The organism is Arthrobacter sp. zg-Y916 (assembly GCF_020907385.1).
Lineage (GTDB): Bacteria > Actinomycetota > Actinomycetes > Actinomycetales > Micrococcaceae > Arthrobacter_B > Arthrobacter_B caoxuetaonis.
Genome location: NZ_JAJJOD010000001.1, coordinates 57672 through 115198, shown reverse-complemented (window position 1 = coordinate 115198; position 57527 = coordinate 57672). Strand labels below are relative to the sequence as shown.

Below are 57527 nucleotides of genomic sequence, written 5' to 3'. Positions count from 1 at the left end.
TGCAGTCAGCAAACGTGAAGTCCAGCTGCACGCCGTCCTCCCAGACGGTCACGGTGCGGTCCGCATCTGGGACGGGAGTCTGTTCAAGGTGTTCGGCCGGTGCCGGGGTGGTGCTCATGGTGCGCTCTCGCTCTGTCGATTAGGTCCGTTAGTGCAGGTCAGGCCGATTATGGACGCTGTATGACGTGCAGGCAGACGCAGATTGCGCCCATCCGACCCAGCTTCTATTGTTGCTTAGGCAAGGCAAGCCTTACCAACCACCCTTGCGGGGGTTCCAGCGGCCCGGCCGCGCACCGCCTGCAACGATCGTCCTTCCTTCCTTCTGCCCTGAGGTTTGCCATGTCCCGGAAAAACACCCCGCGTCCGGAGCGGACCGGCACCCGGGATTCGGTGCAGCAGCCGGCGGCGGCGCCGTCGACCTCCCTCACCGGAGAGCAGATGATCCTGCGCTACGGCAAGGACACTGTGGTGGACGGGGTTTCCCTGACCTTCCAGCCCGGCCAGGTCACGGCCCTGGTGGGCCCCAACGGCAGCGGTAAATCCACCCTGCTGCGCTCCATGGCGCGGCTGCACCGTCCGGACTCGGGCGAAATCCTCCTCCGCGGAACCGGCGGCGAACGTGCCGCATCAGCGCTCAGCTCCCGCGACTTCGCCCGCGAGGTGACCCTCTTTTCCCAGTCCCGGCCCGCCCCGCAGGGACTGAGCGTCCGGGAGGTCGTGGCTTTTGGCCGGCACCCTTACCGGCACCGCTTTGCCGGGCTCAACGCCGAGGACCACCGGATCATCAACCGCGCCATGGCCGTCACGGGCGTTGGCTCGATGGCCGGCCGCTCTGTCAGCGAACTCTCCGGCGGGGAAGTCCAGCGCGTCTGGCTGGCCGCCTGCCTGGCCCAGGACACCGGCGTCGTACTCCTGGACGAACCCACCAACCACCTGGACCTGCGATACCAAATCGAGATCCTCGACCTGGTGCGCGACCTTGCGGACAGCGGCACCGCCGTCGGCATTGTGCTGCACGACCTCGATCACGCCGCCCGCGTGGCCGACTCGCTGGTGCTGATGTCCGCCGGCAGGATCCACGCCGCCGGCGACCCGCACCAGGTGCTCACCGAACAGAACATCTCCGAGGTCTACGGCCTCCAGGTCCAGGTCACGGTGGAGCCGGAAACCCGGCGCATCCGCATCGACCCGCTGGGCCGGCACACCGTCCGGCGCCGGTCCACCGCCCACATTTCATCCTGAACACCGTTTCATCCTGAACCCCACCCGAGAGGCACTTCCATGACCCGAGTCCGCCCGCTGGCCGCAGCAGCTTCCATGCTTGCTGCAGCCGCACTCACCCTGTCCGCCTGCGGCACCACCGACGTGGAGGAACCGGCAAACGCCGCCACCGCCGCTACGTCTGAAGCCTGCGCAGCCGACACCACCGCCACGGCAACCGGCCCGGTCTCACTGACCGACGGCGTCGGGCGGACGGTGGAGCTGGAAAAGCCGGCCGAGCGCATCGCTGTGCTGGAGTGGCAGCAGATCGAGGACGCGCTGACGCTGTGCGTCACGCCGGTGGCCGTTTCCGACGCCGAGGGCTACGGCACGTATGTCAGCGCCGAGACCCTCCCGGAGGAAGGCGTCGCGGACATCGGAACCCGCGGCGAACCGGATCTGGACACCCTGTACGCGGCGGATCCGGACCTGATCATCGTGGAGGCGTTCAGCGCCGACGACGAGATCATTGCCCAGCTCGAAGAACGCGGCGTGCCGGTCCTCGCCACCCTCGGAGCCAACAGCGCGGACCCGATCGGGAACATGAAGAGCGTCTTCTCGATGATCGCCGAAGCCACCGGACGCACCGAACGCGCCGAGCAGGTCCTGGATACCTTTGACAAGCACCTGGCCGATGCCAAGGAAAAGGTCCAGGCAGCCGACCTCGCCACCACTGACTTCCTCTTCTTCGACGGCTGGATCGAAGGCGGCAACGTCACCATCCGCCCCTACGGCCAGGGCGCCCTCTTCACTGCCCTCGGCGAAGAACTCGGCATGACCTCCGCCTGGACCGACGAGATTGACTCCCGGTACGGCAACGGCGGCGTGGACCCGGCCTACGGCCTGGGCCAGACTGACATTGAAGGACTCACCGCAGTTGGCAGCGCGAACCTCTTCCACTCCAACGACGAGGAAGTGGGCGGCTACGTTGCCGAACTCGAGAAGAACCCCATCTGGACCTCCCTGCCGGCCGTGAAGGAAGGCCGCGCCTACGCCTTCCCCGCAGGCGTCTGGGGCGCCGGCGGCCCGCTGTCCAACCAGCAGGCCATCGACGCCTACGTTGACGCCATGCTGGCGGAGTGAACGCACCGCTCCACACGCGGGACGTAACGCAGCCGCAGGCCCGCCCGGGCCTGCGGCTGCCCCTGCATAACTTCCTCCAGCACCCCGCCGGCGGCCTGGCCATTCTGGCGGCACTGCTGCTCGCCGTCGTCTTCACCGGTGCCTGGCACCTGACCCAGGGGACCTCCGGCGCCGGACTGGCGGACCTGTGGCGGCTCTTCGGCGGCGCCGAGGAAACCGTGGGCGGCGTTCCCATTGCCGACGTACTGGTCGGCTCACGGCTGCCGCGCCTGTTCGCCGGAGTTGCAGTGGGCTTTGCCCTCGGCGTGGCCGGGGCGCTGCTGCAGTCGGTAACCCGAAACGCGCTGGCCTCCCCGGACACCCTCGCCGTCACCGCCGGTTCCTACTTCGCGCTGACCGCCGTCGCGGCCTTCGGCCTGTCCGTGCCGCTCTGGGCCTCGGGCACGGTTGCCTTTGCGGGCGGGGTGCTGGCCGCCGCCGTCGTGCTGGGCCTGGCCGGCCGCTCCGTGAGTTCCGGCACCACGCGCCTGATCCTGGCCGGTTCCGCGATTGCCATGGCGCTCGACGCCGGCACCGCGATGCTGCTCATCCTGTTCAAGGAGAACACCACCGGCCTGTTCGCCTGGGGCAGCGGATCGCTCGCCCAGCTGAACCTGGACGCCTCCGTCCGGGCTGCGCCGGTGATTATTGCGATGCTGTGCGTGGCGCTGCTGCTGTGCCGCCGGCTCGATGTCCTGAAACTCGGCGACGATACTGCGTCCTCCCTGGGTGTGCCGGTCGCCTCCACCCGTGTCCTCGCCGTGCTCTGCGCGGTGCTGCTGACCAGCATTTCCGTGACGCTCGCCGGGCCCATTGCCTTTGTGGGGCTCGGCGCTCCCGTACTGGCGCGGCTTCTGGCCGGCCGCGCACCGGTGCTGGGCCGCCACCTTTTCCTGCTGCCCGTTTCCGGCTTGCTGGGTGCACTGCTGATCCTGCTCGCCGACGCAGGGCTGCGCGGACTCCTCGGCGCCGAGGGCGCCAGTTCGATTCCCACCGGTGTCCCCACGGCACTGCTCGGTGCCGTGCTGATTGTGGTCCTGGCGATGCGGATGCGGGATTCCGGGCCGATTGCCATGCCGCCGCAGGGCCGGCTCGGTGTCCGGACCCGGCGCCGGTTCCTGGCTGCCGTCGCCGTTTCCGGCCTGCTGTTGGCGGGCACCGTGCTGCTGGGCCTGCTGGCCGGGAGCCTGTGGCTGCGCACCGGGGACCTGGCCCTGTGGCTGAACGGTTCGGCACCGGACTTGATTGGCCGGGCACTGGATGACCGGTTCCCCCGGGTTGCCGCCGCAGTGCTGGCCGGCGCGGCCCTGGGCCTGGCCGGCTGCGTGGTGCAGGGAACCGTCCGCAACCCGCTGGCCGAACCCGGAATCCTCGGCATCACCGCCGGCGCCGGACTGGGCGCGGTCACGGTGGTGACCTCGAACATTGGCGGCGGACGCCCGGTGCTGATCACCATGGCGGTGCTGATGGGCCTGGCCACGTTCGGGCTGATCGCCCTGCTGGCCTGGCGCGGCGGGCTGCTGCCGGACCGTTTTGTGCTGGTGGGCATCGGCTGCGGTTACGGCCTCAGCGCACTGACCACCTTCCTGCTGCTGCGGGCCGACCCGTGGAACACTCCGCGCATCCTCACCTGGCTCTCCGGCACCACTTACGGGCGGACGGTGCCCGACGTCGTGCCGGTGGCGGTGGCGCTGCTGCTGGCCATGCCGCTGGTGTTCGCGCTGCGGCGCCGGCTGGATCTGCTGGCGGTCGACGACGACACCCCGCGGATCCTGGGCGTCCGGCTGGAGCGGTCCCGGCTGCTGCTGCTCGCTGCTGCCGCGGTGCTGGCTTCGCTGAGCGTGGTGGCGATCGGTGCCGTCGGGTTTGTGGGGCTGGTGGCTCCGCATCTGGCGCGGTTTATTGCCGGGGCCCGGCACTCGCGGCTGATTCCGCTGTCCATGCTGCTCGGTGCGCTGCTGGTCTCCGTTGCTGACACGCTGGGCCGCACGCTGATTGCTCCGGCGCAGATTCCGGCCGGGCTGATGATCGCCCTGATTGGTGCGCCGTACTTTGTGTGGCTGCTGCGGCGGTCGCGGGGGTAACGGCAAATCCGCAGGATCCATCGGCGGTGCCTTTAAGGCTCCCTGCTGGCGCTCATCTTCACCGATTAGTGTCGTGAAAATGAACTCCTACTACCTGCCCGCTGGACCGTCCGCCGAGGCACCCCTTCGAGCGTGATGGATACCGGTCTGGAACCCGTCTGCTTGAGACGGAACACCATTGTGGTGCTGCTGGGCATTGACGGTTCCGGCAAGTCAACGGCCGCCGGGGCCCTCAAGGATCTGTTTCCATCCAGACCGGTGCTGGTTCTGGGCAACTATTCCGGAAGGAAAACCATCGCCGGCTGGGCCCTGCGTCACCGGATACGGGTCCCTGGCCGGATCGCAGATGCCATGGAAACGGCCGTCAGGGTGTTCAACGTTCTGATCAATCATGTGCGGGCCTCGCGCTTTGACGGGCTGGTCATCATGGATCGCCACCTTTATTGCCAGGTGGCCTTGCGGAAGGCGCGTGGAATACGCCGGGGAACTGCGCTGATGACCCTGGCGGGCATCCTGCCGCAGGCCCATGCGGTGGTGTACTTCGATATCCCGGTTGAACAAGCCTACGAGCGGATCAGATTGCGGGGCGAGGACCAGGAGACCATCAAAGGTCTCCAGAATTTCCAGGCCGGCTACAGGGAGCTGCCTTGTTATCCGGGTTTTAGAACAGTTGACGCGAGCGGTTCCCGCGAAGGCACTCTCCTCCAGCTAGCGGACATCATCACCCTCGTGAGCCATCGGGTTCCCCTCCACTCAAGCGGCCGGCGGGCGTGAGAGAGCGGATTACGGAACCTGCTGCAGGAACTCCCGGACGACGGCGCTGATCAGTGCGGGGCGCTCGGCGAGCAGGCCGTGCGTGGCTCCCGGAACGATGCACAGCTGCGCGCCCGGAATCGATGACGCGATGAGCAGGCTGTGGTCCGGGCGAATGGTGTCCCGGTCCCCGGACACGATCAGGGTGGGGGCTTTGATCGCAGCCAGCTCTGCCGGGTCAATATGCGGTTCAGTGGTCCAGAGCCGGAAGAGCTTCGCCATCACGGCATCGGCATGGGCTGGACCGTCCGGAGACAGCCGCTCATAGGCCAGCCGCTCGAGGTCCGGCTTGTCCGGGTCCTTGGGCGCCGCGTGGACGGGCGGGCCCAGAACCGGCAACCCGCCGGCGTCGTCGTTGGTATTGAACGCCGAGGGGTCCAGGTTCCCGCTGATGGCGATCAGGGACCGGACCCGCTCCGGATGGTGCAGGGCCAGCAGCAGGCCGAGGATCGCGCCGTCGCTGTAGCCGAGCACGTCGACCGGCTCGAGGCCCTCCGCATCAAGGTAGGCCAGCGTGTCCGCGAGGCCGCGCTCGTAGTTGTAGCCGCCGTCGATGTCCGCTGACCTGCCGTGGCCGGGACGCTCGAACGCGTACACCGTCCGCTCGGCGGCCAGGGCATCGGCCTGCTCCCGCAGCGCCTCCAGCGAGCAGAATCCGCCGTGCAGGAACAGGATGGGCCGCCCCTCACCGACGACTTCGGAGTAAAGGTCGACGCCGTTGATCCGGTGATATGTCATGTGGTCCTGCCGTGGGGTGATTGTTGGCTGCGATGATCAGGGACGAAGGCTCCCGGCATCGGCTCCTACCATTGTGACGGTTACGTCCAGGGCCCGGGCCTTTCGCGGTTGCGGACGAATGCCCCTGCACTGAACCAGCAGTGACCGGACAGGCCGGGGGGGGACAGGCAGAACGCCTGGAATAGCGCTCCGTACTCACACGGCCAACGACGCCGGCACCTGACTGGGCGCGCAGCCGAACCGCTGCCGGAAGGCCCGGCCGAAGGTGCCCGGATCCAGGAACCCGGAAGCCAGGCACGCGGCCTGCACGGCATGGCCCTGTTCCAGCAGGGTGCGGGCGTGCTCCAGCCGGACCCTGCGGATCTCCGCGGCGGGCGACGTCCCCGCCTCAGCGAACAGAGCCTGCACCGAACGGACCGAAAGGTGCGCGGCGGCGGCGAGCTCCGCCGTCGTGAATTCCGGATCCGTGAACCTGGCTTCGATGGTGCGGAGCATGGACCCGCGCAGTTCGGCACGTACCTGCACGGCGGGGGTCCGAGGCGCCGGCCCGCGGCTGCGCAGCTCGCGCACGATCTGCTTTTGGGTCCGCGGCTGGGGACTGAAGCTCAGGAGCGTGCCCAGGCCTGGCCCGATGCTCCGGGTGGTCCACTGCACCGGCCGCGCGTCGCCGGCACGGGTCACGAACCACTCCGACGCCGGGGCGGTACCGCCGGATCCGACAATCGGGCATTCGTGTTCGGGGTACGGGGTTCCGTCCGGGCGGCGGCAGTGCAGCAGGTCATGGCTGGGTCCGCCGACGACGTCGTCCTCCGCCTTGTAGCCGAGGAACCGGATGGCTGCCTTGTTCGCCAGGGACACGAGGCCCTGTGAGTCGATGACCCACAGCGGAACCGGCGCCTCACGGACCACCTGTGTCAGCAGATCCATTTCCTGCCCTTTCCTTCGGTTCTCACACGGCCCCCACTTCAACACCGTACGAACCCTGGAAGGCGGGTCCGTTGCCTGGTTGTTTCGGGCAGGTAAAACGGTGGGCTCGCTGCGTTTTTTGCTGACTGGTCTTCGCAAAAAGCCTGGGTGGCGTGTTCGTCTGCCTTCTACGTTGATGCTGCGGCAAGTGCCGGAAAGCAACTCAGGAGGAGACACAAATGACTAATTGGAACGCGACACGAGACCAGGCCACGCTCAACGTGCGCAGCGCCGTCGCCCGTTCGGATTCTTCCTGGGCTGAGATTGCCGAGCAGCTTGACCGTCCGCTGCTGTGGACCATCGCCGCGCTGCTCGGTTCGCATCCGGTGCCGGCCGAACTGGCCGAGAAGGCGGGCGAACTGCTGGACCTGGACGAGGACACCGTGCTGGCACTGCAGGAGCAGCCGTACCGGATTGCCGGGGACTCGCTGAAGGATGACCCCACGATTTACCGCTTCTACGAGCTTCTCGCCGTGTACGGGCCGGCGCTGAAGGAAGCCATCCACGAGGAATTCGGCGACGGCATCATGAGTGCCATCAACTGCAACGTCGAACTGACCCGGCGCGAAGATCCCGACGGCGACCGCGTCCGCGTGATCATCGACGGCAAGTTCCTGAAGTACCAGTGGTAGGGGGCCGGCGATGAGTTATGTGATTCCAAAGGACTTCGCGGTCCGGATGATCGACGCCGGGCACTCCAAGGTGATGCTGTCCACTAGGGACACCCTGATCCGCAGTTACATGGCCGGTGCCATTCTGGCGCTGGCGGCGGCGTTTGCCGTCACGGTCAGCACGCAGACCGGGTCGCCGCTGCTCGGCGCGCTCCTGTTCCCCGTGGGTTTCTGCATGCTGTACCTGATGGGCTTCGACCTGCTGACCGGCGTGTTCACCCTGGTGCCGCTGGCCTGGCTGGACAAGCGGCCCGGCGTCACCCTGAACTCGATGCTGCGGAACTGGGGGCTGGTGTTCGTCGGCAACTTTGCCGGTGCGCTGACCACTGCGCTGCTGATGGCCATCGTCTGGACCTACGGGTTCTCGTCCGAGGTGAGCGAGGTGGGCCAGGCGATCGGGCACCTCGGTGAAGGACGGACCGTGGGCTACGCGGAGCACGGCGCAGCGGGCATGCTCACCTTGTTTGTCCGCGGGGTGCTGTGCAACTGGATGGTCTCCACCGGCGTCGTCGGCGCCATGATGTCCGACAGCCTGCCCGGCAAGGTGATCGCCATGTGGATGCCGATCATGCTCTTCTTCTACATGGGCTTTGAGCACTCCGTGGTGAACATGTTCCTGTTCCCCATCGGCCTGATGCTCGGCGGCGAGTTCACGCTGATGGATTACCTGATCTGGAACGAGATCCCGACGGTGCTTGGCAACCTGGTGGGCGGCCTGACGTTCGTCGGCCTGATGATCTACGGAACACATGCCCGGACCGCGCCGGGCCGGCAGTTTGCGGCGAAGGTGAAGGTTTAGGTTCGCAGATACGACGACGGCGGCGGGCCGGCGTCCGGGAGATAGATCCCGGGTGCCGGCCCGCGTTATCGGCAGCAGCAGGGACTAGGCAGGTTGCAGCCAGCCGTAGAGACGCCCGGAGAGAGTCCGCGGCAAGGTGGGCAGCAGCTCTGCCGCACCTATAAATGCCGCCGACGCCGGTGCTAGCGTGGGGCACGGATTGATTCGCTGTGGGGCCGCAGGCCTTGCGGAAGGAGATCGTCATGACCCGGAAACTCCACGAATTTGCTGACCTTTACCGGCGCAGGGGCCCCTGGTGTGTCGCCTACATAGACGCTTCCGCGGGGAGTGTGGACAGTCTGGAAGCCGCCGAGGTCCGTCCGGGCGATGTCAGGAGGGCACTGGCCAAACAGGGCGCACCGCCGGAGGACCAGGAAGCCGCGGAAACCGCGGTACTTCCCGCCGACGGATTTCCTTCCCCTGTGTCGCGCTACCTCCTCGTCCAGCAGGGCACGGTGGCCCTGAACGAAGTCCTGCCCGGACCGCTGGTGCTGCCGGAGCGGGTCTCTGTGGACCCGGTTCCCGATCTACTGCCGCTGCTCAAGCACCGCCCCGAGGAACTGCCCTACATTGTTGCGGAAGTCTCCCGGGAGGACGCCGAGATCCGCCTGCACTTTGTCGGCCGCGAAGAGTCCTCCGTCGAAGATGTGGAGGGGGAGAAAGAGGACATCACCAAGCTCCCCGCCGGCGGCTGGTCACAGGACAAATTCCAGCGGCAGACCGAGCAGATCTGGCGGCGCAACGCGGATCAGGTCGCCGAGGAGATCGACCGGATTGCTGACAGCAGCGGAGCCAGGCTGATCGTGCTTGCCGGTGATGTCCGGGCGCGGGGATTCGTACGGGACCAGCTCTCCGAATCCCACAAGCCACTGGTCAGCATGGTCGATTCCCACATTCCTGTGTCCGGAGCCGGCCGCAGGAGTTTCGAGGACAAAGTCCAGGAACGCATTGCCCTGCTGTGGGCTGCAGAGCAGGAACAGATCATGGATCGTCTGGCCCAGCAGCAGGGGCAGGCCAACCCGGAGTCCGTCACCGGCTTCGGCGGGGTGCTGAATGCCCTGCAGCAGGCCCAGGTGGAGCTCATGATCCTCAATGACACCGCGCTGGCCGACCACCATTTGCTGGCCCTCGGAGCCGAACCCTGGGTGGCCAGCGCCCCGGAGCAGTCCCTCGGTGCTGAGGTTTTGGGCCAGGTCCCTGCACCGGCAGCGTTGGTCCGTGCGGCTGCCCTGACCGATGCCAGTCTTCTGCTGGTGCCCGACGGCGTCCTCCCCCACGGCGTGGACGCTGCTGCCCTGCTGCGCTGGCCCACCGGCCCTGAGGCACCGAGGAGCTGACGGGTCGCCTCAGCTGGCCGCCGCGGCAATGACTTCCGCCAGGTCACGCGGCCGGCTCCACATGGGCCAGTGCCCGGTGGGGAGGTCGAGGATCTCCACGTCCGTGAGCTCCGCGGTTTCGGCGAACATGGGGTGCCCCGAGCGGGCCAGTTCCATCATCTGCGCGCCCGGAATCGAGCAGCACACCAGTGTGGTGGGGACCTGGCGGCGGGCATCGTTTTCCAGTTCGAGGGGCTGGCGCAGCACGGGGCCGGGCTCCGGAACGGCCCGATTTCGGAACCGGTCAAGGATCTCATCGCTCAGTCCCTCGAGGCTCGCCTGCTGTCCCAGATCATCGAAGGCCGGCAGCGGCAGCTCAGCCGCATCTTCCGGGAAGCCGGGCAGGAAGACGCTTCCCGGCCCCACAGGCCCGGAGTCGACCCACGCCATCCGGTGGATCAGCTCGGGGTGCCGGTCGAGGACCAAGCTGACAGGGAAGTTGGCGCCGCTGTGCGCCACGAGTGTCACCGGCTCACCGAGGCGGGTGACGACGTCGGTAATCGCCGCTGCCTGCTCATCGAGAGTCCGGGCTGTGCGGGCGGAATCTTCCGGGTCGAGGCCGGGCAGGGTCAGCGCTGTCGCCCGAGCGTTCCCGGCGGCGAGGTATTCAAGGACTTCGTCCCAGGCCCAGGCGCCCAGCCAGTGGCCGGCGATCAGGACGATGGGGCTCTTCGTAGTGTTCATGTTCCAACCTTCACCCCTCGAATGGGCAGGTGTATGTCACTATTTATGTCATGAATTTCAGGGAACGTCCGTGAAGCGGACCGAACGCCTTCACGCCCTCTCCGAGATGCTGCGCCGCAGCGGAAACAGGGGCTGTTCCGCCGAGCGCATGGCGCGGGAATTCGGTGTCTCCGTACGCACCGTCAAACGGGACCTCGACGCACTGGAGAACAGCGGCACACCCATCTGGTCCCGCCCGGGGCCCGGCGGCGGATACGGCTTGGCGAGCGGCGGCTCCCTGCCGCCGGTCAGCCTCTCCCCTGCCCAGGCGGTGGCGCTCATGGCCGCTGTCTCTGCGGCGTCGGACGCGCCCTACGCTGACCTCGCGGCAGCCGGCGTCCGAAAAATCCTGGACGTCCTGGACCCCCGAACCCGGGCACGGGCCGATGAACTGGCTTCCCGCGTGTGGGTCAACACCCCGCCTACTTCCTCGCGGGCCATCCGGTCCGCCCTGGAGGAAGCAATGGCCGAGCAGCGGGTGGCCCGCATCCGCTACACCGCCAAGGACGGCGCAATGACTACGCGCGACGTCGAGCCCATCCTCTTCGCCTCCACCAGCGGCCAGTGGTATTTGGTGGGATGGTGCAGGCTGCGGGACGGAATCCGGTGGTTCACGGTGTCCCGCATCGAACGGGCAAGCGTCACCGCGATGGCATGCACCGGGCACACCGTTGAGGAGGTCGGCGAGCCCCCGGCGAACGCCCGGCCGGTGCACGGGCGGTAGCCCGGATAGATTCCACTCCCATAAGCGCCGAGGCCTTCGACGGCAGCACCCTCCATGGCCGGGCTTAAGCCCGCGGCGCTTCGTTCGAACCAGGCGCTTCAGGATTCCTGCACTGTCACTGGTGCAATGCGCATCGGCGGTTCGGCGGTTCGGCGGTTCGGCGGTTCGCACCAACCTAACCGCACTGCGGACGCAGTGAAAGCCCCTCAGCGCCCAAATGAGCGACTTTTCGTGAGATGACGTCTTCCCGCACTTCTTACCGACACTGTGTAGTCCTCACACGTACTGACGTCATAGGGGATGATATGAGCCGCGGAACGCCAACTACTACAGTTCATCAAGGAACCCGTACCCGTGCCGTGCAGCAACACACCGACAAAACTATGATTTGGTCCGTCCTGACCATCGAACCTAAACGTGATGATGTGGGCGATGAGATTATCCGCCGCGTTGTCGCCCCGCTGACTTCCCAGCGGGCCGCGGAGGATGGACGGCTCGCATTTACGCGCAACCTGGACTCGGGACATCCGTCAGTGGTCCTGTACCTGAATGCCACAGACAGCGGCGTCGGGCGCCTAGCGAAGTTAGCGCAGGCACTGGCGGACGAGAACGTTGACAAGCTGGGCGAGGTGAACATATCGCGCTCCCCGAACATCGTCTTTCCGGTAGCACCGGGGGACCCGATAGCCCTGGCCACCGAAGTGTTCCTGGCGCGGTTCGGCGGGCCGAAGGGCGTGGAACTGCTCCAGGAGAATACCCGTGTATCCTCGGACCTGACGCTGTGGGCAATCAACCGCTTTCCCAGCCTCAAGACGCGCTCGATGCTGGCCGCACTGCTTCTCTTCGACACCGCCCATGCCATGATGCGGGGACCGCGTTCCGCTCTGTGGCCCGATCGCAGAGCCATTAGCTGGGATTACTACTGGAACACTCATCTGCACACCTGCACGGGTTCTTTGGGATCGTCGCCTGAGTCTGTCCGCCGGGCAATGGCCCAGATAGCACCTCGGGTTATGCCCACCCACAGGGTGATGGCCGCCGTTGCCTCGGAGCCGGCAGTGGATATTTGGCGGAAGCGCTGGGTCAGGGCGATCGATGAGTATCTGTACCGGGCAGACAAAAATCGCATCAGCCGCAGTGCGCCACAGTTGGCCATGGTGGCCGGCCATCTGACACTCAACCGACTGGGCTTCCCATCCCGGGACCAGGGCGCCCTTGGCCTCTACGCGCGTGCTTGGAGCAAGGAAATTGAAGCGAAGTATCTCGGTGAGGAGCGCTCTCGCACCCCCTAAGCCGGTTGTTTAGGAACGACGGCGGGCCCTGCGCATGGTGTGGAGGGCCCGCCGCGCTTGGCGGCCACACTGCCCTAGGCGCCCAGGCGGTGGCCCTGATGGCCGCCGTCTCTGCGGCGTTGGACGCTCCCTACGCGGACCTCGCGGCAGCCGGCGTCCGAAAAATTCTGGACGTCCTGGACCCCCGAACCCGGGCCCGAGCCGATGAGCTGGCTTCCCGCGTGTGGGTCAATGCCCCGCCTGCTTCCTCGCGCGCCATCCGCTCGGCACTGGAGGAAGCGATGGCCGATCAGCGGGTAGTCCGCATCCGCTACACCGCCAACGACGGCGCAACGACTACGCGCGACGTCGAGCCCGTCCTCTTCGCCTCGGCCAGCGGCCAGTGGTATCTGGTGGTGTGGTGCAGGCTGCGCAACGCGATGCGGTGGTTCACCGTCTCGCGCATCGAACGGGCCAGTGTCACCAAAACAGCCTGCACCGGCCATACCATCCAGGAGGTCGGCCAACCTCCTGTGAACGCCCGGCCGGTAGCTCAATGGGGGACGCCAGCCGAGCTCGTCTACAGCACCGGGATTGGACAACAGGAGCTCTGGCGCGGCGCGTGGCGCAAGTTAGCCGCACCGCGCACGCAGGAGAAGACACCCCGACCCAAAAGGGATGTATTTAGCCAGATACGGCACATACCTCGACCTTTTTGCCGACACTGCAACCTACCGAGACAGCATCGTTAGTGGGGGATGATATGAGCCGCGGAATGCCAGCCAAAACACTTCAACGAGGAACAGTTACCCGTACTGCTCAGCAGCACACCGACACATCTACCCTGTGGTCCGCTCTGACCATACAGCCTGAGCGCACTGATGTGGGCGATGAAATTGTCCGCTTTATCGTTGCCCCGCTGACCGCCCAACGGACTGCGGAGGAGGGCCGGTTACGGTTTACACGCAACCTGGAATCAGACCATCCGTCGGTGCTCCTGCATTTGAGGGCCGCACACGACGAGGCCGCTACGCGCCTATGGAAGTTCGCGCAGGCACTGGCGGACGAGAATGTTGCCAACCTGGGTGTCGTGGAGATGTCCCGCTCCCCGAACATCGTTTATCCGCCGCAGCCGGGCGAACCGGTACCTGAACTGGTTGAAGCGACACTTGTGCGGTTCGGTGGACCGAAGGGCTTGGAACTGGCAGGGGAGGTTTCCGAGGTGTCCTCAGACCTGGCCCTGTGGGCGATCAACCGTTTTCCCAGCCTCAAGACGCGCTCCATGCTGGCCGCACTGCTTCTCTTCGACACCGGACATTCCATGATGCGGGGACCGCGCTCCGCTCTTTGGCCCGACCGCAGAACCATCAGTTGGGATTACTACTGGAACACCCATCTGCACGCCTGCACAGGTTCTTTAGGATCGCCGACTGAGTCTGCGCGCAGGGCAATGGCCCAGGTAGCGCCTCGCGTTACACCTGCGCACAGGGTGATGGCCGCCGTTGCCTCGGAGCCGGCAGTGGATATTTGGCGGAAGCGCTGGGTCCGGGCGATCGATGAGTATCTGTACCGGGCAGACAAAAATCGCATCAGCCGCAGTGCGCCGCAGCTGGCCATGGGGGCGGGCCAGCTGGCACTCAACCTGCTGGGCTTTTCGTGCCGGGACCAGGGCGCCCTTGGCCTGTACGCACGTGCTTGGAGCAAGGAAATTGAAGCGAAGTATCTCGGTGAGGAGCGCTCTCGCCCCCGCTAAGCCGGTTGTTTAGGAACGACGGCGGGCCCTGCGCATGGTGTGGAGGGCCCGCCGCGCTTGGCGGCCACACTGCCCTAGGCGCCCAGGCCTTAGACCGCCGGGCACCGTTCGAGCCAGCAACATCCTGCTTGGGGTAGATTTCTCGGCAGGATCGGTGCGGAAACGCTACGTGGGCAAACGTAATGGGGGAAGTTATGTCGACAGGGACGATCCTGCAGATCGCGATCACGACCGGCGTGACCGTGTTTATCGCCCTTATTTCCTGGTGGGCGCGCAAACACCCCAACCGCTCCAAGGACCATCCGGAACGAATCCGCCCGCCCAAGGTGGTGCCGACTGTCGGATGGCTCTTTATCGCCGCCGGGCTCCTGATGGGCTTGGCCACCCTGTCCATTGAAGACCCGGAGATTGGGATGGTCATCAGTTCCGTGGCCATATTCCTTGGCGGGTTAATGTTCCTGTGGATCTACCGGAAGGTCTATGTGGCACCGCGCCAGTATGAGCTTGCCTTCCGCAAGATCTTTGGACCGGAACAGGTCCTCCCCTACAGCGACATTGTCGACTACCGGATGCAGCGAATGCGAGGACAGCCGTTTCTGTGGGTCAGATTCGCCAATGGCGTCAAATACAGTCTGAACGTCAATGCTTTTAATGTGGCGCCTATGATGCAAGCCATTGATTTCCACCGCGCCACTGGGCGCTGGCCCATGCCGGTGAATGCCGTCAATTTGCCGCTTGCGGATGCGGCGGCTCGCAACGATCCCTGGCCCGGTTAGATTAACCCCATGACGTTCCCGGGGGCCGTGCTCGATATTGCCAACTTGTCCGTAGGCTACGGCGGCATGCCTGTGTGCGGGCCGATCACGGCACGCGCCGACGGAGGCGAGATTCTCGGCGTCGTTGGCTTCAACGGTGCCGGGAAGTCCACGGCCGCGCGCACCATCGCCGGGAAGCAGCAGATGCTCGACGGCGAGGTCCGGGTCCACGGGCTGCCGGTCAATGAGGACGCGATTCCGTTCCGCAGGCAGGTCGCCGCCCTATTCGATGAGGACGCGTTCTTCCCTTCCCTCTCCCTGCGCGAGCACCTGCAGCTGGTCGCCCGCGGCCACTCGGTCCCGGACCCGGATGCCGCCGTCGACGCCGAACTGGAGTTCTTCGCCCTGCAGGAGAGGGCCGACGCCGTTCCCGCTTCCGTTTCCTCCGGCCAGCGCCGCCGACTGTTGCTGGCTTCGGCCCTGATCCGCCCGTCGTCGCTGCTGATCCTCGACGAACCGGAGCAGCGCCTGGACCCCGCCATGCGCGAACGCGTGGGGGAACGCATCCAGGCCTATGCCGCCGACGGCGGGACGGTTCTGCTGGTCACCCACGATCCGGCGCTGCTGCTGGCCGCCGCGGACCGGTGCCTGCTGATCGACGACGACGTCCGGGAGATCGAGCCCGAGCGCGCCGCCGCGGAAATCGCCGGACGCTGACCCATGACCGCCGAGGCCGTCCAGGCACCTCCTTCCTTCAACCCTGTCCGCTTCACCCGGCAGGCTTCGCGGGCGTTTTCCCGCGGCCGGACCCGGCTCCGGGATGTTTTCGTCGACGTCTACACCGCCGTGCTGACCGCGGGAACCATCGGAGCCCTGGCCGCGGGACTCGTCCTGGCCCTGCGCGAGCAGGTGGCCCTGGCCTGGAACACGGACGCGGCCGGGCGCACCCTGGTGGCGCCGCCGTCGTTCGCCCTGCCCGACGGCGCGGCAGCGGCTGTCCTAGTGTTCGCAGCTTTGGCAGCGATCCTGGTGGTCGCCCGGAAACTGGGGCCCGCGGCGGTCAGCGGACCCGAAGGGTACTGGTGGCTGAGCCTGCCGCTGGAGCGGCGGCCGATGGTGGCCGGCGGGCTGGTCCGGCGCCTGCTGCTGGTGTGGGCGGGCACGACCGTGCTGTATCTGCCGTTCGGGTTTGTGATGGATCTGGAGACCAGTGTTCGGGGACAGGTCCTGGCGGCTGCGACGTTTGGGGTGGGTGCTGTCTGCGCCGTGCTGCTCGCGGGGTTGCAGCAGGCCCGGCCGGCTCCGCAGTCGGCGGCTGAGCGGCGCCGCGGCAGCCTTCCCGGCCTGCTGGTGCTGGCGCTCCTGAGCCTGGTCACGGTGCGGGTTGCCGCGGGGTCCTGGGCGCTGGCGGTCGGCAGCCTGGGTGTCACCGTAGCGTTCGGCCTGGTCGTGTTCGCCCGGCTGGATCGGATCCCGGCCCGGGAGCTGATCCGCGGCGGCGCGGTGTCCGGGCACACCGGTGCCGCCGTGTACCTGATGGATCTCAATGAGGTGGGCCGGGCGCTGTCGGCAGAGCCCGACGGCGTTGCCTCCGCCCGTGCTGCGCGCTGGTATGCGCGGGGCGGGCGGACTCCGTTTGGTGCCCTGCTGCGTGCCGATACCGCGGCGTTCCTGCGGACCCGCGGCCTCTGGGTCCGTCCGGTGCTGGTGCTGGCGGTGTTCCTGGTCGTGTTGCTGGCCGGCGGTGCCCAGCCTCCGCTGGTGCAGCTGGGGATGATTGCGGCGGCTGTGTTGGCGGCGGTTCCTGCTCTGGGTGCGGTGGCCCGGCGGACGGCGATCATGCCTGGCCTGGACATGCTGCTGCCGCTGCCGGTGTCCGTCGTGAAGCTGAGCCGGATGGCGTTGCCTGCTGCTGCGCTGGCCTTGTGGACTGCGGTGTTGTGTGCGCTGCTGGTGCTGCTCGGTGCCGGCAGCCCGGCGCTGATTGCCCTGGGTGCTCTGGCTGGCGTGGGGTTTGGTGCGTCGGCTGTGCGGGGCGCCTACCGGGTCCAGCCCGACTGGACAGCTCCTCCCATCGATACCCCGTTCGGCCCGATGCCCAGCGCGCAGGCCGGGTCGATGGTCCGCGGCGTGGACACCACACTGCTGGCGCTGGTTCCGCTGCTGCTCGGGCTGTTCCTGGGATACGTGCCCGGGGTGCTGCTGCTGGCGCAGGCTGGGTTTTCGGCGGTGTGCGTTCTTGTGGTGATGTACTCAAGTCCGAAGTAGTGGGAGCGGCGGCAATACGGCTGTTCCTCATTATTGCGGGGCACGTTCCTTGCTGCTGAAGCACATGACCGATGGCATTATTCGATTCTGCCCAAAGCATCTACATCAGCCGGCGGAGCGAAGTCATCATCTCTTTGACAGCCTGATACTCAGCGGTTCGCTGATATGCCTCGTACAGCTCAACACCTCCTTCACCCCTTAGGACCGGGTCGACGTCGGGAAGATGCTCTGAAGGCCCGATCCAACGTGTGAAAGCGGCCCCGGTCGCTGAGTCGATATGGAAGCCTGGCAGTGAAGACGAGATAGGAAAATCCGCCTTAAAGGTGTTAATGGTCATTTCCGCCCCGAGTTCATCCCGAACGGGGTTGAACCGGGTTCCGTAATAGAAAGCTATTGCGGTTCCCTCGTACATCGTGGCAATCTGCTGTTCTCGAATTTTCTGATATTCGAGCGGCACTGGCTGAATGGGGCCGGTGACCACCGAGTCGTTTGCGGCGGGGAACCCCGCAGCTAGGGAGGCTATCTCTCGTCCTTGAGCGTCCTGGACAACAAGGGAGAGAGGTGCTCCATCTGAGCTAGAACCAGAACCTGAGACGACTGACCAGTCGGACGGGTGGTCGAACTCGAACATCCCGTCGACGGTCCGATAGGTGGATTGGCTGGACGTTGTGGGCACGGTAGCAGCTTCGACCTGCTCCTTTTGCTGAGCTGGGTCCGGTGATACAGGGGCCTTACTTGACGCGGTTACAGACGCATCCGGACCTCGATCTGGCACAGCGCAAGCGCCCAGGAACAATACACCAGCCAGAACGACTGTTAGGGTAACTTGGCGACTTTTATACATGAACTTTCTGTTCCCCCAATGATTTTGTGGCTCACTACAGTATTTGTATAACTTTGCGGTCTATTCAAAGATCGCGACAAAGACTCTTACAGGGATTAGCTCGTTACTACACAATGTGTCCCACACGCGTGACATGTGAGGAAACGGGAGGAGGCTCAGTTACGCCAGCTCCATCTGCCTACCTGGGTGAATCGAAGAACGACCTCCAACCGCCAGTTTTACCTGAACGAAGTATGGACTGGGTTCAACAACAAGAGGCAGGAGGTCTCCTCAAAACCCACAACACGGGCTGTGATGCGGAGGTTGTCGCCCACACCTATCGAGTCCGGAACGTTCGCTCCCATGAAACGCAAATCGGAGGTGGTGTTCACATCCCTAAACTGGAAAGCCGGCCCAGGTGAGCTTGTTTCGCTGAAATCTCCAGCTCCGACCAAGATGTCATACCGAGTCTTGTAGTCGCCATGAGGGTTCATCGCACCGATGCTCCCGTCGAACGCAATGCTCTCCCCTTTATGCTTGGCCGCGAAGACCGCAATTGATTCGCTGCAGGTGTCGGTGACGACCAGTAGAAAAGCTAGGTCACTACTGTTCTCAACCGTGAGTGCAGCTTCAGCTGGTTCAGCCGCCGCTGAAGTCTCGAATGGTCGCTCACTTGGCGTCGCTTCCGCGGCCGTCGATGGCACATTCGGCTGCTCGCTTGAACTGGTCTGTGTGGCTGAGGTGCCGGGATTAGCGACGGCGTTGCCGTTTCCCTCTTGGATCGCACCGATAGTGATAGCGACGGCGATCAGGACCGCCACGACGACGCCCACCACCGCCACCAAGCGCCAAGGTGTCTTCCGAACTGGTCGCCGGAACGTGATCTCCGACCGCAATGTCCCCTTGTCCTGGGAGACGAATTCCCACCCTTCCTTCTGCCACTTCGCCGTTGTCCTGGCTTCAGCACCGCGGATTGCCCGCACGGTTTTCAACTCATACTGCAGTTCGTCGTCAGCCATGCGGCTTCCCGACCCCCAATCGGATTCATATCTCGTGATCTCTCGCGAGCATAGAGGAATACCGGCCCGCCCTACGACAGGCCGGGCCGGGACCAGCGGGATTAAGCCCGTCCGAACAGGGGCTGCTCCAGCGGGTGTTGTTCTCCAACCCTATTCCGGGTCTGGTTCTGGCTCGCGGTGCTGAGGTTTGTTCCGCAGCTGGCAGCGGCAGGCGTGCAGGTGGGTTCAATCTGGTCCACAGACTGAACCGCTCATAAAAAATGTCCCGAAACGATGCGGGCATTTACCCCAGGACTGGCCGCTGACGTTTAAGAGCCTTTAAAGTCCTGCGGATACTCCCGAATCTGGGAACGATGAGGGTCGCCGCGGAACCCTGGGCGTCGTCGGTCGGCGCCCTGCGCGTCACCAATGCGCTCCGACTGTACGGCAAGCATACATGCAACTAAATGCCCTGGCAGCTGTCCCTCTGACTGTGCTTAGGTATTCCTCTGGCATCCCCCGCGTGTGCAGGTTCTGTTCAAGGCGGTGTACTTACTAGTCCGCATGAGTATCTCGTGAGCCCCAACAAATGACGACAGAACGAACTGCAACCGAAACGATTGCCGTGGCTACACTCAAAAAGCCGTATCGCCCAGTAGTCTGCAATTTCGACCATTTGCGATCACGGACCGCCTGCACCCTAGCCCGATCAGGACCCAGACAATGACAGCCGCTCAGCCCCACGACGCCTCACGTTCATTACTCGGCTATATGCAACAGCTGCGCTACTCTCTGTGGCAAGCCATTGAAGGGGCCAAAGACAATATCCTTGGCATGGTCGCCATTGAAGCCGCAGATGACGTCGAGATCATGGGGCCCGAGGAGCACCGTGTCGAGCAGCTCAAGCACCGAGATAGTCTTTCCTCTCTAACTGATAGAAGTAGCGACCTATGGAAGACGCTCCGGATTTGGGCGGGAATTGCACGCAACCCAACCTTCGACATCACGGGTGTCCAGTTCCGGTTGATCACGACGGGAACTGTCCCAGATGGAAGTGTTGGAGCCTTGTTATCAGGCACGTCTCGAGACCCTCATCAAGCCTGGAAAAAACTAAAACAAATCGCATCAGAAACGAACCTCACGAACCAAAAAGCATATGATGCTTTTAGTCAACTATCGCAACCTTTGCAGCAACAACTTGTATCCCAAATTGAGATAATTGCCGAGTCGCCGGACATCTACGAAGTAAGACAGAAGATTCATGCCAGTTTGGCGCTTGGGTTCCCGCGACAGCATCTCGAGACATTTGCCAGCAACCTTGAAGGATGGTGGTTCAATCTCTGTATCAGCAAGCTAAGCGACGAAAGAGACAGGTTTATTCGGTTCGATCAATTGGATGCACAAATACAATCACTTCGCGATGAATTTTCCGAAGACAACCTTCCAATCTCTGACAAGATAGCCAATATGACCGCCCCAACAGTTCGCTATCAAAATCATGATTTCGTGGAGCAACTCAGATTCATTAAAGTTAGCGAAAGTCGAATTGAACGAGCCATTAACAACTATCTACGCGCATTCAACCAGCGCTCGGCATGGCAAAGAGATAACTTACTTCTGTATAGGGAATTGGAAAAGTACGGCATAGCGCTGAAGGAAGAATGGAACATCTACTTTGATCAACTCCAAGACTCTCTCGGGGTAGGGGCGACGGAAGAGGCTAAGTTGTCGGCGGCACGAAACCTCTACAACTGGGCGGAAGGGGCGACGGCGCCAGTGATTCGAGATCGATGCACGGCACCTTTTGTCGTCCGCGGCTCTCTACAAATCCTTGCGCATGAGCACGAAATTGGATGGCATCCTGAATTTGCCGAAAAGCTCCTCGAGCTACTTACAACCCGTGACGGTGCAGTGAAGTGACAACAAGAGCTTGGTCAAGTCTGCCCCGCGATTCTGCCGCCCTATTCAATCCAGCCTTTCTTGCACTCATATTGGGCCGTGCAGTCCAAGGAGCAACCGAGCGAGGACAGAATGGTATCGATTGGGGGGAGTCCTATCTCGTCATACCCATGTGTTTGGACTCCGAGACCCGCGAGACGATTCCCAGACGCATAAACTCTTCCATAGTCTCCTGGGTTGCAAGAAATCCAGAAATCAGGAGCGTTCTTCCCCAAAAACTAAGCGGGATGTCCCCGTTAGTTACTGACGGGATAAGTATGGCCCTTCACACTGAAATACTATTAGTCGATCACGGGCGATTGATTCTGGGACCAAAACTTCTTCCAAAGAGAGTCAGTGGCGGGACTCCTGAAATCACTGCCATTCAGAAGACTGCCTATTTTCTAGGGCGTTGGTTCAGCACCTATCCCAGCACACCCGGACTCTTCACCCTATTTGGAGTAAGACCATGACATTTCAGATTAAATCTGTTCATCTCGTAAGCCACCATGCCGAAGTTCGATCCATTCAATTTAAATTGAATGGGCTGAATATTATTACCGGCAGGTCTGGCACTGGAAAGACCTCGCTGATTCCCATAATTCAATACTGTTTGGGATCATCTGAGTTCACAGTGCCTAGCGGAATAATCCGCAATAAGGTTGCTACATACGCTTTAGAGCTGGCCACAGAAACACAGCGATTCCTGATAGCACGCCCTGCCCCCGATAAAGGTAGACAGGTGAGCACAAGGATGCACTACTCCGCCGGATATATTCCTAGCCATATAACGGCAGAGTACTTGGCACCAAATACCGACATGGAGACCGGCATCCGGTTACTATCAAGGGCGATTGGGATTGGTGACAATTTAACAGACGTCGGTGGCGGTACACGTTCCACCTTTGAAGTTAGTGTTAAACATTCGAATCACTTCACCATGCAGCACCAAGACGAAGTGGCCAGCCAGACAGCCCTCTTCCACGGGCAGGCAACCGAATGGGTTCCGCAAGCAATCCGTGATGTTCTTCCCTACTTCTTAGGTGCCGTAGACGCCGACTACGTCACCAAGGTCGAAAAGCTCCGACAACTTCGGCGGACTTTTCGTCAAATGAAGGTCAATTCGGAGGAGACAAAGGCTGTCTCCAAACCTGCGTTGGCCGATCACCTGGTGCGGGAAGCCGTGGCGCTTCAGGTTCTCGATGGCGATCCGCTCCAAGAGACGGATTCAGTATCTACACTACGCTCCCTCGACCCAACAAGTTTCGATGTTGACTCTGACGACGTCCTCGTGGATGAACTTCCGACTCTGTTCAGCCAGCGAGAGGCCCTGCGCAATGAGGTTACCCAGCTCCGCGCGAATCGCATGGCTGCTGAGACGCAAATCCACTATGAGCAGCAGTTCAGTACCGAGGCGGTTCAACAGAAGGCACGCTTGGAGTCGCTCCATATGTTGCCACCCCTGAACGACGATCAGGATGAGAGGTGCGCGCTTTGTTATTCACCCCTAGGTACCGGCGAATCAATCAGCCTGACGCTAAACCGACATCTCCGTTCTTTGTCGAGAGAACTAGAAGAGGTGCAATTGGACACGCCACGCTTGCGCGCTGCCATTGAATCATTCGATGAACAATTAGCAGACCTCGCTCTCCGCTTGAGGGACAACTCAAGCCGTATCACGCACGCCAGCGCAGCACATGAGGCGTTCCAAGAGCGGCAACAGCTTGGAAATGCGCGTGCGTCACTCCAGGGCAAGATTCAATTTTATCTATCTTCGATCTCAGCAAAGGGGCCTGACACTGCTTTTACCCCCGACATCTCCAGACTGGAAGATCAAATAGCCGTTTTGGAAAATGAAATTGATCCCGAGAGTGTCGACGAACGGTTACAGGACGCTCTGGCACTTATTAGCCAACGCGCTACGAGAGTAGCCTCAGATCTGCAACTGGAGCATGCGCCCTGGCCTGTTGAATTGAATATTAAGAAATTGACTGTGGTAGTTCGCACTCCTGATGGGAGATACCCACTACGAGAGATAGGTAGCGCCGAAAACTGGCTCGGTTATCACATTGCGATTCTCATCGGGCTGCACGACTACTTCATGAAGGCCTCCCGGCCTGTTCCGCGGTTCTTGTTCCTAGATCAGCCTTCGCAGGTATATTTTCCAGCGGATCACAGAGATCCCACAAATGAAGACCTCACCGACGATGACCGCCAGATGCTTGTGCGCGTCTATACCGTTCTGCGTGAGTTCCTATCAGAGAGTACAACAGGCTTCCAACTCATAATCACTGAACATGCAGACCTAGAGGAAGACTGGTTCCAGCAGGGTGTGGTGGAAAGATGGCGCGGGCATGAGGCGCTGATACCAGACTCTTGGCAATGACTCGGACTTCAGCCCCTAGACACCTTTCTCGCGCGCTTGACGTGACCCACCCCACAAGGCACACTGGATCGTATACGATTTCGTACTTGATCCAGGAGTGAGATGTCCACGAGCAGCACCGCCACACCGGAGACACTGGCACAGGCCGGCAAGGTCATCGCCGTCCACATCAACTACCCCAGCCGGGCAGCAGAACGCGGACGCACACCCGAGCAGCCCTCCTACTTCCTGAAGCCCAGCTCCTCCCTCGCCCTCACCGGCAGCACCGTGGAGCGCCCGGCCGGCTGCGAGCTGCTCGGCTTCGAAGGCGAAATCGCCCTGATCATCGGCAAGACCGCCCGCCGCGTCTCCGTCGAAGACGCCTGGAGCTACGTCAGCGGCGTCACCGCCAGCAACGATCTCGGCGTGTACGACCTCCGCTGGGCAGATAAAGGCTCCAACCTCCGCTCCAAGGGCGGCGACGGCTTCACCCCCGTGGGCCCGACCATCCTCGACGCCGCCACCGTGGACCCCGCAGCCCTGCGCGTCCGCACCTGGGTCAACGGCGAACTCGCCCAGGACGACACCACCGAAGACCTGCTCTTCCCCTTCGCACAGCTGGTCGCCGACCTCTCCCAGCTACTGACACTGGAACCCGGGGACATGATCCTCACCGGCACCCCCGCCGGAGCCTCCGTGGCTGTCCCGGGCGACGTCGTCGAAATTGAAGTGGACTCCCCCTCCACAGGCCAGACCACCGGCCGTCTGACCACCACCGTCACCGAAGGCACGACGCCGCTGGCCGCCTTTGGCGCGCAGCCCAAGATCGATGACAAGCAGCGCGAAGAGGCCTGGGGCTCCGCCGAGAAGGCCGGGCTCGCACCGAAGCAGCCCACCCTCACCCCCGAACTCAAGGCGAAGCTGGAATCCGTTGCCACCGCCACCCTCAGCTCGCAGATGCGTGCCCGCGGCCTGAACAACGTCTCCATCGACGGCCTCACCGGCACCAAGACCGGCCGCAAGGTGGTCGGCACCGCCCGCACCCTGCGCTACGTCCCCAACCGCGAGGACCTCTTCAAGACCCACGGCGGCGGCTACAACGCGCAGAAGCGCGCCATCGACTCCGTCCGCGAAGGCGAAGTGCTGGTCATGGAAGCCCGCGGCGAAAAGGGCACCGGCACCCTGGGCGACATCCTCGCCCTGCGCGCTATGCACAACGGCGCCGCAGCCATCATCACCGACGGCGGCGTCCGCGACTACTCCACTGTCGCCAGCTTCGACCTGCCCGTGTACTGCGCCAACCCGCACCCCGCCGTCCTCGGCCGCCGGCACATCCCCTGGGACACGGACATCACCATCGCCTGCGGCGGTTCCACCGTCCAGCCCGGTGACATCATCGTGGCCGACGACGACGGCATCCTGGTCATTCCGCCGGCCATCGCCGAGGAACTGGTGGAAGCCTGCATTAAGCAGGAACACCAGGAAGAGTTCATCGCCGAAATGGTCAAGGCCGGCCACGGCGTCGACGGCCTGTACCCGATGAACGCGGCGTGGAAGGAAAAGTACGAGGCGTGGGCGGCGGAACAGGCGTGAGCGCCCCCGCAAACGGAGCCGGAACGGTCAGCAAGGCCGAACAGGCCTACCAGACCGTCCAGTCGAAGATCGCCTCCGGTGAGTACGGGCCCGGGTACCGCCTGGTGCTCGGCCGGATCGCCGCGGACCTGGGCTGCTCCGCCGTCCCGGTCCGGGAGGCGATCCGCCGGCTGGAAGCCGAAGGACTGGTCCGGTTCGAACGGAACGTCGGCGCCACCGTCACCGGGATCGACCCCACCGAGTACCTCTACACCATGCAGACCCTGAGCCTGGTGGAAGGGTACGCGACGGCGCTCTCCGCACCGCTCGTCACGGCGGAGGACCTGGCAAAGGCCAAGGCAATCAACGCAGAAATGCGCGACTGCCTGGAGCACTTCGACCCGGTCCGCTTTACCGCCCTGAACCGGGACTTCCACTCCGCCCTGTTCACCAACTGCCCCAATCCGCACATCCTGGACCTGGTCCACCGCGGCTGGAACCGGCTGGGCGCCCTGCGCTCCTCCACCTTCAGCTATGTTCCCGGCCGGGCCCAGGACTCCGTTGCGGAGCACGAGCGGCTGCTCGAACTGATCGAGGCAAAGGCCGACGCCGGCACCATTGAGGCCGCGGCCCGCGCCCACCGGATCGCCACCCTCGACGCGTACCTGAAGCACACCCCCAGCACCACCAGCTAGACCCCAACCCCCTCAATGTCCGCAGCATCAAAGGAGAAGCCCATGGCTGAGCACAACATTCCGGAAAACCTGCCCACGCACCTCCAGCACTTCATCAACGGCAAGTTCGTGGATTCCGCCAACGGCGCCACGTTCGACGTGCTGGAACCGGTAACGAACGAAAACTATGCCACCGTTGCTTCAGCGCAGCCGGAAGACGTCGACCGCGCGGTTGCAGCCGCCAAGGATGCCTTCCAGAACGGCCCGTGGCCGACGATGCTGCCGCGCGAACGCTCCCGGGTGCTGCACAAGATCGCCGACATCGTCGAATCGCGTGATGAAGAGCTCGCCCTCCTCGAGAGCTACGACTCCGGCCTGCCCATCACCCAGGCCAAGGGCCAGGCGCGCCGTGCAGCCGAGAACTTCCGCTTCTTCGCGGACCTCATCGTTTCGCAGGAAGACAACGCGTTCAAGGTTCCCGGACGCCAGATCAACTACGTGAACCGCAAGCCGATCGGCGTCGCCGGCCTGATCACCCCCTGGAACGTTCCGTTCATGCAGGAATCCTGGAAGCTCGCGCCGGCCATCGCGACCGGCAACACCGTCGTCATGAAGCCGGCCAGCTACACCCCGCTCTCCGCTGTGCTGTGGCCGGAGATCTTCCGCGAGGCAGGCCTGCCGGACGGCGTCTTCAACCTGATCTTCGGGTCCGGCAGCGTTGCCGGCGACTACCTCGTGAAGCACCCCGATGTGCCGATCATTTCCTTCACCGGCGACAGCTCCACCGGCGCCACCATCTCGACCGCCGCCGCCCCGCAGTTCAAGAGCCTCTCGCTCGAGCTCGGCGGCAAGAGCCCGGCCGTCGTCTTTGCCGACGCCGACATCGAGGCCGCCCTTGACGCCACCGTCTTCGGAGTATTCAGCCTCAACGGCGAACGCTGCACCGCCGGCAGCCGCGTGCTCGTACAGCGCGAGATCTACGACGACTTCGTGGCCCGTTTCGCCGAGCGTGCGAAGAACATCCGGGTGGGACTCCCGAGCGACCCCGCCACCGAGGTTGGCTCACTCGTGCACCCGAACCACTTCGACAAGGTCATGAGCTACATAGAGATCGGCAAGGGCGAAGGCCGCCTGCTGGCCGGCGGCGGCCGGGCCGAGGGCTTCCCCACCGGCAACTACGTGGCCCCGACCGTGTTCGCCGATGTGAAGCCCGACGCGCGGATCTTCCAGGAGGAAATCTTCGGCCCTGTCGTCGCGATCACCCCCTTCGACACCGACGAAGAGGCGCTTCAGCTCGCAAACGACACCAAGTACGGGCTCGCCGCCTACGTCTGGACCTCGAACCTGAAGCGCGCACACAACTTCGCGCACGCCATCGAGTCGGGCATGGTGTGGCTGAACTCCAACAACGTCCGTGACCTGCGCACCCCGTTCGGCGGCGTCAAAGCCTCAGGCCTCGGACGCGAGGGCGGCTACCGTTCCGTTGACTTCTACACCACCCAGCAGTCGATCCAGATCACCCTCAACGAGGCCCACTCGCCCCGCTTCGGCACCGGCAAATAAGCAACAGCACCCCAAGCCTGACGGCGCAGCGCGCCCACGCCCTGCGCCGTCAGACCTCCACCCCCCTTTCAACGAAGAGAGAACCCCATGAACGCCAACCCCATCCCCAAGCCCTCCATCAACCCGCCGGACATTGTCCGCTGCGCCTACATGGAACTGGTGGTCACCGATCTGGCCAAGTCCCGCGAGTTCTACGTGGACGTCCTCGGCCTGCACGTGACCGAAGAAGATGAGAACGCCATCTACCTGCGCTCCCTCGAGGAGTTCATCCACCACAACCTGGTGCTGCGCAAGGGACCGGTCGCCGCCGTCGCATCCTTCGCCTACCGCGTGCGCACCCCGGAAGACGTGGACGTTGCCGAGGCCTACTACAAGGAAATGGGCTGCCGCACCGAACGCCGCGCCAACGGCTTCACCAAGGGCGTGGGCGACTCCGTCCGCGTGGAGGACCCGCTGGGCTTCCCGTACGAGTTCTTCTACCACGTTGACCACGTGGAACGCCTGACCCAGCGCTACGACCTCTACTCCGCCGGCGAGCTGGTGCGCCTGGACCACTTCAACCAGGTCACCCCGGACGTTCCCCGCGGCCGCGCCTACCTGGAGAACCTGGGCTTCCGCGTCTCCGAGGACATCAAGGACTCCGACGGCGTCACCTACGCCGCGTGGATGCACCGCAAGGACACCGTGCATGACACCGCCCTCACCGGCGGCGACGGTCCCCGCATGCACCACGTCGCATTCGCCACGCACGAGAAGCACAACATCATCCAGATCTGCGACAAGATGGGCGCCCTGCGCATCTCCGACCGGATCGAGCGCGGCCCCGGACGCCACGGCGTCTCCAACGCGTTCTACCTCTACATCCTGGATCCGGACGACCACCGCATCGAGATCTACACCCAGGACTACTACACCGGCGACCCGGACAACCCCACCATCACCTGGGACGTGCACGATAACCAGCGCCGCGACTGGTGGGGCAACCCCGTCGTTCCGTCCTGGTACACCGAGGCCTCCCTGGTCCTGGACCTGGACGGCAACCCGCAGGAAGTCATTGCCCGCACCGACTCCTCCGAAATGGAAGTGACCATCGGCGCTGACGGTTTCTCCTACACCCGCGGCGACGCGACCGACTTCAAGGTCGGTTCGCAGCTCTAGTAACAGGCGAACAAACAGCCGGCGTACGACGGCGGGAGGGACGGCTTTGGCTGTCCCTCCCGTTTTCGTTGGGGCCGGGTATCAGGATCCGGGTGTGGCCGCGGTGACCGCTTCGATGACCCGCTGGAAGTTCGGGCTGACCCGGACCACCAGCGTGCCGTCGTCCTTCCGGTGCGTGAGCTGTTCGTAGCCGCTGCCGTTCGACCAGTACACGTGCGGACTCACCGGACCGGGAACGCTGCTGTAAGCCTCGATTCCGAAACCGGCCATCCCCTGCACGGCTCCAACGATTGATGCGTCCTCAATGATGTGCCAGGCAACCTGGTGCCGGTTGGGAACGCAGAGCAGCCAGCCGAGGTCCTCATGCACGCGCTTGCCGGTGACCTGCGTTGCCAGCCCGGGGAGCAGCACTGCCCTGCTGCCCGTGTAGAAGGAGTTGCCGGACAGGCAGCTGAAGGTTGCGCCATGCGCCGGGATGGTTTGAAGCCGCTCCACATCCAGGCCCTGCAGGTTGGCGATTCCCTGGTTCCTCAGGGCCTCCCACCCGCCGAAGTGCTGGGCCTTCTGGTGGTCGAACATGGCGACTGACTCGGGAAGGTCCAGGGCCAGCAGCTCGACGATTCCCGGAGCGAATTCTCGGTGGGGATACCCCTCCAGGCTGGGAAACGCCGATTCCTCATACAGCCGGGTAAAAGTCTGCTTGGCGGCGTCATCGGGTGAGAGGGCGGCGAAAGGATCCTGGTCGAACCCTGCCAGCACGTTCTTCAGGTGGCCGGTGATCGCCGGCCTCCAGTCTGCCCGCGGCAACCCGCTGCAGAGCGCGGCGATATTCCAGAACCCGTACTTCCGCCCCTCGCTGTCCACCGCATGGTCCGGATGCATCTGGACCTCGAAGCCCATCTCGGCGAATACCTCGCGGGTCAGGGCGCGGAAGTCGTTGGCTTCTGAGGCTGAAAACACCGTCAGGTACGGGTCGGGTCCCTCTTCCTGTGCCGGTTCCTTCCCTGATGAGCGCTTCTTTCCGAAAATCCCCATTCGAGCTCCCCTTTGCTGAGACGGACGATTGTCCGATCCTGCCGCACCGCCCCGGATTCGTCCCGGCCGACCCGCCCACCAATGCGGGTTTCCTCCCCGATCCGCTCCGGTTTGTGGCTTTCGCTGGGAAACGCGGTGCACATACCCTCCTCCGGTCGGCCAGCGGTCAGGGCAGCGCCGGGACGCCACCCTTGGGTCCGCTTCGGGCGTCAGCTATTGGAGTCCTCCAGCGGTGTCCGAACCAGGAGCAGCGAAAGGACCTCCCCCGCGGGGTAGGTGTCGTCAAACAGTGCCGTTGCCTCGGGGTGCAGCCGCGTCTCTGCCAGCAGCGTGCGGACCGTACCGTCCCCGGCGTCGTCGTCCGTTCCGGCAACGGCAGGCAACCAGCTCAAATCCGCGAAGGAGATCCGCTGCCACACCCCGTCCTTCCAGGTTTCGGCGGTCAGGACGGGCTGTCCGGATATTTCATCGACCCGTGGATCCGCGAGACAGACGTCTAGCATCCCGCCGTGCGCCCGGAGCCGGACACCGCCGCGGAAGTGCAGGGCAGCCGGCGGGGCAGCCGGATCCGGCGAGAAATAGAAGCTGCCATCAGGCAACTGGCCGGTCCCGGGGGAAAGTTCGACAGTGCCGTCCGGGCAGCCGGCGACGTACGCCAGGAAACTGTCCTTGAGCCCCCAGACGAGTCCGGTGTTTCGGTGGGTCAAGGTTTCGGTAGCGGTCAACGTTCCTCCGTTCATCGGTGCACCCGGATCCGGACGGACTGGTAGCCGAGTTCGGGCATGCGGGTCGGCTCCGGCGTGCCCAGGAGCTCCAGGCGTTCGGCCCGGTGGACCAGGACCTGCAGGGCGGCACCGATGATGCCGCGGGCCAGATGCTGGCCAACACACTGGTGCCGTCCCCGGCCGAACCCCAGGTGGCCGTCCACGTTCTCCCGGAAGGCGTCGAACCGGTCCGGGTCCGGGAACCTGGCCGGATCCCGGTTCGCGGCAGCGTAGACAAGAGTGACCGGTTCCCCGGGCTGCAGCGTCTCACCCGCCACGACAACCGGCTCGCTGACCGTGCGGGCGAAGCCGCGGTAGGGCGTGTACAGGCGCAGGAATTCCTCCAGCGCCCGCTCCAGCGGCACGTCCCCCGAGCGCATCGCGGCATGCAGCTGCGGATCCAGTGCCAGATGCCGGGCGATCCCGCCGATCAACAGCGGCGGGGCGACCATCCCCACCACCAGGGACTGGCGCAGCGCGCCGATGATGTGTTCCTCGTCCAGTTCCCGGCCGTCCACCCGCTCGGAAAGCAGGGACGACGCCGGGTCCTGGCGCGGGTCCCGCGGGTTACGGCGGCGGTCTGCCACCAGCCAGCGGGCGACGTCGTACATTTCCTCGCTGTGGCGGGTGACGGCGGCACCGTCCTGCCGCCGCCACGCGTCTACCCACGCCGTTGCGGTCTGCGCCAGCCACGTGATGCGCTCATCCTCGAGGTTGAGCCAGAGCGCCTCCGCGTAGGCGGGAAGCAGCGTACCGAAGGTGCGGGAGATATCGTCGTCGGACCCGTCCGCGAAATCCTCGAAAAGCGCATGTGCCCGCTCCCCGATCCGCTCCGAGAGCGCCGCCACGCGTCCCGGAGAGAGGGTTCGGCTGAGGGCCCGCCGGAACGGCGTGTGCCGAGGGGCATCGAAGTTCAGCGGCGGCCTCCGGATGCCTCGAGGATCACTGGGAACCACCGCCTTGACGGAGGAGATGAAGGTTTCCGAATCGGCAGCAGCCGCCTGCACGTCCTCGAACCGGGTCAGCGCCCAGTACCCGCCCAGGTCCCGGGTGTAGGCCGCGGGGCGCTCCCGGCGCATCCGGGCATAGGCGGCGAACGTCTCCTGGGGGTCGTCGCTGGGCAGGGAGAAACTGCCGGCCAGGCGGCCGCTGCCGATCGGATCCATCACGCTCCCATGGCGATGAACTCAAGCGGCACGTGGTTCGTCCCCCACTCCGCCCACTTCGCCATGCCGGGGTCGCCGGTGAGGTCGAAGCGGCTGCGGGAGAGGGCCTCTTCCAGGGTGATGCGGAACATCATGCGGGCCAGCGGTGCGCCGGGGCAGGAGTGGGTTCCCCGGCCGAAGCTGATGTGCCGGCTGATGTTCTCCCGGTTCAGGCGGAACGAATCCGGGTCATCGAACACCCGCGGATCCCGGTTGGCGGCGGTGTAGACCAGCGCGATCGGATCATCGGCCAGGATCTGCTGCCCGCCCACCACTGTGTCCCGGCGGGCCGTACGTGCCATGCCGCGGTACGGGTTGTAGAGGCGCAGGAACTCCTCCACCGCCGCCGGAATATCCTCCGGATGCTCCCGCAGGTGCTCCTGGAGTTCTGGATCCCGGCTGAGGTGCACGAACATGTTGCCGATAAAAACGCTCGGCGCCACCATCCCCGTGACGATCAGCTGCCGGACGCAGCCCAGGACCATCGCATCCGGAAGCGGACCGCCGTCGTCCTCTGCCTCCAGCAGCGCCTGCGTGAGATCCTCCTCCGCGGAGAAAGATCCCGCTTTCCGCTCGTCGATGATTGCCTGCGCAATCTCATACAGCCGCTTGCTCAGCCCCTTGACAGTGTCATGGTCCAGCACCTGGATGGCGTCAACGTAGGTGCCGCTGACTGCCTTGATGTCCAGACTGGTGTCCACCGAGAGGTTGAAGAACTCCGCGAACACGTGGGCGGGCAGCTTCTGGGCGTACGCCCTCGCCACGTCCACGGTCCCCTCGGCGATGAGCGGCTCCAGCAATTCGACGACGCACCGGCGCACCACAGGCTCCAGGGCGCGCATCTTCGGCGGCGTGAAGAAGTGGTTGATCACGCGCCGGTAGCTGGTGTGCTGCGGCGGGTCCAGGTGCAGCGGCGGCCGGACGCCGGTAAAGGCGAACTTCGGAATGGCGTTCTGCTTGTTCGTGGTGAACCTGTCGATGTCGGTGATGACCTCGGTCAGTTCCTCATAGCCCAGCATGGCCCAGAACCCGCCGAAGTCCTGGCTCCGGGCAACCGGGTTTTCGGCGCGCAGCCGCGCGAACCGGCGGTGGGCATCGTCGAAGCCCTCCGGCAGCTGCGCGTCAAAGTCGTGGGCGCTCCGGCGGGCGTCCTTGGTGCGGATCTGCATATCAGTTCATGCCCAGCAGGGTCTTGAGCTCGGGGGCATCGGACATTTCGATGTCCCGGACCCGGGTGAAGCCGGCCATGCCCTCGGAATCGTACGGAGAGATCTGCGAGACGACTTCGTTGAACCGCTGGTTCCCGTCCTTGCTCATCAGGAACGCGGCCAGAAGTTTGGCGCCGGCCGGGTTCGGGGAGTTGTTGACCAAACCCAGACCAACTTCGGGACCGGTGGTGGGACTCGGGGAAGAGATTTCGACAGGCGCTCCGCTTCCCTGAAGGGACTTCACCACGGCCAGAACGCCGGGGTGGGCGATGGCAGACTCGCCGGCTGCCACGGCTTGGGTGCCCGGAACGGCGCCGCCGGAGAGCACCGGGGTGTTCGCGGCGATGTCTTCCAGGAACCCGTCCCCGTATTCGCTGCGCATCAGTGACCAGAAAGCGATGTTTGCCGGGGAGGAATCCACCTCGGCGATCTGGATCTTGCCCTTGTGCTCCGGCTTCGCGTATTCCTCCCAGGAAGTGGGGGCGCTGGCCACCAAGTCGGTGTTGTACGCCATCTCGGTGGGGACCATGGAAATGATGGGGGTGTTCCCGTCATGGGTGTAGAGCTCGGCCGGGAATTCCTCGATCAGGGACCCGGGGATCTCCGCCTCGGAGAACGGAAGGAGCCATTCCTTCTCCAGGGCTTCGTCGTAGAACGGGGAATCGGTCAGCATGATCAGGTCTGCAGGGCTGCTGCCGCTGTCTGCTTCGCTGGAGAACCGCTGGGTGAGGTCGCTCGAGACCAGGCGCAGCGGTTCCACGGTGATGCCGTAGGCGGCCTTGAAGTCCGCTGCGAGCTGGCGCAGCGCGGACTCTTCAACCATGCCGTACAGGGTGACGGTGCCGGCGGCCTTGGCTTCATCGACCAGGGCCTGGGTTTCTGCGTCGAGGTTGGTGGCCTCGGAGACGTCGGTGTCTCCTCCGGCCGAGGAGCAGGCGCTGAGGGCCAGTGATGCGGCGGCGAACAGGGCCAGAACGGGAAGGTGCCTCTTCATTGGGGTTTCCTTTCGGGGGTGGGACGGATTTACCTGCGGCTTCGGGCGACGCCCATGCGCTTGGAGAGCCAGAGCACGGCGACGAGGATTACGGCGGTGACGATCACGAGGGTTGAGGCGAGCGCGGCGAGCAGGGCATAGGACCCGCCGTTGAAGACTTCCAGGATCCGGAACCCGACCACCACGTTGTTGGTGCCGGAGAGGATCGCGGAGGCGGTGAGGTCGCCGATGATGCGGACGAAGAGCAGCGCGAAGCCGCCCACGAGGCCCGGGAGCATCAGCGGCAGGAACACCCGGCGGAAGGTCTTCCACTTGCGGGCGCCGGAGACCTCGGAGGCCTCCCCCAGTTCCTTGCCCACGGTGGCGACGGCGGCGTCCGCCGCGATCGAGGCCTGCGGCAGGTACAGGGCGAGGTAGCCGATCAGCAGGATCAGCCAGGTGCCGCCGAGGCTGAACGGCGGGCGTGCCAGCAGCAGCAGGATGCCCACCGCGATGACCATGTTGGAGATGGAGGCCGGCAGCTTGATCGCGGCGTCCAGTCCGAGCGTCATGCGGCTGCGGTGCTGCGCGATATAGAGAGAGACCATGGCCGCGACCGTGATGCCGATGACGCCGCCCACCAGGCCCAGTGTCATGGAGTTGGCGAACGCTTCCCGGGTCTTGGGGTCATCCACCAGCGCGGTCCGGAACGCGTCCAGGCTGAGGGAATCCCACTGGATGTTCGCCGTCCAGTACCCGTTAAGGGACACGATGAACAGGGCAAACATGGGCAGCACGGTCGAGACGCCAACGTAGAGCAGCACGGCGCCGCGGACCACCGGGCGCCAGATGCCCAGCTTGGTCACGGTGTGGTGCGTGCCCTTGCCGCCGATGCTGCTGAAGCGGGAGTTCCTCAGGATGCGGTACTGCACGTAGTAGGACAGGCCGACGAAGAGGACCACGATTGCGGAAAGCCCGATCGCCAGGTCCTCGTCCGGCGGATAGGTGAAGGTGAGGAGCTTGACGATCCGGACCGGGATCATGTCAATGCCGGCCGGGGTGCCGATGATCTGCGCGATGGAGAACATGCCGAACCCGAACCATGTGCACAGCAGGAATCCGGCGCCGATGGCAGGTGCCAGAGCCGGCAGGGTGACGCGGCGCAGGGTGGTCAGGGCGCTGGCTCCGCTGATCCGCGATGCCTCCTCGAGGCTCGAGTCGAGGCTCTGCATGGCCGCGGAGACGTTCATGTAGACGTACGGCACGGCATAGAAGGTGTAGACGAGGATCAGCCCGTACCAGGAGTTGATGTCGAAGGGCCCTGATTCAAGCTGGATCCCTATCAGCCCCAGCAGGTCCCGCAGCCAGGAGTTAAGCAGTCCGGCCTGCGGGGACAGCAGCATGGTCCAGCCCACCGCTCCCGCGATCGGGGGCAGGAGGAAGGGCAGGTACGGAAACACCTCGTTGAGGATGCCGAACTTGGCGTCCGTGCGGGTATTGGCCCAGGCGAGGAGGAACCCGATAACGACGGCCAGCAGTGAGCTGGCCATGACAACCACAACGGTGTCGATGATCAGCTTGCCCAGGTCCTCGATGGCGAGGGTGCGCTGGATGGCCTCGAGGGTGAAGCGGCCGTCCTTGTAGAACATGTTGATAACCACCCGCACCAGCGGGAAACAGACGAGCACCACCAGGACACCGGCCAGCACCAGGGAGACCGTGTCGAAACTGTTCATTCCGCGCAGCCGGGCGGCTAGGGTCCGGCGGGTCCGCGGCAGGCCCGGGCTGGGCTCCGCCACTGGGGACCGGTCGTCTTTGACCGTGGTTTCGATGCTCATCAGGCCCGCTCTTCCTGTGGCTCCTGCTGCTCCGCTCCTTCACGGGGGAAGACCATCACGTCCTGTTCCCGCAGCCCAACCCAGACCTCGTCTCCGTCCCGGAAGTCGGTGGAACGGCCGCTGACCCAGATACGCATTCGGGTCTCACCGGCTTGGACAAGGAATTCGGTGTGGGTGCCCATAAACAGCACTGCCACGACGCGGCCCGGCAGTGCACTGGCCATATCCGGCCGCTCGGCGAAGAGCTTCCCGTGTTCGGGCCGGAACAGCAGGGATACCCGTTCCCCGGCCGCGGCGGACGTACGGACCAGCCCGAGGGAGGTGCTGTAGCCGCCTTCAGTCCGCGTTCCTTCCAGCTCATTGGTGTTGCCGATGAACTTGGCCACGTACTCGGTGGCAGGCCGGGCATACACCTCATCCGGTGTGCCGAACTGCTGTACCTGCCCCTTGTCCAGGACGGCGATTCGCGTGGCCAGTTCCATGGCTTCGGACTGGTCATGCGTCACGAACAGGGCGGTGAACCCGAACCTGCGCTGCATGGACAGCAGCTCCACGCGCAGTGTCTCGCGGACCTTGGCGTCCACGTTGGACAGGGGTTCGTCAAAGAGGACGACGTCGGAATTGTTGACCAGCGCACGGGCCAGGGCGACGCGTTGCTGCTGTCCGCCGCTGAGCTGGCTGGGGTACTGGCCGCCGAGGTCCCCGATCCCGACGGCGGTGAGGGCCTCCTCGACACGCTGGTTCATGCTGGAGCGGTCGCGCCGCGCTCCGCGCTGGTTCTCCAGCGGGTAACGGACATTCCGCGCGGCGGTCATATGCGGCCAGAGCGCGTAGGACTGGAACACCATGCTCAGCTCGCGCCGGTCCGCACCCACGTTGGTGCCGGTGGCGCCGTCGAACACTGTTGTCCCGCCCACGGTGATCCGCCCGGAATCCGGGGTCTCCAGGCCGGCAACCGACCGCAGCAGCGTGGTCTTTCCACATCCGCTGGGCCCGAGCAGGACCACGAACTCACCCTTTTCGATGCTCAGGTCAGCGCCGTCGATGGCCGGCACCGTGGAGCCGTCCTGCCGGCGAAAGTGTTTCGTCAGCCGGCTGATTTCAACGGCCCTCTGCACCTCGGGATGCTCCGCGGCGGCAGATTGGCGGGCTGGACTCGAAGGCGCCGATGTAATCTTCATCACATGCGCAATGTATGGCACATTTCGTGCGTTCGTCAACGGTTCGCGATAAGTGATGCAAACATGGCACTATGAGCGCTGTGTGGAGCAATCTGGAAGACCTGCGATCCGTCGTGGCTGAAGGCCCCCGTGGACGCCGGGTACTGGTCACGCTCATGGCTGAGTACTGGCTGGAAGAGGGAGCCATGGTTCCTTCGGGTGCCCTCGTGGACCTGATGGCCGGCATGGACGTGAGCCCGTCGGGCACTCGGACACTGCTCAGCCGGCTCTCGCGGGAAGGCCGCCTAACCACCGTCAAGGATGGACGGCGGACTTTCTATGCCCTGTCGGACAAGGCTCGGCGCCGGCTCACTGAAGGGTTCACCGTGATCCGGGTCTTCGGCACCGACCACGGTCCTGCCGATCCCGACTGGACCACCCTGCTCTTCTCCATCCCGGAGGACCAGCGGGCCGTACGGCAGCAGCTGCGCAAGGGCCTGTCATGGATGTGGTTCGCTCCGCTGTACGACGGCGCGTGGATCACTCCCCGGGACGACGGACAGCAGGCGATAGCCCTCTGCCAAAAGCTCGGAGTGGTATCGGCGTCCCTGATTCGCGGCCGCGTCTCTTCTGCGGGGACCGGCTTCGGCAACCCGGTTGATGCCTGGGACCTGGACCTGGCCCGTGAGTTGTACACGTCCTTCACCGCGATTCTCCAGGATCCGCTGGACCGGATGCGCAAGGGCCAGCTTTCCCCGGCTGAGTCGATGCGGGCCCGGACAGAAGTAGTCAACGTCTTCCGCGGCTTCCCGCGCTTTGATCCGGACCTGCCCCTGGGATTACTGGCGGACGACTGGCCGCGGCGTGCCGCCCGCGAGGCGTTTGCAGAGTTGTACGACGGCGTGACCGAGGACGCGATCGATTACGTCCGGTCCGTCGTCGAGCAGCATTCCCCCGCCCACGTGCAGGACGTTTCGATTCGCCGGCTGTAGCCGAACGGGCCTCACTCCGCTTGGCGGACCGCCCAGTTCTCCCAGTCATCGTGGCTCGTGTTACCAAAGTGACCCCACCAGCGAACTTCTGTAACGGCGACTGGGAAACTGCATGCTTCCTCGGCCTCGTTCCACACCCACGCAAGGCGAAATCCGACGGGTCAGCCGTATGCTTCCGGCCATGACCGTATCGATTTCCCACACGACCTTCGACAGCCTCGACGCCTATGCCCAGTCGAAATTCTGGGCCCAGGTGCTCGACTTCCACGATGACCCCGCCGATCCCAACCAGCCCGGTGACGACGAATGCATGATCTCCTCCCCCGACGGCACCCAGCGGCTGCTCTTCATCACCGTTCCGGACAGCAAACAGGTCAAGAACCGCGTGCATCTGGACCTTGAGCCGTCGGAGGTAGGCGGCCGGGACCTGGAACTCGAACGCCTGCTGGCCATTGGCGCCACACAGGTGGATGACCAGCGGCGTCCGGACGGAACGGGCTGGGTGGTCCTGGCCGACCCGGAAGGCAACGAGTTCTGCATCCTGCGCAGCGAAACGGAGCGGACAGCCTGATACCAGCCAGGCTAGAACTGGATCCCGCGGGACAGACCGCCGTCCACCAGCACATTCGCGCCGGTCATCCGTGAGGCACGCGGGCTGGAGACGAAGACGACGACGTCGGCCACCTCCTGCGGCGTGCCCATCCGGCCGGTGGGGTTCAGGGCCAGGGACTCGGTGAACATCTCCGGAGCCCCCGTTTCGAGCCCCTGCCAGACGCCGCCGTCGAAATAGGTGTTGCCGGGCGAGACGGTATTGGCCCGGATCCCGGTGCCGGCCAGCTGGAACGCGAGCCCGGCCATGTAGCCGATCAGTGCCGACTTCGCTGTGCCGTAGGGTCCGGAGGCGAAGTCCACCTCACGGCCGGAGACACTGGAAATAGCCACAAGCGACGGCGACTCGCTGCGCTCCACGTGCGGGATTGCCGCCTGCATCAGAGCCACGGTGCCCATCACGTCCACCCTAAGGCTGGCCTCCCAGGATTCCGGAGAATCCGGGATCGCCAACGCGCTGACGTTGCTGACCACCGCGTCCAGCCCTCCGAAACGGCCGGCAACGGCATCGACCCAGGCGGCCACGGCGCCGCCGTCGCCCACATCCAGAACGGTGCCTTCAACCTTTGCCCCGGTGCCCGCGAGCGCCGTTTCGGTGGCAGCGACTTCGGCGGCGTCCCGGGCGCAGAAGGCAACGTTCGCCCCTTCCGCTGCGAACGCCTCCACGATCGCCCGCCCGATCCCCCGGGTTCCGCCGGTGACCAGCGCCGTCTTGCCGCTCAACTGCAGATCCATGACTGCTCCTAGTGTTTAGAGAAGTTCTGCGCTGCGCCGGCGCAGGTCGGCGTGCAGGCCGTCGTAGGCGGCGGCCTTCGGGAACAGGGATTTCCGGGCCTTGACCACCACGGAGTAGTTCGCGTCCACGGCGTTGGCGATCGGCGCCTGCGCGGTCTGGGTGAGCAGCTGGTAGGCGTCCATCTGGTGCAGGCCGAAGAGCTCGCCGAACCAGCGCACCATCTCCACCTGCCCGATCCGCCAGGAATCCTCCATCGGGCGGGAAGACCCCACGGCCATCCACTCACCGTCGCTCTCCAGCCGCGGCCAGGCCGGGGCGCCGCCCTTGATCAGCTCCACCAGGATGGTGGAGTGCATGGCACCTTCGACGGCGGTGCCGCAGGCTTCGCCTTCGCCCTGCCGGTAGTGGCCGTCGCCTATAGAGAACAGCGCTCCGGACTGGTTCACGCCGAGGTACACCGTGGTGCCGGCCTTGACCTCCGGGGCGTCCATGTTCCCGCCAAAACGCTCGGGCACCAGCGAGGAGCGGACCTCGCCGCCGGGAGGGGCCACCCCCACTGTGCCGAGCATGGGTTCCAGCGGCAGCGCGACCTCAAAGTCTCCGAACCTCGCCTGAAAACCCACGGTGGAACGGGTGGAGTCGACGTGGTAAATCCAGGTGGTGTCCGGGAGCGGGTCCTGCAGGAACGCGGTGCGGTCGGTGCTGGTGAGCCCGCCGAAGAACGGAATCGTGGCGGAGGCGCCGTAGCTGCGGGCCGGGGTCAGCTCGACGATGTGCAGCGCGAGGGTGTCCCCGGGTTCGGCGCCCTCCACATAGAACGGTCCGGTCTGCGGGTTCACGAAGTTGAGGTCGACTTTCTCGCTGGACAGGTCCTCCACAGAGGTCAGGGCGTTGTTGAACGCGTCCTCCGACCAGAGCTTCAGGGCCGTGCCCGGCTTGATCCGCATCACCGGCTCCGCGCCGCCGAAGGTGTAAACCAGCTGGTCCGGGCGGGGGCGGTATTCGACGATCTCCATGCGCCGGGAGCCTAGCCGAGGTTTTAGCTTCTGGATACAGCGGGGCAGAACACGGCAGCCGCGCATCCGACGGCAGTAAAAGTTGTGCTGGCTGTGACTTCTGGGGCCAGAGTTGATGATTCGCACCTCCAGCGCTCTTTTCGCACCAAAAGCATTGACATGCTTAGGCACCCTCCGCAAATGTGGGCACCACCTCGTGCGCGGTAAGAGGTGAACGTGAAGCCAGAACGGGATGCCAAGTCGCCGGGAAAGCTCCCGGCCAAGCCAGCTGTCATCGTCGACAGCGCGGAAGGACAGCACGTGAGCAGAGGACGCAACAGCACCGCACGGACCCGTCGGATTGGTGCCGGGCTGGCAGCAGCCGCCATGGTGCTGGCCGGATGCGGCGGCGGCGGCGACGTCGGAACCGCCGAAACCGAGTCCGTAAACCCGGGCATGGCCGACGGGGCCAGCGGAGAAGTAAAGCTCTGCGGGCACAAGGACGCCAGCGGCATCAACCGCGGAACCGTAGCGGAGTTCACCAAGCAGAATCCTGACATCCAGGCCGAATACGTGGAGATTGGCGCCAACTCGGACCAGTCACGCACCCAGATGGTGCAGCGCCTGGAAGGAGAGTCCACGGAGTGCGACCTCTTCCTCATGGACGTCACCTGGGTCAGCGAGTTCGCCAGCCAGGGCTGGGTCATGGACCAGACGGAACTGGTGAGCGGCTACGAGGAAGGCACCATCCCCTCCACCCTGGAAACCGCCCTGTTCGAGGACAAGTACTGGGCCGCTCCCTTTTATACCAACGCCAGCCTCATCTACTACATGCCGGAGAAGGTCAGTGCCCCGGAGTCCTGGCAGCAGCTCTACGAGGAGGCAGTCGCCGCTCCCGAAAACGCGTACGTCTACCAGGCCCAGCAATATGAGGGCCTTACCGTGAACTTCCTGGAACTGCTCTACAGCGCCGGCGGCGAAGTCCTGGACGAGGACGGCAACGTCACCGTCGATTCACCGGAAACCCGGGAAGTGCTGGAGTTCATGGCACAGGGCCTCGAAGACGGCGCAGCCCCGCGGTCCGTCCTTACCTATGACGAGGACGCCACCCGTCTGGCCTTTGAAAGCGGAGACTACGGCTACCAGCGCAACTGGCCGCACGTGTACCGGCTGCTGAATGAAAGCGCCCTCGCCGGGACCTTTGAGGTCGCGCCGCTGCCCGCCTTCGGCGAGGACGGGACCCCCAGCGGCGTCCTCGGCGGCTGGAACCTGGCGATCAACGCCTTCTCGGACAATCCGGAAGCCGCCGTCGCCCTCATCAATTTCGCCACCACCCCCGACTGGCAGAAGCGGGTCGCCGCGGACTATTCGCAGGCCCCGGTCAATGAAGCGGCCTACGACGATCCCGCGGTGCAGGAAAAGATGCCGTTCGCACAGCAGCTGCGCGATTCGGTGGAGGGTGCCAAGCCCCGGCCCAAGTCGCCCGTGTACCCGCAGATCTCCCAGGCCATTTATGAAAACGCCTATTCGGTGATCTCCGGCGACGCGAGCGCCGACGAGGCCGTGACGCGGATGGCTGAGCAGATCAAGGCCGCCCAGGAGACCTTCTAGCCATGGCCGCCGGGATAGAGGCGCATCCCCGGGACACCGGACCCGGCAGGAAAACGTCCGCGAAGGGAACCGGAAAGCGCTCCTCCGGCCGGGACAATCCCTCCGGCCGGACCCAGGCGGAACGCCGCCTGGCACGGAAGATGGTGGCACCGGCGCTGACCGTCATGGCGCTGGTGGCAGCCTTCCCGATCGCCTACGCGATCTGGCTGTCGATGAACCAGTACAGCCTGCGCCAGTCCGGGCTCTCGCGGTTCGTGGGGCTGGGCAACTACATCAGCGCGCTCACCAGCGGGGAATGGTGGACGGCGATGGGCCAGACGTTCATTTTCACCGCGTTCTCGGTGAGCCTGGAGATCGTCCTGGGAATTGGCCTGGCCCTGCTGCTGAACATGGCGTTCCGCGGGAGGGCGCTGCTGCGGACGGTGGTGCTGGTTCCCTATGCGGTCCTCACGGTGGTCTCGGCCATCACCTGGCGCACCATGTTCGAACCCAACCTGGGCCTGGTGACCACCGTCCTGGATGCCCTCGGCCTGCCCGGCGGGGACGTGGTGTGGCTGGGTGAACCCGGCTATGCCATGGCCGTCATTGTGCTGGCCGATGTCTGGAAGACCGCACCGTTCGTTGCCCTGCTGGTCCTTGCCGGGCTGCAGGTCATTCCCGGGGATGTGTACGAAGCAGCCGAACTGGACGGGGCCGGGAAGTGGAAGACCTTCCTGAACATCACCCTGCCCCTGCTGAAACCGGCGATCGTGCTGGCGGCGATCTTCCGGACCCTGGACGCACTGCGGGTCTTCGACCTGCCGTTCGTCCTGACCCGCGGCGCCAACGGCACCGAGTCCATGTCGATGCTGGCCTACCGCGAGCTGCGGGAAAACCGGCTGGTCGGTGAAGGCTCTGCTCTGTCCATCCTCACGTTCATCACGGTCATGGTGGTCTCCCTGATCTACATCCGATTCGCCGGTGGCAACATCCGTGCGGTAGCCGAGGAGAAAGAATGAGCACGGCACAGGAAACGGCAGCAGCGCCGGCAGCAGCACGCCCCCGTCCTGCCGGGAAGGCACGCAGGCCGCGGAACGCCGGGCCCGGGCCGTTCGTCTGGCTGGTGGTGGTCGCCGTGATGGCGTTCTCCCTGGTTCCCTTCTACTGGCTGCTCAACACGTCGCTGAAGGCCGGCAGTGCCCTCAGCTCCGGGGAACTTTTCCCCAGCGCCCCCACACTCGCGAACTACCTGACCGTGTTCCAGGACGGCGACTTCCTGCTCTCCATCCGGAACTCGGTCATCATCGCGGTGAGTGCGACTGCCATTGCCATGGTGTTCGCGTCCTTCGCCGCGTACGCCCTGGCGCGGCTGAGGATGCGGCGCAAGGCGTTCCTGCTGGCGCTGATCCTTTCGGTCACTACCTTCCCCGCCATCGCCATCGCGGCTCCGCTGTTCTCCATCTGGACCCAAATCGGGCTGTACGACACCCTGCTGGGCATCATCATTCCCAAGCTGACCTTCGCCCTGCCCCTGGCCATCTACACCCTGACCTCCTTCTTCCGGGAGATCCCGCGTGAGCTGGAGGAGTCCGCCTATATGGACGGCGCTTCGCCCTTCCAGGCTTTCTACCGGGTGATTCTGCCGCTGGCGGTGCCGGGCCTGGCGACCACCGCGATCCTGGTCTTTATTTCCGTGTGGAACGAGTTCCTCCTGCCGGTCACCCTGACGTCCTCCCCGGAGGCACGGCCGGTTCCGGTGGCCATTGCGTTCTTCAGCGGAACCAGTGAGTTCGACCAGCCGCTGGGCACCATCAGCGCCGCTTCGATCATCATCACGATCCCGCTGGTGATCCTGGTGCTGGTCTGCCAGAAACGGATCGTCTCCGGGCTTACCGCCGGCGCGGTCAAGGGATAGAACATCAACTGCAACACAGGAGGACAGCCCGTGAGCCACGCGCCAACCAACGGCACCCATGAACCGCCCCTGAAAGTTGGGGTGATCGGGCTCGGCTGGGCAGGGCAGCAGCACCTCGACGCGTACTCCCGTGCGCCCGGCGTGGAGGTCGTTGCCCTGGCCGGGCTGGAGGAGGGCCTTCGCCGCGAGCTCCAGGAACAGCACGGCGTGCCTCACGCCTTCACCGACTGGCAGGACTTGGTGGCGCTGGAGGAACTGGACGCGGTCAGCGTTGCCGTGCCCACTTTCCTCCACGCCCCGATCGCCGTTGCGGCCCTGGACCGCGGGCTGCATGTCCTGAGCGAGAAACCGCTGGCACGGAACGCCGTGGAAGGACAGGACATGGTCGACGCCGCCCGGCGGGCAGGGCGGGTGCTCGACGTCGCGTTCAACCACCGCAGGCGCGGAGACATCAGCACCCTGCGCCGCATCATCGAAGCCGGGGACCTGGGACGGCCGTACTACGCGAAGGCATCGTGGCTGCGCCGGGCCGGGATTCCCATGCTCGGCAGCTGGTTCACCAACCGGGAAATGTCCGGCGGCGGGCCCCTGGTTGACCTGGGCGTCCACGTCCTGGACTACGCCCTCCACCTGCTCGGTGAACCCAAGGTCCTGTCCGTTTCCGCGGCAACCTACTCCGAACTGGGACCCCACGGCCGCGGCGGCGACGAACGGTATTCGGCCATGGCAACCCAGTCGGCATTCGAAGTGGAGGACTTTGCCAGCGCGTTCGTCCGGCTGGAAGGAGGAGGGACCCTGGTGCTCGAAGCCGGCTGGGCCGCCTACCGGGAACAGGATGACCTGCTGGACTTCCAGGTCTACGGGACTGAGGGCGGCGCACGGCTGCATGCACTGGGAGCGTCCAAGAATCCCGTGGCTGACCTGCGGGTGTTTGCTGAGAAGGACGGCCGCAATGCCGACTGGTCACCCGAGGTGAAGGCCGGCGCCGGCCACCAGGCCGTCATCGATGATTTCCTGGCTGCCGTGCGGGGCGGCCCCGAGGTGTGGGGCGCCCATGACGGGTCCCTGGCGCTGAGCCGGGCACGGGTCATCGATGCCTGTTACCGCTCTGCCGCCGAACAGCGGGAGGTGGATGTCTGATGCAGTCCCCTGAAACCCCGGACCAGTTTGAGGACAAGCTGCGGGTGCTGGTCTGGAACGAAGGTGTTCATGAGGCCAGCAACCAGCCCGCCTCCATGGCCGAGGACTATCCTGCCGGGATCCACGGCGCGGTGGCGGACTTCCTTGCAGGCTTCTTCCCGGGATCTGAGGTGTCCACCGCCGTCCTGGCTGATCCCGGGCACGGACTCGACGAGGAGAGGCTTGCCGCCACGGACGTCCTCCTCTGGTGGGGGCACAAAGCCCACGACGAAGTCTCCAACGAGGTCGTTGAGCGGGTGCACCGGCATGTCCTGGGCGGCATGGGCCTGATCGTCCTGCACTCCGGGCATTTCTCGAAGATCTTCACCAAACTGATGGGCACCACCTGCTCGCTTCAGTGGCGGAACGACGGCGAACGCGAGCTGGTCTGGACCGTTAAGCCCTCCCACCCGATCGCGGACGGCGTGCCCAATCCCCTTCATCTGGAGCGCAGCGAAATGTACGGGGAGCTCTTCGACGTTCCCGAGCCGGATGACCTGGTGTTCATCAGCAACTTCGAGGGCGGAGAGGTGTTCCGCTCAGGCCTGACCTTCACCCGCGGCCACGGACGGATCTTCTACTTCAGCCCCGGCGACCAGGACTATCCGATCTACCACCACCCCGGCATCCAGCGGGTCATTGCCAACGCCGTCCGCTGGGCCGCGCAACCTGAACGGGAGCGTGCCCAGCCGGAGGTCGGAAACCCCTTGCGGCGCTGGACCTAAGTCCGGCAACCGGCGTCGTTAGTCCCCGGTGCCGAACGCGGCATCGAAGGAGGCCGACGGCGCCGGGTAGTCGAATGCGCGCAGCGTCTCCAGCGCTTCGGGCGCCCCGTGCAGGCGGTCCATCGATGCGTCTTCCCACTCCACGGAGATGGGTCCGTCGTAGCCGATGGCCGCCAGGGCGCGGAAGCTCGCCTCCCAGGGAACACTTCCCCTCCCGGCGGAGACAAAGTCCCAGCCGCGCCGGGGGTCGCCCCAGGGCAGGTGGGAACCAAGCACCGTCCGTTGTCCGCTGAGGTTCAGCAGGGTGTCCTTGCAGTCCACGTGGTAGATCCGGTCCTTGAAGTCATGGATGAAGCCCACGGGATCGATGCCCTGCCACATGAAGTGGCTGGGATCCCAGTTCAGCCCGAAGGCCGGCCGGTGGTCTATCGCTTCCAGAGTGCGCTTGGTAGTCCAGTAGTCGTACGCGATTTCCGAGGGGTGGACCTCGTGGGCAAACCGGACGCCGCATTCGTCGAAGACGTCCAGGATGGGGTTCCAGCGGTCCGCGAAGTCCTGGTAGCCGGCGTCGATCACACTCTGCGGGACCGGCGGGAACATGGCCACGTACTGCCAGATGGAGGAGCCGGTGAAGCCGACCACGGTGTTCACACCGAGGGCACGCGCCAACCGTGCCGTGTTTTTCATATCCTCCGCTGCCCGCTGCCGCACGCCTTCCGGGTCGCCGTCGCCCCAGACCTGCGAGCCCACGATTGCCTTGTGGCGGAAGTCGATGGGGTCGTCACAGATCGCCTGGCCCTTGAGGTGGTTGGAGATGGTCCAGACCTTGAGGTTGTACTTCTCCAGCAGTTCGAGTTTTCCGGCGACGTAATCCTCGTCGTCCCAGCGCGAGGCGTCCAGATGGTCTCCGGCGACGGTGATCTCCAGCCCGTCATAGCCCCAGGAGGAGGCCAGCCGGGCGACTTCCTCGAACGGAAGGTCCGCCCACTGCCCGGTAAAAAGGGTGAAATTTCGTGCCATGGAATTTCTCCTCGGTGTTGGGCCGGACAGCTGTGTCCGGGCCTGGTCAGCTTTCGGTTTTGGTCCAGGTACTCTCGTTGTCCGCGCTGCGTTCGACTCCGCTGAGGACCTTCTGCACCTGCAGTCCGTCGGCGAAGGACGGTTCCGGCTGGCGCCCTTCGGCTATGGCTTCCACGAAGTCCCTCACCTGGTGTGTGAAGCCGTGTTCATAGCCCAGCATGTGTCCGGTGGGCCACCACGCCGACATGTACGGATGTTCGGGTTCGGTGACCATGATGTCCGTGAATCCCCGGCGGGTGGCCGGAGCCCCCGCGTCGTAGAAGCCCAGGGAGTTCATCTTTTCCAGGTCGAAGCTGACGGCGCCGAGCGAGCCGGCAACCTCCACCCGAAGGGCGTTCTTCCGGCCGGTAGACATGCGGGTCGCTTCGAAGGAGCCGATTGCGCCGCCGTCGAACCGGCTGTGAAAGAGGGCCAGATCGTCCACGGTGACCGGACCCCTTTCCTCGGTTCCCGTCCCGGCCAGCCCCGAAGCCTCTCCCAACAGGGGACGTTCATGGACAAAGGTATTGAGCGTGCCGCTGACCGCGGTGATCTTCTGGCCGGTGATGAACTGCGCCAGGTCGACGGCGTGGGCGCCCAGATCGCCCAGCGCTCCGGAACCGGCGGCGTCCTTCTGCAGCCGCCAGGTCAGCGGAGCTTCAGGGTCAACCAACCAGTCCTGGAGGTAGACGGCGCGTACCTGCCGGATCTCGCCGATGGCGCCGGACTGCACCAGGTCTCTGGCGAAGGACGCCGCCGGAACCCTGCGGTAGGTGAAGCCAACCATCGCCCTGCCGGGCGCGCCTTCCGCGGCTGCCGCCATGGCTTCTGCCTCGTCCAGGGTGTTGGCCAGCGGTTTCTCGCAGAGCACGTGCTTGCCCGCTTCGAGGGCAGCGATGGCGATCTCGGCGTGGGATGCTCCGGGGGTGACGATGTCTACGACGTCGATGTCATCCCGCGCCACGGCGGCGCGCCAGTCAGTCTCCGTTTGCTCCCACCCCCATTTCCGGGCAGCTGCTTCAGTCCGTTCAGAGTCGCGCCCCACCAGCAGGGCCATCTCGGGACGGCCGGAAAGGTCAAAAAACCGGGGTGCAACCCGCCATCCCTGCGAATGGGCAGCACCCATGAATCCGTGGCCGATCATGGCAACTCTCAGGGGTGATACGTCGTTCAGCATGATTCCTCTTCCGGCGGTTGAAATGCTCAGCGGGAGCGGGACGCCCGGACCGATCGGGCGCCCCGCATCTCGGTTCTAGGATTCGAAGGCGGTCGGCAGGTACTGCTCGACGTTCTCCTGAGTGACTACCGGGGCGTTCAGGACAATGCGCTTCGGGACCTCGACCTCAACCAGGTCGCTCATCGCCTTGTCCTGCGCGATCAGCCGGGCCAGGCGGATTCCGTCCGCTGCCTGGGTGGAGGGGTAGATCACCGTGGCTTCCAGGACGCTTTCCCCGGACTGGATCTCCCGCATGGCGTTGGCCGATCCGGCACCGCCGACCATAAAGAACTCGTCACGGCCGGCGTTGTCGATCGCCGCCAGCACGCCGATGCCCTGATCGTCATCGTGGTTCCAGATGGCATCGATCTTCGGGGCTGCCGAGAGCAGCTGTGACGTGGTCGCTTCCCCGCCCTGGACGGTGAAGTCTGCCGCCACCCGGTTGCTGACCTCCAGGCCACAGGATTCGAGGGCGTCCGCGAAGCCCCGGCTGCGGTCCTGGGTCAGCGGCAGGGAGTCGACTCCGGCAATTTCCGCAACGACGGCGTCGTTATTCCCGCCGAGCTTCTCGCAGATATAGTTTCCGGCGCTGACGCCCATGCCGTAGTTATCTCCCAGCACGGTGGCCCGGGCAGCTGTAGGACTGGAGAACTCACGGTCAACGTTGATGACGGGAATGCCAGCCTCGGTGGCCTGGGTCGCCACCTGGGTCAGCGCAGCGCCGTCGGTCGGCAGCAGCACAATGGCATCAACGCCGTCGTTGATGAACTGTTCCACCTGGCTGATCTGCAGGTTGGCGTCGTTAGTGCCTTCCGCAACCCGCAGCTCGACGTCCGGAAGGTCCTCCGCTGCCGCGAGGGCAGCACTGTTGATGGCGCCAAGCCAGCCGTGGTCTGCTGCCGGGCCTGAGAAGCCGATGACAACCGTATCGCCCTCGGCCTCGTTGCCCTCAACCGAGGCATTCGAGGGCTGGCTGTCTCCGCCCTCGTCCCCGGGTGTGCACCCCGTGACCAGGGCGCCCACTGCAAGGAAGGCGCCGACGGGGATGAGCATTTTCCGTTTCTTCAGAACTGCAGGCATCTGGGTCTCCTCATTGAGTAAGTGCGTCTTCGCCAGGAACATGACCACCACTGAAAGCCGCAACTTTTGCGTGATTCGCATCACAATAACAGAAGATTGAAAATAATCGACGACCTTATACCGACCGCCGACATAATGTGTTAGGTTCCTCACATGTTCGATGAAGATCAGCCCCCTTTGCTCGAGGTGCGCGGCCTCTCGAAGCAGTTCGGCACTGTCCAGGTACTCAAGGGTGTGAACCTGCAGGTGCGGCCCGGAGAGGTCCATTGCGTGATGGGCCAAAACGGCGCCGGCAAGTCCACTCTGATCAAGGCCCTCTCCGGGGTGCATGAGCCCGACGGCGGGGTGATCCTCTGGGAGGGCCAGGAAGTCTCCCTCCCCCATCCCACCGAAGCACTGGCCCTGGGCATCGCGACCATGTACCAGGAGCTGGACGTCGTGGACGGCCTCACGGTGACGGAGAACATCTTCCTGGGACACGAGAACGCGAGCGCAGGGATCCTGCGCGTCAGGAAGGCCCACGCACTAACCCGGGCTCTGCTGAAGCGGCTCGGGCACAGCAGGCTCTCGCCCTCAGCCGAGGTCGGATCCCTGTCCGCTGCCAACAAGCAGATTGTCAGCCTGGCGCGGGCACTGTCCCGCGACACCAAGCTCATCATCATGGACGAACCCAGCGCCATCCTCGATTCCGGTGAAGTGGCGAATCTCTTCCGCGTGATCCGGGAGCTCACCGCGCAGGGCATCGCCGTGGTCTATATCTCCCACCGGCTCGAGGAGATACGCCAGATCGGTGACCGGATCTCCGTACTCAAGGACGGCAAGAGCACCGCCAGCGGCCTCAAGGTCACGGAGACTTCGCGGTCGGAGCTGGTCCGGCTGATGACCGGGCGGGACGTGGAGAACGTCTTTCCGCCAAGAAAGCCCATTTCCCCGGATGCCCCGGTTGTGCTCGACGTCGAAGACCTTGTGCTGCAGGGAGAGTTCCGGAAGGTCAGTTTCAAAATCAGGGCAGGAGAAATCCTGGGCCTCGCGGGGCTGGTCGGATCCAAGCGTTCTGAGATCCTTGAAACCATCTGCGGCGTCCGGAAACCTACCTCCGGGAGAATCTCGGTGAACGGCAAACGCCTCCGCCCCGGTTCAGTGCCCGCCGCCGTCAACGCCGGAATCGGCCTCTCCCCGGAAGAGCGGAAAAGCCAGGGACTCATCCTTGATGAGCCGCTGTTCAAGAACGTCACGCTGTCCACGTTCGAACGGTTTGCGCGTGCCGGCTACCTCAACGAAAAGGCTGAACGCGACGCTGCCCGGGACCAAATCGCCGCCTTGGAACTGCGCCCGGCTGATCCTGACCGCCCCACCCGCACCCTTTCGGGCGGCAACCAGCAAAAGATCCTGCTGGCCCGATGGGTTGTCCATGGAACCCCGGTACTGCTGCTCGATGAACCGACCCGGGGCGTCGACGTCGGCGCCCGCGCGGAGATCTACAACCTGATTCGCAGGCTCGCCGGGGACGGAACGGCCATCATCGTCGTCTCCAGCGAAATCGAAGAAGTGCTGGGACTCGCTGACAAGGTGCTGGTCATCGACGACGGCAACGTCCTGGCGGAAACCAACCCAAGCGACATTGACGAGCATGGCGTGCTCGATCTCATTATGAAGGGAAGTGCCGCGTGAGCGAGCCAAACACCACGGTCGCTGATCCGACCAACACCCCGCCCGGCGGCAGTTCCGCCAGGACCGATCCGCTGAAAAAGGCCCTCGGCGGATCGGCGGGACGCAGCCTTGGTCTGGTCGTCGCCCTGGCACTGCTCGTCATCGTAGGCGCCGTCACCAGCGGCGACAGGTTCCTGAACGTGGAGAACCTGCTCACCATCCTGCGGTACGCCTCCATACTTGGCGTCGTTAGCATTGGCGTCACTTTTGTCATCACGGCCGGTGGGATCGACTTATCCGTGGGTTCGGTCCTGGGGCTGGCTACCGTGGTCGCCAGCCTGACGAGTGTGCAGCTCGCGGCAACGCAGTCATCGTGGCTGCTGATGGTTTTGGTGGCTCTTGCAGTCGGTGCGGGAGTCGGACTGTTAAACGGCGTGGTGATCGCCTACGGAAACGTTGTTGCCTTCATCGCGACGCTCGCGACGCTGGTGGGGGCACGGGGACTCGCGGAACTTATCTCCGGCCGCAGCACGCAGATCGTTACCAATCGGGACTTTGCCAGGGCCATGCGCGGTGAATTCCTGGGCATTCCAGTACTCGTTTGGATCTTCATCCTGGCCGCTGCCGTGGGCTGGTTCCTCTTGAACCGCACCACCTTCGGCCGCCGGACCGTTGCAATCGGCGGCAACCGCGAAGCCGCCCGGCTTGCCGGCATCAAGGTCAAGCGGCACCTGGTAGCGCTGTACGTCCTGTCCGGACTTTTCGCCGGCATCGGCGCAGTCATGATGCTTGGACGAACAACGGCCGGCACCTCGACCCACGGCACGCTGTTGGAACTCGATGCGATTGCCGCCGTCGTTGTGGGCGGAACGCTGCTGGCGGGCGGCCGCGGCACGATCATGGGCACCGTCCTGGGTGTGCTGATCTTCGCCACCCTCACCAACATCTTCACGCAGAACAACCTGGACACTTCCGTCCAGGCCATCGTCAAGGGCACGATCATCGTCGTCGCGGTCCTGCTGCAGCAGCGCTTCGCTACCAAGCGGCCATCCAAACGGGGCGGCTAACCGTCCCGAGGCAGCGGCAGGCACGGCCGGGCATCACTGACGAAGCAGAGGGCGCATAGTGAAATTCCTTGACGCGGAGTACACCTTGGAATCCGATGCTGAGCTGGGACTGGTCGAAGACGTACTGGACCATTTCTTTACGGATGCCAAGCTGCGGGCTGTCTCCGTCCATCCGACCTACCTCAGCCTGTGGGAAGCGATCGAACGGAACGCAGCCGGCGGAAAACGCTTTCGTCCGCGCCTGCTCATGCTCGCCTACCGCCAACTGGGCGGACCCGAGCCCGCTGCGGCGGCCAGGCTCGGCGCGGTCTATGAACTCCTCCACAACGCGTTCCTCATCCATGACGATGTGATTGACCGGGACACCACGAGGCACGGGGTTCCCAATGTCTCGGGGCACTACGCCAACAAGGCCCGGCGTGCGGGCGCGTCCGCGGAGGCCGCACAGCACGCCGGCATGGCTGCCGGACTGCTGGCTGGGGACCTGTCCCTGGCCGGGGCCTACCGCCTCCACGAAGCGGTTGAAGCGAGCGGGGAGGTGCGTCAGCAGCTGAACCGCATACTGGACCACGCCGTGTTCTCTTCCATCGGGGGCGAACTCCTTGATACTGAGTTCGCCCGGGCGGTTCAGATGCCCTCCCCCGAGGAGGTTCGGACGGTGGCCCGCCGGAAGACCGCTGTCTACTCCTTTGAGGCACCGCTTCAAGCCGGCGCCGTGCTGGCAGGGGCCACAGCCTCCGTTGCCGCAAGACTCGCTGCCTTCGGACGGGATGCCGGAATTGCCTACCAGATTGCCGATGACGTTCGCGGGACATTCGGTGACGAAGCGGACACGGGGAAGACAAACATCGGAGACCTCCGGGAAGGCAAACGGACCGTCCTGCTCTCCTATGCAGCCACTAAGCCGCAGTGGAAAGAGATTTCACAGCTTGTGGGATCAGGGGAACTGACGGCCGCAGAGGCTGGACGGATCCGTCACCTGCTGGCGGAGTGCGGGGCACGGGAGCACGCTGTCCACCTGGCATCCGAACATGCACACGCCGCAGTGAAACAACTTGGGGAAGAGATTCCCGCTGGGCTTGCCGAGAGCTTGGAAAGACTCTTGTATTCCCTCATTGCCGAGCTCCACTCCGTCTGATCCCGCTTTCCGCGGGTGATGCTCCGGAGCACGTTTACTATGGGAAACTAGTCCGGTTCTGGCCCGTCCGCCAGAAGGACCTACTACGGGGGAAGAATATGTCTGCCACCGCCCGCACGCATCCGGGCAGCAACCGGGATTCGAGCCGCCAGCACAACCTCTCCACCGTCCTGCGGCTCGTGCACTCCACGGCTGGCATATCCCGTGCCCAGCTCACCCGGACAACCGGGCTCAACCGGTCCACGATCGCAGCACTGGTCGCCGAGCTTTCCCAGCTGGGCCTGGCAGTGGAGAGCGACTTGGATACGGCACAGCTGCACGGCCGTCCGAGCATCAAGATCGACCCCAGCCCCGCCGCACTGGCCCTGGTTGTCAACCCGGACGTCGACGTCGTAAGCGTGGCCCTGGTTTCCCTGGGCGGCCACATAGTTAACACTGTCCGGTTCCACACGGTCCGGGCACCGTCCGGCGTTGAGGTGGTCAACATCGTGACCGCCGTCTATTCGGGCATGCGTACTTCCCTTCCCGCAGGTCACCGGGTCATGGGCGTGGGCCTGGCAATCCCCGGGCTCGTGCGGCCCGACGACGGAACGGTCATCGAAGCGCCCCACCTGGGCTGGCAGGACGAGCCGCTGAGCTCCCGTCTTGGGGAAGCGCTGGGACTGCCGGTGTTCACAGCGAACGACGCCGTTGTGGGGGCCCGCGCCCAGGCCGCGTTTGGTGCCGGGCGGGGCGTGGCCGACCTGGTGTATCTCTACGGCGGTGCCAGCGGCATCGGCGGGGGTGTCATCAGTGACGGACGCCTGATCCGGGGGGCGGCAGGGTTTGCCGGGCAGCTGGGCCACACGCACGTACGTACCGGCGGCACCTCCTGTACCTGCGGTTCCTCCGGCTGCCTGGAAGCCGAGGTCACCCGGGCTGCCCTGATCGAGGCAGTTGGACTGCCCTCCGGGGAAATCGAAAACCTTGAGGAAGTCCTCCTGGAGAAGCTTCAGGACGGGTCCGCCAACGATAAGCTCCGCGCCGTCATCGCCCACCAGATCGGTTTGCTGGCCGTGGGACTGAAAACGGTGATGAGCCTCCTCAACCCCTCGGTTATTGTCCTGGGCGGGTTCCTCCGCATCCTGGTGCGCGCTGCACCCGGCGCTTTGGAGGAAGCCCTCGCGGACTGCGGAACCCGTGGACCCTGGAAAGACGTGAGAATCGAACTTGCCCCGCTGGGGGACGACCCCATCCTCATAGGTGCCGCGGAGCTGGTTTTTGAGCCGCTTCTATCAGACCCGGCAGGTTTCCTCCAACGGCCTGCCGACGAATAGGGATTCATGGAGAAGGACCCTGTGCCGGTCTCCCGGCACAGGGTCCTTTCCTTTTGCTCGTTCCTAGCTGGACGGAACCAGTACTACTTCCGCAGTTCCGGTCAGCGGATCTGTGCCGGCGTCGCCGTCATCGGTGTAGGAAGCACTGAATACGCCCGACAGGTTGTCGGTGGCGGGATCATGCCCTCCAGGCACCGTGGTGGTAATGCTGCCGGTGCATCCGGTTGTGGTTGTCTGCGGGTGACCGTGGCTGTCGTGGCCCAGGATGTAGGTGACCTGGACACGCGAGCAGTCAACCGGCTGGTCATCCGTCACGCGCACTTCGTAGCTGACCGTGTCACCGAACTGGAAGGTCTGGCCGGCCACCGGAGTCACGAACTCCACCACCGGAGCCTGGTTGCCCACTTCAATAAAGACCTCCGCGGAGGAGGACTTGCCCCGGTGCTTGCCGCCCTGGTCGGTCACCCGGAGGCTGGCCGTATAGGTCCCGATTTGTTCATAGGTGAACGTGGGGTTCGGCAGCCTCGAGTCCACCCTTCCGTCGGAGTTGAAATCCCATTCGTAGCGCAGCCTGTCCCCGTCGGCGTCGGTTGTGCCGGCGCTGGAGAACCGGACCGTCAGCGGTGACAAGCCCACAGTGGGAGTGCCGGATGCCACAGCAACCGGAGTGTGGTTCCCGCCCTGGCCAATGAAATCAATGCGGGACAGCTGGGCATCCGGGTTCTCGCCAAAGTACCCGTCGCCGTATTCCAGAACGTAGAGCGCACCGTTGGGCCCGAACTCCATATCCATGGGGTTGTCCACGATGAGTGAATCGACAACATTTTCGATGGATACCAGCTCGCCCTTCTTCATGGTCATGGCCTTGATGTAGTCACGGGTCCATTCGTACAGGAAGGACTTTCCGTTGTAGTACTCAGGCCAGGCCACGGGCGCCTTGCCCTTGGTTGCCTTCTTGTCGAAGTGGTAAACCGGACCGGCCATCGGGCCGATTCCCCCGGTCTCGAGTTCCGGGAATTCCGCCGAGGGGCCGTAGGAGTACCAGGCCTCGGGCTGGGCCACCGGAGGCAGTTCCCGCATGCCCGTGTTGTTGGGCGACTCATTGACGGGCGCTGCACAGTTGAAGGTCTCGCCGGAGGTGCCGGTGGCGAAATCGTAGTCCACGTAAGGGAGCTCAGCGGTGGCACAGTAGGGCCACCCGTAGTTGGACGGTTCAGTGACAACAGCCCATTTGCCTGTTCCTGCCGGCCCGCGGAGCGGATTGGCAGCACCTGCGTCGGGAGAATAGTCCCCGAGGAACAACTCGCCGGTCTTCCGGTTCAGTTCAATGCGGAAGGGGTTGCGCAGTCCCATCACGTAGATCTCGGGACGCGTGAGTGGTGTCCCCGGAGCGAAGAGGTTCCCCCTGGGAATGGTGTAGCCGCCGTCTTTGGTGGGGGTTATCCGAAGGACCTTGCCGCGGAGGTCGTTTGTGTTGGCCGAGGAACGCTGTGCATCGAACACCGGGTTGCTGTCAGGGCGTTCGTCGATGGGAGTGTAGCCGTCGGAGGAGAAGGGATTGGTGTCATCGCCGGTGGACAGGTAAAGGTTGCCCTTGGCGTCGAAAACAATGTCTCCACCGACGTGGCAGCACATGCCGCGGTCCACGGGCACCTGCAGCATCCGCTGTTCGCTGTTCATGTCCACAGTGCTTCCATCGAACTTGAACCGTGAGAGCTGGAGGTAGCCCTTGAAGGGCTCAAAGTCTGCGGCTGTACCCGTGGCTGGGGCATCGCCTTCGTTAACGCCCGGTGTAGCGGGGTCATCGATCGGCGTGTCCAGGGGCGGGGAGTAGTACATGTAAACCCAGTTGTTGCCCTTTTTGCCGAAGTTCGGGTCAATGGCGATGCTTTGCAGACCCTCTTCGTCGTGCTCGTACACGTCGACTGTCGCCGCCAGGGTATTCAGCCCCGTTTCCGCATCGTTTAGCCAGACCTCGCCCTGACGGGTCGTGTGCAGCACGTCGCTGTTGGGCAGCACGGCAAGGTCAACCGGTTCGCCCGGGTTGTCGTTGAGTGTTACTTTCTGGAATGCCGAGTCATGCGGAGCCAGTTGGGGCACTCCGGGCTTCGGTTTAGCCTGCGCCGGAACTGCCGCGAGGGATACGGCCATCAGCGCGGCCAATGCAAGTGCTGCACCGGCCCGCCGTGAACGCCTGGCTGAAGTTTTGGCATCCGCCTGATGCCCGGGTGATTGCGCTAACCCGCGTCTTTTGACTGTCATCGCTCTCTCTCTTCTCGCCATTGAGGACCCGGACCAGTCGGTGTCAGGTCAGATAGAACGCTAATTGAGGCCTTGGGGAACCGCTAGTGGTTTGAAAAAACAAAGCCCCCCTATCTAAAAACTTTTTTGGACTCCTGCGAAACAGAGGCGCACAGAGATGGCCCCACGGGGCTTGCAGGGCCCGTTAGTATTTTGTTGTTCAAGAAACAAAAGTCAGGTGAGGGTCACTCCGGAAGCCCCTGGGCCTGCAGGACGAGCGACTTCACCGCCGCTGCCGGAATCGGTTTTCCGAGGCGGATCAGTTCTTCGGCAAACGGAGGCATCCCCGGCTCGGAGGAGATAACCAGCGGAGTGCTTTCCCGGGATCCGGGAAGCCTGCCGTGGGTACCACGCACGTGGCTGGCGTCGAGGGGCACCGTGCTCATGGCGTAGCGCAGTCCCGCCTTTTTTCGCACCAGGTTCAGGCCGGCCTTGGCCTTTGCCAGTTTGTCCGCAGGGTTGAAGAAGAGTTCGCTCGGGTCGTACCCGGGCTTTCTGTGGATATCCACCCCGCGGGCGTACTCGGGCGCACGGGAGTCATCGAGCCAGAAATAGTAGGTGAACCATGCTCCGGGTTCGGCAATCACCACGAGCTCGCCGGACCGCTCGTGGTCCAGTCCGTACTTCGCCTGGGTGCTCCGATCCAGTACTTCGTCAACTCCCCTGGTTTCCCTGAGTATTTCCGCTGTCCGGGCGACGTCGGCGGGGTCAGCAACGTAGACATGCGCCACCTGGTGGTCTGCAACTGCAAAGGCCCGGGATGTCCAGGTATCCAGTTGCTCCTTCCCGTCCTGCACATAGACCTCCAGCAGGCCTTCCCGGCGCAGGACGCGGTTGATGTCCACCGGAAGGTTCGCCTCTTCAATGCCGTACTCCGCTACGGCAATTACCGCGTAGCCGCGGGACTGGGCCTCCTGCAGCAGCGGAACCAGCGCGGCGTCGAGTTCGGCAGCTGCGCCGGCTGCCCGCGGATGGCTGGGCCCAAAGCGCTGCAGATCGTAATCGAGGTGCGGCAGGTACGCCATGAGGAGATCAGGCGCCTGCGTCCGCATGATGTGTCTTGTCGACTCGGCAATCCATTGCGTCGAGGCAATGGCCGCTGTCGGTCCCCAGTATTGGAACAGCGGAAACTCACCGAACCTGGACACCAGCTCATCATGCAGTGCCGGGGGACGGATGTACGCGTCGGGCGATTTCCTGCCGTCTGCGTGGTAGATCGGACGGGGAGTCACCGTCAGATCCGTCGACATGCCCATCGCGTACCACCAGCAGACGTTGCCCGCACGGTAGTCCGGTTCCTTGCGGCGGGCGCTCTCCCAGATC

General features: G+C 64.5%; 51 protein-coding genes and 1 pseudogene (2 of these 52 cut by a window edge). 32 read left to right on the top strand and 20 right to left on the bottom strand.

The genetic code is table 11. The features are described 5' to 3' along the window. On the bottom strand, positions 1 to 118 hold the beginning of the coding sequence (locus LOC59_RS00515) for a hypothetical protein (RefSeq protein WP_227895938.1). Its footprint begins 452 nt before the window's first position; only the first 118 of its 570 coding nucleotides appear in the window; it begins with the start codon at positions 116 to 118; its stop codon lies beyond the left edge, outside the window. 221 nt (positions 119 to 339) lie between these two features. Between LOC59_RS00515 and LOC59_RS00510 the strand changes: the two genes are divergently transcribed. From LOC59_RS00510 to LOC59_RS00495, 4 genes are all read left to right on the top strand, one after another. Further along, positions 340 to 1242, top strand: a complete 903-nt coding sequence (locus LOC59_RS00510) for an ABC transporter ATP-binding protein (RefSeq protein ID WP_442860556.1) — start codon at positions 340 to 342, stop codon at positions 1240 to 1242. A 39-nt stretch (positions 1243 to 1281) separates the two neighbouring features. Further along, positions 1282 to 2343, top strand: a complete 1062-nt coding sequence (locus LOC59_RS00505; RefSeq protein WP_229970134.1) for an iron-siderophore ABC transporter substrate-binding protein — start codon at positions 1282 to 1284, stop codon at positions 2341 to 2343. Between the two features lie 50 nt (positions 2344 to 2393). Next, complete coding sequence (locus LOC59_RS00500; RefSeq protein WP_229970834.1) at positions 2394 to 4466, top strand: iron ABC transporter permease; 2073 nt, start codon at positions 2394 to 2396, stop codon at positions 4464 to 4466. A gap of 135 nt (positions 4467 to 4601) precedes the next feature. Continuing rightward, positions 4602 to 5240 (top strand): thymidylate kinase, encoded by a 639-nt coding sequence (locus LOC59_RS00495; protein ID WP_227896070.1) that lies wholly within the window; start codon positions 4602 to 4604, stop codon positions 5238 to 5240. Between the two features lie 9 nt (positions 5241 to 5249). On the opposite strand, the gene LOC59_RS00490 is transcribed toward LOC59_RS00495, so the two are convergent. Next, positions 5250 to 6017 carry an alpha/beta fold hydrolase gene (locus LOC59_RS00490; protein ID WP_229970131.1) on the bottom strand — a complete coding sequence of 256 codons (768 nt, stop codon included), beginning with the start codon at positions 6015 to 6017 and terminating at the stop codon, positions 5250 to 5252. A gap of 195 nt (positions 6018 to 6212) precedes the next feature. Then, entirely contained in the window at positions 6213 to 6944 is a 732-nt protein-coding gene (locus LOC59_RS00485) for a helix-turn-helix transcriptional regulator (protein WP_229970128.1), read from the bottom strand. 218 nt (positions 6945 to 7162) lie between these two features. On the opposite strand from LOC59_RS00485, the gene cynS reads away from it, so the two are divergent. The 3 genes from cynS (at position 7163) to LOC59_RS00470 (ending at position 9829) form a co-directional block, all read left to right on the top strand. Next, positions 7163 to 7615, top strand: a complete 453-nt coding sequence (gene cynS, locus LOC59_RS00480; protein WP_227895948.1) for a cyanase — start codon at positions 7163 to 7165, stop codon at positions 7613 to 7615. A gap of 10 nt (positions 7616 to 7625) precedes the next feature. Further along, positions 7626 to 8453 (top strand): formate/nitrite transporter family protein, encoded by an 828-nt coding sequence (locus LOC59_RS00475; protein ID WP_227916175.1) that lies wholly within the window; start codon positions 7626 to 7628, stop codon positions 8451 to 8453. A 242-nt stretch (positions 8454 to 8695) separates the two neighbouring features. Next, a complete protein-coding gene (locus tag LOC59_RS00470; protein WP_227895950.1) occupies positions 8696 to 9829 on the top strand; it encodes a baeRF2 domain-containing protein in 1134 nt (377 codons plus the stop codon). A 9-nt stretch (positions 9830 to 9838) separates the two neighbouring features. Here LOC59_RS00470 and LOC59_RS00465 read toward each other — a convergent pair whose 3' ends face one another. Further along, positions 9839 to 10552: an alpha/beta fold hydrolase gene (locus LOC59_RS00465; RefSeq protein WP_229970126.1), complete on the bottom strand. Its 714-nt coding sequence runs from the start codon at positions 10550 to 10552 to the stop codon at positions 9839 to 9841. A gap of 70 nt (positions 10553 to 10622) precedes the next feature. Here LOC59_RS00465 and LOC59_RS00460 point away from each other — a divergent pair, with 70 nt between their 5' ends. The 7 genes and pseudogenes from LOC59_RS00460 to LOC59_RS00430 all read left to right on the top strand — a co-directional run bounded on the left by LOC59_RS00460 (position 10623) and on the right by LOC59_RS00430 (position 17362). Then, a complete protein-coding gene (locus tag LOC59_RS00460) occupies positions 10623 to 11315 on the top strand; it encodes a helix-turn-helix transcriptional regulator (protein WP_229970123.1) in 693 nt (230 codons plus the stop codon). A 383-nt stretch (positions 11316 to 11698) separates the two neighbouring features. Beyond that, positions 11699 to 12607, top strand: coding sequence for a lantibiotic dehydratase C-terminal domain-containing protein (locus LOC59_RS00455; protein ID WP_229970121.1), 909 nt, complete (start codon positions 11699 to 11701; stop codon positions 12605 to 12607). Positions 12608 to 12687: 80 nt separating this feature from the next. Next, positions 12688 to 13137, top strand: a pseudogene (locus tag LOC59_RS00450) (helix-turn-helix transcriptional regulator); the annotation flags it as partial. A 332-nt stretch (positions 13138 to 13469) separates the two neighbouring features. Next, positions 13470 to 14339, top strand: coding sequence for a hypothetical protein (locus tag LOC59_RS00445; protein WP_229970118.1), 870 nt, complete (start codon positions 13470 to 13472; stop codon positions 14337 to 14339). A 194-nt stretch (positions 14340 to 14533) separates the two neighbouring features. Beyond that, a complete protein-coding gene (locus LOC59_RS00440; RefSeq protein WP_229970116.1) occupies positions 14534 to 15115 on the top strand; it encodes a hypothetical protein in 582 nt (193 codons plus the stop codon). Positions 15116 to 15124: 9 nt separating this feature from the next. After that, on the top strand, positions 15125 to 15811 hold the full coding sequence (locus tag LOC59_RS00435) for an ABC transporter ATP-binding protein (RefSeq protein WP_229970113.1): 687 nt from the start codon (positions 15125 to 15127) through the stop codon (positions 15809 to 15811). A gap of 3 nt (positions 15812 to 15814) precedes the next feature. Beyond that, positions 15815 to 17362, top strand: coding sequence for a DUF6297 family protein (locus tag LOC59_RS00430; RefSeq protein ID WP_229970110.1), 1548 nt, complete (start codon positions 15815 to 15817; stop codon positions 17360 to 17362). Between the two features lie 100 nt (positions 17363 to 17462). On the opposite strand, the gene LOC59_RS00425 is transcribed toward LOC59_RS00430, so the two are convergent. Further along, positions 17463 to 17993 (bottom strand): hypothetical protein, encoded by a 531-nt coding sequence (locus LOC59_RS00425; RefSeq protein WP_229970107.1) that lies wholly within the window; start codon positions 17991 to 17993, stop codon positions 17463 to 17465. Positions 17994 to 18424: 431 nt separating this feature from the next. Continuing rightward, positions 18425 to 19204 (bottom strand): DUF4839 domain-containing protein, encoded by a 780-nt coding sequence (locus tag LOC59_RS00420; RefSeq protein WP_229970104.1) that lies wholly within the window; start codon positions 19202 to 19204, stop codon positions 18425 to 18427. A gap of 702 nt (positions 19205 to 19906) precedes the next feature. Between LOC59_RS00420 and LOC59_RS00415 the strand changes: the two genes are divergently transcribed. From LOC59_RS00415 to hpaD, 7 genes are all read left to right on the top strand, one after another. Continuing rightward, on the top strand, positions 19907 to 21103 hold the full coding sequence (locus tag LOC59_RS00415; protein ID WP_229970101.1) for an ABC-three component system protein: 1197 nt from the start codon (positions 19907 to 19909) through the stop codon (positions 21101 to 21103). Then, a complete protein-coding gene (locus tag LOC59_RS16815) occupies positions 21100 to 21594 on the top strand; it encodes a three component ABC system middle component (RefSeq protein ID WP_442860555.1) in 495 nt (164 codons plus the stop codon). Before LOC59_RS00415 ends, LOC59_RS16815 begins: the two co-directional genes overlap by 4 nt. Next, complete coding sequence (locus tag LOC59_RS00410) at positions 21591 to 23507, top strand: DUF3732 domain-containing protein (protein WP_229970099.1); 1917 nt, start codon at positions 21591 to 21593, stop codon at positions 23505 to 23507. Before LOC59_RS16815 ends, LOC59_RS00410 begins: the two co-directional genes overlap by 4 nt. Before the next feature lie 102 nt (positions 23508 to 23609). After that, positions 23610 to 25079 (top strand): fumarylacetoacetate hydrolase family protein, encoded by a 1470-nt coding sequence (locus LOC59_RS00405; protein ID WP_229970095.1) that lies wholly within the window; start codon positions 23610 to 23612, stop codon positions 25077 to 25079. Continuing rightward, entirely contained in the window at positions 25076 to 25753 is a 678-nt protein-coding gene (locus LOC59_RS00400; protein ID WP_229970092.1) for a GntR family transcriptional regulator, read from the top strand. The genes LOC59_RS00405 and LOC59_RS00400 overlap by 4 nt, the downstream gene beginning before the upstream one ends. Positions 25754 to 25795: 42 nt before the next feature. Continuing rightward, positions 25796 to 27295, top strand: coding sequence for a 5-carboxymethyl-2-hydroxymuconate semialdehyde dehydrogenase (hpaE, locus tag LOC59_RS00395; protein ID WP_229970088.1), 1500 nt, complete (start codon positions 25796 to 25798; stop codon positions 27293 to 27295). 87 nt (positions 27296 to 27382) lie between these two features. After that, complete coding sequence (gene hpaD / locus LOC59_RS00390) at positions 27383 to 28453, top strand: 3,4-dihydroxyphenylacetate 2,3-dioxygenase (protein WP_227895962.1); 1071 nt, start codon at positions 27383 to 27385, stop codon at positions 28451 to 28453. An 81-nt stretch (positions 28454 to 28534) separates the two neighbouring features. Here hpaD and LOC59_RS00385 read toward each other — a convergent pair whose 3' ends face one another. The 7 genes from LOC59_RS00385 to LOC59_RS00355 all read right to left on the bottom strand — a co-directional run bounded on the left by LOC59_RS00385 (position 28535) and on the right by LOC59_RS00355 (position 36657). After that, entirely contained in the window at positions 28535 to 29488 is a 954-nt protein-coding gene (locus tag LOC59_RS00385; RefSeq protein ID WP_229970085.1) for a hypothetical protein, read from the bottom strand. A 209-nt stretch (positions 29489 to 29697) separates the two neighbouring features. Further along, positions 29698 to 30213: an HtaA domain-containing protein gene (locus LOC59_RS00380; RefSeq protein WP_229970082.1), complete on the bottom strand. Its 516-nt coding sequence runs from the start codon at positions 30211 to 30213 to the stop codon at positions 29698 to 29700. A gap of 11 nt (positions 30214 to 30224) precedes the next feature. Then, entirely contained in the window at positions 30225 to 31418 is a 1194-nt protein-coding gene (locus tag LOC59_RS00375; protein ID WP_229970079.1) for a cytochrome P450, read from the bottom strand. After that, positions 31418 to 32626 carry a cytochrome P450 gene (locus tag LOC59_RS00370; protein WP_229970076.1) on the bottom strand — a complete coding sequence of 403 codons (1209 nt, stop codon included), beginning with the start codon at positions 32624 to 32626 and terminating at the stop codon, positions 31418 to 31420. Before LOC59_RS00370 ends, LOC59_RS00375 begins: the two co-directional genes overlap by 1 nt. 1 nt (position 32627) lies before the next feature. Further along, on the bottom strand, positions 32628 to 33659 hold the full coding sequence (locus LOC59_RS00365; RefSeq protein WP_229970073.1) for an ABC transporter substrate-binding protein: 1032 nt from the start codon (positions 33657 to 33659) through the stop codon (positions 32628 to 32630). A gap of 29 nt (positions 33660 to 33688) precedes the next feature. Further along, a complete protein-coding gene (locus tag LOC59_RS00360) occupies positions 33689 to 35476 on the bottom strand; it encodes an ABC transporter permease (RefSeq protein ID WP_229970070.1) in 1788 nt (595 codons plus the stop codon). Beyond that, on the bottom strand, positions 35476 to 36657 hold the full coding sequence (locus tag LOC59_RS00355) for an ABC transporter ATP-binding protein (protein WP_229970067.1): 1182 nt from the start codon (positions 36655 to 36657) through the stop codon (positions 35476 to 35478). The genes LOC59_RS00360 and LOC59_RS00355 overlap by 1 nt, the downstream gene beginning before the upstream one ends. Before the next feature lie 71 nt (positions 36658 to 36728). On the opposite strand from LOC59_RS00355, the gene LOC59_RS00350 reads away from it, so the two are divergent. Together LOC59_RS00350 and LOC59_RS00345 are read left to right on the top strand one after the other, a co-directional pair. Beyond that, positions 36729 to 37628, top strand: a complete 900-nt coding sequence (locus tag LOC59_RS00350; protein WP_229970064.1) for a PaaX family transcriptional regulator — start codon at positions 36729 to 36731, stop codon at positions 37626 to 37628. A 181-nt stretch (positions 37629 to 37809) separates the two neighbouring features. Beyond that, complete coding sequence (locus LOC59_RS00345) at positions 37810 to 38199, top strand: VOC family protein (protein WP_229970061.1); 390 nt, start codon at positions 37810 to 37812, stop codon at positions 38197 to 38199. An 11-nt stretch (positions 38200 to 38210) separates the two neighbouring features. On the opposite strand, the gene LOC59_RS00340 is transcribed toward LOC59_RS00345, so the two are convergent. Together LOC59_RS00340 and LOC59_RS00335 are read right to left on the bottom strand one after the other, a co-directional pair. Continuing rightward, positions 38211 to 38972 (bottom strand): SDR family NAD(P)-dependent oxidoreductase, encoded by a 762-nt coding sequence (locus LOC59_RS00340; protein WP_227916150.1) that lies wholly within the window; start codon positions 38970 to 38972, stop codon positions 38211 to 38213. Positions 38973 to 38987: 15 nt separating this feature from the next. Next, on the bottom strand, positions 38988 to 39989 hold the full coding sequence (locus LOC59_RS00335; protein ID WP_227895972.1) for an acetamidase/formamidase family protein: 1002 nt from the start codon (positions 39987 to 39989) through the stop codon (positions 38988 to 38990). Positions 39990 to 40289: 300 nt separating this feature from the next. Between LOC59_RS00335 and LOC59_RS00330 the strand changes: the two genes are divergently transcribed. From LOC59_RS00330 to LOC59_RS00310, 5 genes are read left to right on the top strand one after another with little or no spacing between them, the layout of a single operon-like run. Next, a complete protein-coding gene (locus LOC59_RS00330; protein ID WP_229970058.1) occupies positions 40290 to 41579 on the top strand; it encodes an ABC transporter substrate-binding protein in 1290 nt (429 codons plus the stop codon). Between the two features lie 2 nt (positions 41580 to 41581). Then, on the top strand, positions 41582 to 42577 hold the full coding sequence (locus LOC59_RS00325; protein WP_227895974.1) for a carbohydrate ABC transporter permease: 996 nt from the start codon (positions 41582 to 41584) through the stop codon (positions 42575 to 42577). Next, complete coding sequence (locus LOC59_RS00320; RefSeq protein WP_227895975.1) at positions 42574 to 43473, top strand: carbohydrate ABC transporter permease; 900 nt, start codon at positions 42574 to 42576, stop codon at positions 43471 to 43473. The genes LOC59_RS00325 and LOC59_RS00320 overlap by 4 nt, the downstream gene beginning before the upstream one ends. Before the next feature lie 30 nt (positions 43474 to 43503). Then, on the top strand, positions 43504 to 44613 hold the full coding sequence (locus LOC59_RS00315; RefSeq protein ID WP_229970054.1) for a Gfo/Idh/MocA family protein: 1110 nt from the start codon (positions 43504 to 43506) through the stop codon (positions 44611 to 44613). After that, positions 44613 to 45377 carry a ThuA domain-containing protein gene (locus LOC59_RS00310; protein WP_229970053.1) on the top strand — a complete coding sequence of 255 codons (765 nt, stop codon included), beginning with the start codon at positions 44613 to 44615 and terminating at the stop codon, positions 45375 to 45377. Before LOC59_RS00315 ends, LOC59_RS00310 begins: the two co-directional genes overlap by 1 nt. A gap of 18 nt (positions 45378 to 45395) precedes the next feature. On the opposite strand, the gene LOC59_RS00305 is transcribed toward LOC59_RS00310, so the two are convergent. From LOC59_RS00305 to LOC59_RS00295, 3 genes are all read right to left on the bottom strand, one after another. Beyond that, the gene (locus LOC59_RS00305; protein WP_227916099.1) at positions 45396 to 46397 is read right to left on the bottom strand and encodes a sugar phosphate isomerase/epimerase family protein; all 1002 of its coding nucleotides are present in this window, start codon (positions 46395 to 46397) and stop codon (positions 45396 to 45398) included. A 46-nt stretch (positions 46398 to 46443) separates the two neighbouring features. Further along, complete coding sequence (locus LOC59_RS00300) at positions 46444 to 47580, bottom strand: Gfo/Idh/MocA family protein (protein ID WP_229970832.1); 1137 nt, start codon at positions 47578 to 47580, stop codon at positions 46444 to 46446. Between the two features lie 108 nt (positions 47581 to 47688). Then, on the bottom strand, positions 47689 to 48732 hold the full coding sequence (locus tag LOC59_RS00295) for a substrate-binding domain-containing protein (RefSeq protein ID WP_227916098.1): 1044 nt from the start codon (positions 48730 to 48732) through the stop codon (positions 47689 to 47691). Positions 48733 to 48885: 153 nt separating this feature from the next. On the opposite strand from LOC59_RS00295, the gene LOC59_RS00290 reads away from it, so the two are divergent. The 4 genes from LOC59_RS00290 to LOC59_RS00275 all read left to right on the top strand — a co-directional run bounded on the left by LOC59_RS00290 (position 48886) and on the right by LOC59_RS00275 (position 53903). Continuing rightward, positions 48886 to 50403, top strand: coding sequence for a sugar ABC transporter ATP-binding protein (locus LOC59_RS00290; RefSeq protein ID WP_229970050.1), 1518 nt, complete (start codon positions 48886 to 48888; stop codon positions 50401 to 50403). Continuing rightward, positions 50400 to 51449: an ABC transporter permease gene (locus LOC59_RS00285; RefSeq protein WP_423723841.1), complete on the top strand. Its 1050-nt coding sequence runs from the start codon at positions 50400 to 50402 to the stop codon at positions 51447 to 51449. The genes LOC59_RS00290 and LOC59_RS00285 overlap by 4 nt, the downstream gene beginning before the upstream one ends. Positions 51450 to 51507: 58 nt before the next feature. Continuing rightward, on the top strand, positions 51508 to 52587 hold the full coding sequence (locus tag LOC59_RS00280) for a polyprenyl synthetase family protein (protein ID WP_229970045.1): 1080 nt from the start codon (positions 51508 to 51510) through the stop codon (positions 52585 to 52587). A gap of 98 nt (positions 52588 to 52685) precedes the next feature. Continuing rightward, positions 52686 to 53903: an ROK family protein gene (locus LOC59_RS00275; RefSeq protein ID WP_227895982.1), complete on the top strand. Its 1218-nt coding sequence runs from the start codon at positions 52686 to 52688 to the stop codon at positions 53901 to 53903. A gap of 63 nt (positions 53904 to 53966) precedes the next feature. Here LOC59_RS00275 and LOC59_RS00270 read toward each other — a convergent pair whose 3' ends face one another. Together LOC59_RS00270 and LOC59_RS00265 are read right to left on the bottom strand one after the other, a co-directional pair. Beyond that, the gene (locus LOC59_RS00270) at positions 53967 to 56054 is read right to left on the bottom strand and encodes a PQQ-dependent sugar dehydrogenase (protein ID WP_229970042.1); all 2088 of its coding nucleotides are present in this window, start codon (positions 56052 to 56054) and stop codon (positions 53967 to 53969) included. A gap of 335 nt (positions 56055 to 56389) precedes the next feature. Then, on the bottom strand, positions 56390 to 57527 hold the 3' portion of the coding sequence (locus tag LOC59_RS00265) for an alkaline phosphatase family protein (RefSeq protein ID WP_229970040.1). The gene runs 263 nt beyond the window's last position; the window shows 1138 of its 1401 coding nt (coding positions 264–1401); its start codon lies off the right edge, out of view; the stop codon is at positions 56390 to 56392.

Bases quoted from the DNA above. Each gene is read 5' to 3' on its own strand.
- LOC59_RS00510 (WP_442860556.1), top strand. From the start codon at position 340: ATGTCCCGGAAAAACACCCCGCGTCCGGAGCGGACCGGCACCCGGGAT.
- LOC59_RS00505 (WP_229970134.1), top strand. From the start codon at position 1,282: ATGACCCGAGTCCGCCCGCTGGCCGCAGCAGCTTCCATGCTTGCTGCA.
- LOC59_RS00495 (WP_227896070.1), top strand. From the start codon at position 4,602: ATGGATACCGGTCTGGAACCCGTCTGCTTGAGACGGAACACCATTGTG.
- LOC59_RS00490 (WP_229970131.1), bottom strand. From the start codon at position 6,017: ATGACATATCACCGGATCAACGGCGTCGACCTTTACTCCGAAGTCGTC.
- LOC59_RS00485 (WP_229970128.1), bottom strand. From the start codon at position 6,944: ATGGATCTGCTGACACAGGTGGTCCGTGAGGCGCCGGTTCCGCTGTGG.
- cynS (WP_227895948.1), top strand. From the start codon at position 7,163: ATGACTAATTGGAACGCGACACGAGACCAGGCCACGCTCAACGTGCGC.
- LOC59_RS00475 (WP_227916175.1), top strand. From the start codon at position 7,626: ATGAGTTATGTGATTCCAAAGGACTTCGCGGTCCGGATGATCGACGCC.
- LOC59_RS00470 (WP_227895950.1), top strand. From the start codon at position 8,696: ATGACCCGGAAACTCCACGAATTTGCTGACCTTTACCGGCGCAGGGGC.
- LOC59_RS00465 (WP_229970126.1), bottom strand. From the start codon at position 10,552: ATGAACACTACGAAGAGCCCCATCGTCCTGATCGCCGGCCACTGGCTG.
- LOC59_RS00455 (WP_229970121.1), top strand. From the start codon at position 11,699: ATGATTTGGTCCGTCCTGACCATCGAACCTAAACGTGATGATGTGGGC.
- LOC59_RS00440 (WP_229970116.1), top strand. From the start codon at position 14,534: ATGTCGACAGGGACGATCCTGCAGATCGCGATCACGACCGGCGTGACC.
- LOC59_RS00435 (WP_229970113.1), top strand. From the start codon at position 15,125: ATGACGTTCCCGGGGGCCGTGCTCGATATTGCCAACTTGTCCGTAGGC.
- LOC59_RS00430 (WP_229970110.1), top strand. From the start codon at position 15,815: ATGACCGCCGAGGCCGTCCAGGCACCTCCTTCCTTCAACCCTGTCCGC.
- LOC59_RS00425 (WP_229970107.1), bottom strand. From the start codon at position 17,993: ATGTTCGAGTTCGACCACCCGTCCGACTGGTCAGTCGTCTCAGGTTCT.
- LOC59_RS00420 (WP_229970104.1), bottom strand. From the start codon at position 19,204: ATGGCTGACGACGAACTGCAGTATGAGTTGAAAACCGTGCGGGCAATC.
- LOC59_RS00415 (WP_229970101.1), top strand. From the start codon at position 19,907: ATGACAGCCGCTCAGCCCCACGACGCCTCACGTTCATTACTCGGCTAT.
- LOC59_RS00410 (WP_229970099.1), top strand. From the start codon at position 21,591: ATGACATTTCAGATTAAATCTGTTCATCTCGTAAGCCACCATGCCGAA.
- LOC59_RS00405 (WP_229970095.1), top strand. From the start codon at position 23,610: ATGTCCACGAGCAGCACCGCCACACCGGAGACACTGGCACAGGCCGGC.
- hpaE (WP_229970088.1), top strand. From the start codon at position 25,796: ATGGCTGAGCACAACATTCCGGAAAACCTGCCCACGCACCTCCAGCAC.
- hpaD (WP_227895962.1), top strand. From the start codon at position 27,383: ATGAACGCCAACCCCATCCCCAAGCCCTCCATCAACCCGCCGGACATT.
- LOC59_RS00385 (WP_229970085.1), bottom strand. From the start codon at position 29,488: ATGGGGATTTTCGGAAAGAAGCGCTCATCAGGGAAGGAACCGGCACAG.
- LOC59_RS00375 (WP_229970079.1), bottom strand. From the start codon at position 31,418: ATGGATCCGATCGGCAGCGGCCGCCTGGCCGGCAGTTTCTCCCTGCCC.
- LOC59_RS00370 (WP_229970076.1), bottom strand. From the start codon at position 32,626: ATGCAGATCCGCACCAAGGACGCCCGCCGGAGCGCCCACGACTTTGAC.
- LOC59_RS00365 (WP_229970073.1), bottom strand. From the start codon at position 33,659: ATGAAGAGGCACCTTCCCGTTCTGGCCCTGTTCGCCGCCGCATCACTG.
- LOC59_RS00360 (WP_229970070.1), bottom strand. From the start codon at position 35,476: ATGAGCATCGAAACCACGGTCAAAGACGACCGGTCCCCAGTGGCGGAG.
- LOC59_RS00355 (WP_229970067.1), bottom strand. From the start codon at position 36,657: ATGAAGATTACATCGGCGCCTTCGAGTCCAGCCCGCCAATCTGCCGCC.
- LOC59_RS00350 (WP_229970064.1), top strand. From the start codon at position 36,729: ATGAGCGCTGTGTGGAGCAATCTGGAAGACCTGCGATCCGTCGTGGCT.
- LOC59_RS00345 (WP_229970061.1), top strand. From the start codon at position 37,810: ATGACCGTATCGATTTCCCACACGACCTTCGACAGCCTCGACGCCTAT.
- LOC59_RS00340 (WP_227916150.1), bottom strand. From the start codon at position 38,972: ATGGATCTGCAGTTGAGCGGCAAGACGGCGCTGGTCACCGGCGGAACC.
- LOC59_RS00335 (WP_227895972.1), bottom strand. From the start codon at position 39,989: ATGGAGATCGTCGAATACCGCCCCCGCCCGGACCAGCTGGTTTACACC.
- LOC59_RS00325 (WP_227895974.1), top strand. From the start codon at position 41,582: ATGGCCGCCGGGATAGAGGCGCATCCCCGGGACACCGGACCCGGCAGG.
- LOC59_RS00320 (WP_227895975.1), top strand. From the start codon at position 42,574: ATGAGCACGGCACAGGAAACGGCAGCAGCGCCGGCAGCAGCACGCCCC.
- LOC59_RS00310 (WP_229970053.1), top strand. From the start codon at position 44,613: ATGCAGTCCCCTGAAACCCCGGACCAGTTTGAGGACAAGCTGCGGGTG.
- LOC59_RS00305 (WP_227916099.1), bottom strand. From the start codon at position 46,397: ATGGCACGAAATTTCACCCTTTTTACCGGGCAGTGGGCGGACCTTCCG.
- LOC59_RS00300 (WP_229970832.1), bottom strand. From the start codon at position 47,580: ATGATCGGCCACGGATTCATGGGTGCTGCCCATTCGCAGGGATGGCGG.
- LOC59_RS00295 (WP_227916098.1), bottom strand. From the start codon at position 48,732: ATGCCTGCAGTTCTGAAGAAACGGAAAATGCTCATCCCCGTCGGCGCC.
- LOC59_RS00290 (WP_229970050.1), top strand. From the start codon at position 48,886: ATGTTCGATGAAGATCAGCCCCCTTTGCTCGAGGTGCGCGGCCTCTCG.
- LOC59_RS00275 (WP_227895982.1), top strand. From the start codon at position 52,686: ATGTCTGCCACCGCCCGCACGCATCCGGGCAGCAACCGGGATTCGAGC.
- LOC59_RS00270 (WP_229970042.1), bottom strand. From the start codon at position 56,054: ATGGCCGTATCCCTCGCGGCAGTTCCGGCGCAGGCTAAACCGAAGCCC.